This is a genomic window from Streptomyces sp. NPDC043427, from assembly GCF_056436655.1.
The window spans coordinates 110,790-168,460 of sequence record NZ_JBWKCC010000015.1; the positions used below are offsets into that span (position 1 = coordinate 110,790).

The 57,671-nt window shown below is 71.0% G+C and carries 46 protein-coding genes and 1 pseudogene (2 of these 47 cut by a window edge); 25 read left to right on the forward strand and 22 right to left on the reverse strand.

The window, feature by feature from the left end:
• The 4 genes from AC067M_RS23865 to AC067M_RS23880 form a co-directional block, all read right to left on the reverse strand.
• Positions 1-41, reverse strand: partial view of an NADP-dependent succinic semialdehyde dehydrogenase gene (locus AC067M_RS23865; protein ID WP_478699038.1) — the start only. The gene continues 1,345 nt to the left of window position 1, outside the view; 41 of the gene's 1,386 nt are visible here — the first part of the coding sequence; the start codon lies at positions 39-41; its stop codon lies off the left edge, out of view.
• 264 nt (positions 42-305) lie between these two features.
• Positions 306-770: an NUDIX hydrolase gene (locus tag AC067M_RS23870; RefSeq protein WP_478699117.1), complete on the reverse strand. Its 465-nt coding sequence runs from the start codon at positions 768-770 to the stop codon at positions 306-308.
• Positions 771-801: 31 nt separating this feature from the next.
• Positions 802-2,340 carry an ATP-dependent DNA ligase gene (locus tag AC067M_RS23875; protein ID WP_478699039.1) on the reverse strand — a complete coding sequence of 513 codons (1,539 nt, stop codon included), beginning with the start codon at positions 2,338-2,340 and terminating at the stop codon, positions 802-804.
• A gap of 101 nt (positions 2,341-2,441) precedes the next feature.
• Positions 2,442-3,377 carry an NAD(P)/FAD-dependent oxidoreductase gene (locus tag AC067M_RS23880; protein ID WP_478699040.1) on the reverse strand — a complete coding sequence of 312 codons (936 nt, stop codon included), beginning with the start codon at positions 3,375-3,377 and terminating at the stop codon, positions 2,442-2,444.
• Between the two features lie 78 nt (positions 3,378-3,455).
• Here AC067M_RS23880 and AC067M_RS23885 point away from each other — a divergent pair, with 78 nt between their 5' ends.
• The 6 genes from AC067M_RS23885 (at position 3,456) to AC067M_RS23910 (ending at position 8,855) form a co-directional block, all read left to right on the forward strand.
• Positions 3,456-4,037, forward strand: coding sequence for a helix-turn-helix domain-containing protein (locus AC067M_RS23885; protein ID WP_478699041.1), 582 nt, complete (start codon positions 3,456-3,458; stop codon positions 4,035-4,037).
• A gap of 139 nt (positions 4,038-4,176) precedes the next feature.
• Entirely contained in the window at positions 4,177-5,148 is a 972-nt protein-coding gene (locus AC067M_RS23890) for an NADPH:quinone oxidoreductase family protein (RefSeq protein ID WP_478699042.1), read from the forward strand.
• On the forward strand, positions 5,145-6,326 hold the full coding sequence (locus tag AC067M_RS23895; protein ID WP_478699043.1) for an acyl-CoA dehydrogenase family protein: 1,182 nt from the start codon (positions 5,145-5,147) through the stop codon (positions 6,324-6,326). Before AC067M_RS23890 ends, AC067M_RS23895 begins: the two co-directional genes overlap by 4 nt.
• The gene (locus AC067M_RS23900) at positions 6,323-7,396 is read left to right on the forward strand and encodes an acyl-CoA dehydrogenase family protein (RefSeq protein ID WP_478699044.1); all 1,074 of its coding nucleotides are present in this window, start codon (positions 6,323-6,325) and stop codon (positions 7,394-7,396) included. Before AC067M_RS23895 ends, AC067M_RS23900 begins: the two co-directional genes overlap by 4 nt.
• A gap of 298 nt (positions 7,397-7,694) precedes the next feature.
• The gene (locus AC067M_RS23905) at positions 7,695-8,558 is read left to right on the forward strand and encodes a phosphatidylinositol-specific phospholipase C/glycerophosphodiester phosphodiesterase family protein (protein ID WP_478699045.1); all 864 of its coding nucleotides are present in this window, start codon (positions 7,695-7,697) and stop codon (positions 8,556-8,558) included.
• Positions 8,559-8,660: 102 nt separating this feature from the next.
• Positions 8,661-8,855 carry a hypothetical protein gene (locus AC067M_RS23910; RefSeq protein WP_478699046.1) on the forward strand — a complete coding sequence of 65 codons (195 nt, stop codon included), beginning with the start codon at positions 8,661-8,663 and terminating at the stop codon, positions 8,853-8,855.
• 3 nt (positions 8,856-8,858) lie between these two features.
• Here the strand turns inward: AC067M_RS23910 and AC067M_RS23915 are convergent, their stop codons facing one another.
• The 7 genes and pseudogenes from AC067M_RS23915 to AC067M_RS23945 all read right to left on the reverse strand — a co-directional run bounded on the left by AC067M_RS23915 (position 8,859) and on the right by AC067M_RS23945 (position 17,634).
• Entirely contained in the window at positions 8,859-10,097 is a 1,239-nt protein-coding gene (locus AC067M_RS23915; protein WP_478699047.1) for a phosphodiester glycosidase family protein, read from the reverse strand.
• Between the two features lie 168 nt (positions 10,098-10,265).
• Positions 10,266-10,739, reverse strand: coding sequence for a GNAT family N-acetyltransferase (locus tag AC067M_RS23920; protein WP_478699118.1), 474 nt, complete (start codon positions 10,737-10,739; stop codon positions 10,266-10,268).
• A 54-nt stretch (positions 10,740-10,793) separates the two neighbouring features.
• Positions 10,794-11,960 (reverse strand): annotated as a pseudogene (locus AC067M_RS23925) (bifunctional class I SAM-dependent methyltransferase/NUDIX hydrolase); the annotation flags it as partial.
• Positions 11,961-12,065: 105 nt separating this feature from the next.
• Positions 12,066-13,196 (reverse strand): DUF2235 domain-containing protein, encoded by a 1,131-nt coding sequence (locus tag AC067M_RS23930; RefSeq protein WP_478699048.1) that lies wholly within the window; start codon positions 13,194-13,196, stop codon positions 12,066-12,068.
• 15 nt (positions 13,197-13,211) lie between these two features.
• Positions 13,212-14,117, reverse strand: a complete 906-nt coding sequence (locus tag AC067M_RS23935) for a DUF6424 family protein (RefSeq protein ID WP_478699049.1) — start codon at positions 14,115-14,117, stop codon at positions 13,212-13,214.
• A 180-nt stretch (positions 14,118-14,297) separates the two neighbouring features.
• Complete coding sequence (locus AC067M_RS23940) at positions 14,298-16,322, reverse strand: GDSL-type esterase/lipase family protein (RefSeq protein WP_478699050.1); 2,025 nt, start codon at positions 16,320-16,322, stop codon at positions 14,298-14,300.
• A 250-nt stretch (positions 16,323-16,572) separates the two neighbouring features.
• Positions 16,573-17,634 (reverse strand): glycoside hydrolase family 5 protein, encoded by a 1,062-nt coding sequence (locus AC067M_RS23945; protein ID WP_478699051.1) that lies wholly within the window; start codon positions 17,632-17,634, stop codon positions 16,573-16,575.
• Positions 17,635-17,909: 275 nt separating this feature from the next.
• Here AC067M_RS23945 and AC067M_RS23950 point away from each other — a divergent pair, with 275 nt between their 5' ends.
• Complete coding sequence (locus AC067M_RS23950; protein WP_478699052.1) at positions 17,910-19,166, forward strand: MFS transporter; 1,257 nt, start codon at positions 17,910-17,912, stop codon at positions 19,164-19,166.
• A 96-nt stretch (positions 19,167-19,262) separates the two neighbouring features.
• On the opposite strand, the gene AC067M_RS23955 is transcribed toward AC067M_RS23950, so the two are convergent.
• Positions 19,263-21,482: an endonuclease gene (locus AC067M_RS23955; protein ID WP_478699053.1), complete on the reverse strand. Its 2,220-nt coding sequence runs from the start codon at positions 21,480-21,482 to the stop codon at positions 19,263-19,265.
• A 99-nt stretch (positions 21,483-21,581) separates the two neighbouring features.
• Here AC067M_RS23955 and AC067M_RS23960 point away from each other — a divergent pair, with 99 nt between their 5' ends.
• Positions 21,582-22,013: a LysM peptidoglycan-binding domain-containing protein gene (locus AC067M_RS23960; RefSeq protein ID WP_478699054.1), complete on the forward strand. Its 432-nt coding sequence runs from the start codon at positions 21,582-21,584 to the stop codon at positions 22,011-22,013.
• Between the two features lie 402 nt (positions 22,014-22,415).
• Positions 22,416-23,138 (forward strand): hypothetical protein, encoded by a 723-nt coding sequence (locus AC067M_RS23965; protein ID WP_478699055.1) that lies wholly within the window; start codon positions 22,416-22,418, stop codon positions 23,136-23,138.
• A 159-nt stretch (positions 23,139-23,297) separates the two neighbouring features.
• On the opposite strand, the gene AC067M_RS23970 is transcribed toward AC067M_RS23965, so the two are convergent.
• Positions 23,298-24,200, reverse strand: a complete 903-nt coding sequence (locus tag AC067M_RS23970; RefSeq protein ID WP_478699056.1) for a LysR substrate-binding domain-containing protein — start codon at positions 24,198-24,200, stop codon at positions 23,298-23,300.
• Positions 24,201-24,310: 110 nt separating this feature from the next.
• Between AC067M_RS23970 and AC067M_RS23975 the strand changes: the two genes are divergently transcribed.
• From AC067M_RS23975 to AC067M_RS23995, 5 genes are all read left to right on the forward strand, one after another.
• Positions 24,311-25,504 (forward strand): four-carbon acid sugar kinase family protein, encoded by a 1,194-nt coding sequence (locus AC067M_RS23975; protein WP_478699057.1) that lies wholly within the window; start codon positions 24,311-24,313, stop codon positions 25,502-25,504.
• A complete protein-coding gene (gene pdxA, locus AC067M_RS23980) occupies positions 25,501-26,490 on the forward strand; it encodes a 4-hydroxythreonine-4-phosphate dehydrogenase PdxA (protein ID WP_478699058.1) in 990 nt (329 codons plus the stop codon). The genes AC067M_RS23975 and pdxA overlap by 4 nt, the downstream gene beginning before the upstream one ends.
• Before the next feature lie 55 nt (positions 26,491-26,545).
• A complete protein-coding gene (locus AC067M_RS23985; protein WP_478699059.1) occupies positions 26,546-27,226 on the forward strand; it encodes a HisA/HisF-related TIM barrel protein in 681 nt (226 codons plus the stop codon).
• Between the two features lie 462 nt (positions 27,227-27,688).
• The gene (locus tag AC067M_RS23990; protein WP_478699060.1) at positions 27,689-28,564 is read left to right on the forward strand and encodes a universal stress protein; all 876 of its coding nucleotides are present in this window, start codon (positions 27,689-27,691) and stop codon (positions 28,562-28,564) included.
• Positions 28,565-28,621: 57 nt separating this feature from the next.
• A complete protein-coding gene (locus AC067M_RS23995) occupies positions 28,622-30,991 on the forward strand; it encodes a glycoside hydrolase family 65 protein (protein WP_478699061.1) in 2,370 nt (789 codons plus the stop codon).
• A gap of 21 nt (positions 30,992-31,012) precedes the next feature.
• Here the strand turns inward: AC067M_RS23995 and ppk2 are convergent, their stop codons facing one another.
• The 5 genes from ppk2 to AC067M_RS24020 form a co-directional block, all read right to left on the reverse strand.
• Positions 31,013-31,816 (reverse strand): polyphosphate kinase 2, encoded by an 804-nt coding sequence (gene ppk2 / locus AC067M_RS24000; RefSeq protein ID WP_478699062.1) that lies wholly within the window; start codon positions 31,814-31,816, stop codon positions 31,013-31,015.
• Between the two features lie 77 nt (positions 31,817-31,893).
• Positions 31,894-32,397 (reverse strand): flavodoxin domain-containing protein, encoded by a 504-nt coding sequence (locus AC067M_RS24005; RefSeq protein WP_478699063.1) that lies wholly within the window; start codon positions 32,395-32,397, stop codon positions 31,894-31,896.
• A 273-nt stretch (positions 32,398-32,670) separates the two neighbouring features.
• Positions 32,671-33,804, reverse strand: a complete 1,134-nt coding sequence (locus tag AC067M_RS24010) for a PP2C family protein-serine/threonine phosphatase (protein ID WP_478699064.1) — start codon at positions 33,802-33,804, stop codon at positions 32,671-32,673.
• A gap of 108 nt (positions 33,805-33,912) precedes the next feature.
• Positions 33,913-37,578: an NACHT domain-containing protein gene (locus AC067M_RS24015; protein ID WP_478699065.1), complete on the reverse strand. Its 3,666-nt coding sequence runs from the start codon at positions 37,576-37,578 to the stop codon at positions 33,913-33,915.
• Positions 37,579-37,807: 229 nt separating this feature from the next.
• Positions 37,808-38,332 carry a hypothetical protein gene (locus AC067M_RS24020; protein WP_478699066.1) on the reverse strand — a complete coding sequence of 175 codons (525 nt, stop codon included), beginning with the start codon at positions 38,330-38,332 and terminating at the stop codon, positions 37,808-37,810.
• Positions 38,333-38,462: 130 nt separating this feature from the next.
• On the opposite strand from AC067M_RS24020, the gene AC067M_RS24025 reads away from it, so the two are divergent.
• From AC067M_RS24025 to AC067M_RS24035, 3 genes are read left to right on the forward strand one after another with little or no spacing between them, the layout of a single operon-like run.
• The gene (locus AC067M_RS24025) at positions 38,463-38,714 is read left to right on the forward strand and encodes a hypothetical protein (RefSeq protein WP_478699067.1); all 252 of its coding nucleotides are present in this window, start codon (positions 38,463-38,465) and stop codon (positions 38,712-38,714) included.
• Positions 38,711-39,298 (forward strand): RNA polymerase sigma factor, encoded by a 588-nt coding sequence (locus tag AC067M_RS24030; protein ID WP_478699068.1) that lies wholly within the window; start codon positions 38,711-38,713, stop codon positions 39,296-39,298. The genes AC067M_RS24025 and AC067M_RS24030 overlap by 4 nt, the downstream gene beginning before the upstream one ends.
• Complete coding sequence (locus tag AC067M_RS24035; protein ID WP_478699069.1) at positions 39,295-40,395, forward strand: hypothetical protein; 1,101 nt, start codon at positions 39,295-39,297, stop codon at positions 40,393-40,395. The genes AC067M_RS24030 and AC067M_RS24035 overlap by 4 nt, the downstream gene beginning before the upstream one ends.
• Before the next feature lie 57 nt (positions 40,396-40,452).
• Here the strand turns inward: AC067M_RS24035 and AC067M_RS24040 are convergent, their stop codons facing one another.
• Positions 40,453-41,172: a DinB family protein gene (locus AC067M_RS24040; protein WP_478699070.1), complete on the reverse strand. Its 720-nt coding sequence runs from the start codon at positions 41,170-41,172 to the stop codon at positions 40,453-40,455.
• Between the two features lie 374 nt (positions 41,173-41,546).
• Here AC067M_RS24040 and AC067M_RS24045 point away from each other — a divergent pair, with 374 nt between their 5' ends.
• The 3 genes from AC067M_RS24045 (at position 41,547) to AC067M_RS24055 (ending at position 44,238) form a co-directional block, all read left to right on the forward strand.
• Complete coding sequence (locus AC067M_RS24045; protein WP_478699071.1) at positions 41,547-42,065, forward strand: ArsR/SmtB family transcription factor; 519 nt, start codon at positions 41,547-41,549, stop codon at positions 42,063-42,065.
• Positions 42,062-43,150 (forward strand): serine hydrolase domain-containing protein, encoded by a 1,089-nt coding sequence (locus AC067M_RS24050; RefSeq protein WP_478699072.1) that lies wholly within the window; start codon positions 42,062-42,064, stop codon positions 43,148-43,150. Before AC067M_RS24045 ends, AC067M_RS24050 begins: the two co-directional genes overlap by 4 nt.
• Positions 43,151-43,476: 326 nt before the next feature.
• Positions 43,477-44,238 (forward strand): eCIS core domain-containing protein, encoded by a 762-nt coding sequence (locus AC067M_RS24055; RefSeq protein ID WP_478699073.1) that lies wholly within the window; start codon positions 43,477-43,479, stop codon positions 44,236-44,238.
• Between the two features lie 196 nt (positions 44,239-44,434).
• Here the strand turns inward: AC067M_RS24055 and AC067M_RS24060 are convergent, their stop codons facing one another.
• Positions 44,435-45,853, reverse strand: coding sequence for a COG1470 family protein (locus AC067M_RS24060; protein ID WP_478699074.1), 1,419 nt, complete (start codon positions 45,851-45,853; stop codon positions 44,435-44,437).
• A gap of 160 nt (positions 45,854-46,013) precedes the next feature.
• On the opposite strand from AC067M_RS24060, the gene AC067M_RS24065 reads away from it, so the two are divergent.
• The 5 genes from AC067M_RS24065 (at position 46,014) to AC067M_RS24085 (ending at position 53,653) form a co-directional block, all read left to right on the forward strand.
• Entirely contained in the window at positions 46,014-46,634 is a 621-nt protein-coding gene (locus tag AC067M_RS24065) for a helix-turn-helix transcriptional regulator (protein WP_478699075.1), read from the forward strand.
• 146 nt (positions 46,635-46,780) lie between these two features.
• On the forward strand, positions 46,781-49,975 hold the full coding sequence (locus AC067M_RS24070; protein WP_478699076.1) for an HYR domain-containing protein: 3,195 nt from the start codon (positions 46,781-46,783) through the stop codon (positions 49,973-49,975).
• Positions 49,976-49,994: 19 nt separating this feature from the next.
• Positions 49,995-50,675, forward strand: a complete 681-nt coding sequence (locus AC067M_RS24075) for a Pvc16 family protein (RefSeq protein WP_478699077.1) — start codon at positions 49,995-49,997, stop codon at positions 50,673-50,675.
• A gap of 148 nt (positions 50,676-50,823) precedes the next feature.
• Positions 50,824-52,911 (forward strand): ATP-binding protein, encoded by a 2,088-nt coding sequence (locus AC067M_RS24080; RefSeq protein ID WP_478699078.1) that lies wholly within the window; start codon positions 50,824-50,826, stop codon positions 52,909-52,911.
• 25 nt (positions 52,912-52,936) lie between these two features.
• Positions 52,937-53,653: a hypothetical protein gene (locus AC067M_RS24085; RefSeq protein WP_478699079.1), complete on the forward strand. Its 717-nt coding sequence runs from the start codon at positions 52,937-52,939 to the stop codon at positions 53,651-53,653.
• A 229-nt stretch (positions 53,654-53,882) separates the two neighbouring features.
• On the opposite strand, the gene AC067M_RS24090 is transcribed toward AC067M_RS24085, so the two are convergent.
• Together AC067M_RS24090 and AC067M_RS24095 are read right to left on the reverse strand one after the other, a co-directional pair.
• Positions 53,883-54,551, reverse strand: a complete 669-nt coding sequence (locus AC067M_RS24090; RefSeq protein WP_478699080.1) for a hypothetical protein — start codon at positions 54,549-54,551, stop codon at positions 53,883-53,885.
• A gap of 3 nt (positions 54,552-54,554) precedes the next feature.
• Positions 54,555-57,671: the 3' portion of a phage tail protein gene (locus AC067M_RS24095; protein ID WP_478699081.1), read on the reverse strand. 957 nt of this gene lie beyond the right edge of the window; only the last 3,117 of its 4,074 coding nucleotides appear in the window; its start codon lies off the right edge, out of view — the gene reads right to left on this strand; the stop codon is at positions 54,555-54,557.

Genomic DNA, 57,671 nt, shown 5'->3' on the forward strand with positions numbered 1-57,671 from the left:
AGCGTCTCACCGTTCGCCGGGTTCACCGTTGCGATGGGCATGACGGACCTCCCTGAATGCACGCTGTGCTTCGACCTTCCCGCGCGGCGGTGGGGACCGCAACGCGGGGCCATCTGCCTAGGACCTGTCCAGCCGATCACGGCGGAGACGCGGGGTGTGGCACGCACATCTGCGGCGTTGTCGTCGGTCGCCGATGCTCCGCATCGACTCCCTCCTCCGCCTTGCAGCTGCACGCACCACACCCCGCTCACCGGCATCGATGAAGGCGCCGCTGGTTTCCTCCGCCCTGATCGGCCGGACAGGTCCTAGTGCGAGTGCTCAGCCAGGCGGTCGAGAAACGCGGCCTGTGCCTTCACGATCACCTCGCGCGCCCGGTCGAGGCCGAACCACTCCACCCGGTCCAGCTCCGGGAACTCCTGGACCCGTCCCGACTTCGGCGGCCACTCCATCCGGAACGTGCCGGGGACCACGGTCGCCGGGTCCAGGTCGGCCTCGACCGCCCACGCTGTGACGATCTTGCCGTTGGTCTGCCGGACCTCCCCGAGCGGTACGGCCTCACCGTCGGGCGGCGCCAGCCCCAGCTCCTCCTGGAACTCGCGCCGGGCCGCGTCCCAGGCGGGCTCGTCGGGCTCGTACTCGCCCTTCGGCACGGTCCAGGCGCCCGCGTCGCGCCGCGCGAAGAACGGCCCGCCCATGTGGCCGAGCAACACCTGGGTGCCGTCGTCGGTGTGCCGGAACAGCAGCAGCCCCGCGCTGCGTTTTCCCGTCATGTCGGTCACCCATGTACCTCCGTCGTCTCCGTCACGGGCGCACCTCCGGGTGGGCGGCGAACAGCGTCTCCACCGTGTCCGCCTCCTCCGGGCGCTTGTCCTCGCGGTAGCGGACCACGCGGGCGAAGCGCAGGGCGACGCCGGCGGGGTAGCGGGTGGAGCGCTGCAGGCCGTCGTAGGCGATCTCGACGACGAGTTCGGGGCGTACGGTCACCACCCAGCCGTCGTCCTCCACGGCCAGCTCCTGAAGGCGCTCGGTCTGCCAGGTGAGCATCGCGTCGGTCATGCCCTTGAAGGTCTTGCCGAGCATGGCGAAGCCGCCGTCGGCGGTGCGGGCGCCCAGGTGCAGGTTGGAGAGCTTGCCGGTGCGGCGGCCGTGGCCGCGTTCGACGGCCAGGATGACCAGGTCGAGGGTGTGCACGGGCTTGACCTTCAGCCAGGACGCCCCGCGCCGGCCGGCGCTGTAGGCGGCGTCGAGGGCTTTGATCACGACGCCCTCGTGGCCGCGCTCCAGCGTCTCGGCGAGGAACTCCTCCGCCCTGGGGATGTCCTCGGGCCCGTTCACCAGCGCCCTGCGGACCCGCATCGGCTCCGGGACCAGCCGGGCCAGCTCCGCGTGCCGCTCGGCGAACGGCAGGTCGAGCAGGTCGCGGCCGTCGACGGAGAGCGCGTCGAAGAAGACGGGGGAGACGGGGACCGCCTCGGCGGCCGTCGCCACGTCCATGCGTGAGCCCACCCGCCCGGCTGTCTCCTGGAAGGTGCGGGGGCGGCCGCTGTCGTCGAAGGCGATCACCTCGCCGTCCAGGATGAACCGTTCCCCCCTCAACTCCCGTGCCGCCGAGGTCAGTTCCGGAAGGCGGTCGGTGATGTCGTCGAGAGTGCGGGTGTACAGGCGTACGTCGTCGCCCTCCCGGTGCACCTGGACGCGGATCCCGTCCAGCTTCTCCTCGACCGCGCAGGCGCCGAGCTTCTCGACCGCCTCCGCCACCGACGACGCGCTGTGCGCCAGCATCGGCAGCACCGGGCGGCCGACGGTGAGCCGGAACCGCTCCAACGCCGGCGGCCCCTCCCCGAGCAGCGCCCGCGCCACCTCCTGGAGCGATCCGGCGAGCATCACCGCCCGTCGTACGTCCGCCGAGGGCGCCCCGGTCGCCTGCGCCAGCCCCTCCACGGCGACGGCGTCCAGGGCGCCCTGGCGGACCTCGCCGGTGAGCAGACCGAGGAGGAAGCGCTGTTCCTCCTCGGTGGCCAGGCCCATCAACTCCCCGACCAAACGGGCGCGTTCGGCCTGCGAACCGGCGCCGGCGACCTTGCCGAGCTCGGTGAGCCGGGCGTCCACCCCGCGCACGGTCAGCGTAGGTTCCGCGGCCGGTTCGACGGGGCGGCCGAGCACCTTCCAGCCGACGCCGATCCGGCCCTGCGGGAGTCTGCCCGCCAGATACGGGATGACGATCGGCGCGTCGTCGGCGTCCGCGTCCCGGAACAACTCGGCGAGCAGCGCGATCTTGCGGGAGCGCGCCGAGGCGGCGGCGACCTCCCGGGACACCTGGGCGAGCCGGGTCAACAGCATGCAGCCATGGTGCAACGGAGGCGGGCGCTCCACACTCGGACTGTCCACACCCGCACTGACGACACCCGCACCGCTGTGCCGCACCGTCTGTGCCGCACTGTCTACGCCCGCACGGCCGTGTCGAGGTCCGTCATCAGCAGTTCCCCGTTGATCGTGGCTCCGGCCCGGTACCCTCCGGCCGCCGCGTTCACCACCTGCTCGGCGAAGCCCATCGCGTTGCCCGCCGCCCACACCCCGGGCACGGTCGTCAGACCCGTCTCGTCCACCACGGGATACGCCCCGAACGGGGTCTCGCGCAGTTCGGCGCCCAGCCGCTGGAGCAGACCGGTCTGCGGCACGGCACGCGGCGCGACGAACACCACCGCACGCTCATGGGTCGTGCCGTCCGCGAGCCGGACCCCGGTGAGCCGGTCGCCCTCCACCACCAGCTCCGCGGCCTCGCCGGACACCACCTTCACCCCGGCCGCGGCGAGCCTGCGCAGATCGTCGTCCGAGAGCTCCGTCTCGGCGACTTCGTGCAGGAAGAACGTCACGTCGCCGGACCACTGGGACACCATCAGCGCCTGGTGCACGCTCAGCGGCGACGTGGCCAGCACACCGAACGGCTGGTCCCGCACCTCCCAGCCGTGGCAGTACGGGCAGTGCAGCACGTCCCGGCCGTACCGTTCGGCCACGCCCGGGACCGCCGGAAGCTCGTCCTTCAGGCCGGTGGCGACGACGAGGCGCCGGGCGCGTACCGTACGCCCGCTCGCCAGCGCCACGATGAAGTCGCCGTCTCTCGTGACGTCCACCGCCCGGTCCCGGATCAGCTCCACCCCGTACCGGGCGATCTCCTGCCGGCCGAGCGCCAGGAACTCGGCGGGCGGCATGCCGTCCCGGGTCAGAAAGCCCTGCATGTGCGCGGCGGGTGCGTTGCGTGGCTCGCCCGCGTCGACGACCAGGGTCCGGCGCCGGGCCCGGCCCAGGACCAGTGCGGCGGACAGGCCCGCCGCGCCGCCTCCGACGACGACCACTTCGTATTCGTGCCTCTCGGTCATGGTGACCACCTCCTCGGACAAGGTCGCTCGACCACTGCCGTATTGACAAACATGTTTGCCGAAACTGCAATGTGCTCCATGAGTGACGACGGCACGGACGAGGTGCTCGCGGAGGTCGGCCCCCGGTTGCGGCGGATCCGGAAGGAGCGGGGTGCCACGCTCGCCGGGCTGTCGGAGGCGACCGGCATCTCGGTGAGCACGCTCTCGCGGTTGGAGTCCGGCCTGCGCAGGCCCAGCCTGGAGCTCCTGCTGCCGATCGCGCGGGCCCACGAGGTGGCGCTGGACGAGCTGGTGGGCACCCCGCCGGTGCGGGACCCGCGGGTGCGGTCGCAGCCGATCGTGCGGCACGGGCGCACCTACTGGCCGCTCACCCGCCAGCCCGGCGGACTCCAGGCGTTCAAGGTGCTCGTGCCACAGCGGAACGAGGAGCCGGAACCCCGTGCCCACGAGGGGTACGAGTGGCTCTACGTCCTCGCCGGGCGGCTGCGGTTCGTGCTGGGCGAGCACGACGTGGTGCTCACCGCGGGGGAGGTCGCCGAGTTCGACACCCGCGTGCCGCACTGGTTCGGGTCGACGGGGGAGGGGCCGGCGGAGTTCCTCAGCCTGTTCGGGCCGCAGGGGGAGCGGATGCACGTACGGGCGAAGCCCAGGCGGTCGTGACGGGACGCTTCCGTCGTGACTCTTGCGCCGTGACTCTTGCCTCGTGACTTCTCCGTGGCAAGCTGTTCCCTGATCGGCAAGCGACCGCTTAGTATGCGAACGAGGCCGGTCAGACAACGCAGTCCCGTGGAGGCTCCGCATGCAGGCATGGCAGGTGCACGAGAACGGCGAGCCGAGTGAGGTGATGCGCCTGGAGGACGTGGCGCGTCCCGAGCCCGGCGACGGCCAGGTCCTGCTGAGGGTGCGCGCCGCCAACATCAACTTCCCGGACGTGCTGATGTGCCGGGGCCACTACCAGGTCAGGCCCCCGCTGCCGTTCACGCCGGGCGTGGAGATCTGCGGCGAGACCGAGGACGGCCGTCGGGTGATCGCCAACCCCGCGCTGCCGCACGGCGGCTTCGCTGAGTACGCCGTCGCGGACGCGGCGGCTCTGCTTCCCGCCCCCGACTCGCTGGACGACGCCGAGGCGGCCGCCCTGCACATCGGGTACCAGACGGGCTGGTTCGGTCTGCACCGCCGGGCCGGTCTCGAAGCCGGCGAGACACTGCTCGTCCACGCTGCCGCAGGAGGGGTCGGCAGCGCGGCCGTGCAGCTCGGGAAGGCCGCCGGGGCCACCGTCATCGGGGTCGTCGGCGGAGCCGACAAGGCCGCCGTCGCCCGCGAGCTGGGCTGTGACGTGGTCATCGACCGGCGCGCCGAGGACGTCGTCGCGGCGGTGAAGGAGGCCACCGGCGGGCGAGGTGCCGACGTGATCTACGACCCGGTCGGCGGCGAGGCCTACACGCAGTCCACCAAGGTCGTCGCCTTCGAGGGCCGGATCGTGGTCGTGGGCTTCGCGAGCGGGACGATTCCGAACCCGGGGTTGAACCACGCGCTGGTGAAGAACTACGCCATCCTCGGCCTGCACTGGGGCCTGTACAACACCAAGAACCCCAAGCTGGTCCAGCACTGCCACGAGAAGCTCACCGAACTGGCCGCCCGGGGCGCGATCAAGCCGCTGGTGAGCGAGCGCGTGCCGCTGAGCGAGGCGGCGGCCGCGGTCCAGCGGGTCGGCGACGGTGTCACCACCGGCCGGGTCGCCGTCGTGCCGCAGAACGGAGCCGCCGCATGACCGACGCAGCCGAACTCAAGCGCCGTACAGCGGAGTTGCTGGCCGCGCATCCGCCCGCCACGACGGATCGCACGGACTTTCTGAAGGCCCGCTTCGACGCCGGGCTCGCCTGGGTCCACTACCCCGAGGGCCTGGGCGGTGTGGGCGCCCCGCGCTCCCTCCAGGTCGTCGTGGACAGCGAGTTGGAGGCCGCGGGCGCCCCCGACAACGACCCGCGGCGCATCGGCATCGGCCTGGGCATGGCCGCGCCGACGATCCTGAAGTACGGCACAGAGGAGCAGAAGCAGCGCTATCTGCGGCCCCTGTGGGTGGGGGAGGAGGTCTGGTGCCAGCTCTTCAGCGAGCCCGGCGCCGGATCCGACCTCGCCGCGCTGGGCACGCGGGCCGTGCGGGAAGGCGACGAGTGGGTCGTCAACGGGCAGAAGGTGTGGACCTCCAGCGCCCACCTCGCCCGCTGGGCCATCCTCATCGCCCGCACCGACCCGGACGTGCCCAAGCACGCCGGCATCACGTACTTCCTCTGCGACATGACCGACCCGGGCGTCGAGGTGCGGCCGCTGCGCCAGGTCACCGGCGAGGCCGAGTTCAACGAGGTCTTCCTCACGAACGTCCGCATCCCCGACTCCCGCCGCCTCGGCGAGGTCGGTGACGGCTGGCGGGTCGCGCAGACCACGCTGAACAACGAACGCGTCGCCATCGGCGGCATGCGGCTGCCCCGCGAGGGCGGCATGATCGGCCCGGTCTCCAAGACCTGGCGCGAACGCCCCGAGCTGCGCACCCACGACCTCCACCAGCGCCTGCTGAAGCTCTGGGTCGAGGCCGAGGTCGCCCGCCTCACCGCCGAACGCCTGCGCCAGCAGCTCGTCGCCGGTCAGCCCGGCCCCGAGGGCGCCGGCATGAAGCTCGCCTTCGCCCGTCTCAACCAGGAGATCAGCGGCCTGGAGGTCGAACTCCTCGGCGAGGAGGGTCTGTTGTACGACGACTGGACCATGCGGCGCCCGGAACTCGTGGACTTCACCGGTCGCGAGGCCGGATACCGCTATCTGCGCTCCAAGGGCAACAGCATCGAGGGCGGGACCAGCGAGGTCCTGCTGAACATCGTCGCCGAGCGCGTCCTGGGCCTGCCGTCCGAGCCGCGCACCGACAAGGACGTCGCCTGGAAGGACCTCGCCCGATGACCGATCTTCTGTACACGGAGGAGGAAGAGGCCCTCCGCGCCGCCGTCCGCGACCTGCTCACGGACCACTGCGACGCACCGGGCGTGATCGCCCGCACCGAGTCGGACACCCCGCACGACCGCGAGGCGTGGAAGGCCCTGGTCGACGGCATGGGTCTGGCCGGCCTCCTGGTGCCGGAGTCCCGGGGCGGCCAGGGCGCCTCGCACCGCGAAGCGGCCGTCGTCCTGGAGGAGTTGGGCCGAGCGGTCGCCCCCGTGCCCTACCTGACGAGCGCTGTCGTCGCCACCGAGGCGCTGCTCGCCTGCGAGGCCGACGACCTCCTCGCCGACCTGGCATCCGGCCGACGGATCGGCGCCCTCGCTGTCGCGCTGAACGTCGCCCCGGGCGGCGCGTACCAGCTCGTACGACATGAGGACGGGGCCCTGCACGGGGAGTTGACCGGTGTCGCGGACGCGGCCGTCGCCGACGTGCTGCTCGTACCCGCGGACGACGGCGGGCTGTACGCGGTCGAGGCCGACGCCGTGACCGTCACCCCGCAGGTCTCCCTGGACCTGACGCGCCCGCTCGCCACCGTCACCCTCGACGGCACCCCCGGACGCCTGCTGGGCGACGCCGAACCCGCCGTGCGCCGCGCCCTGCGCGCCGGTGCCGGACTGCTCGCCTCCGAGCAGCTCGGCGTCGCCGAGTGGACGCTGACGGAGACCGTGCGCTATCTGAAGGAGCGCAAGCAGTTCAACCGGCCCGTCGGCGGCTTCCAGGCCCTCAAGCACCGGCTCGCCCAGCTCTGGCTGGAGGTCGTCAACCTCCGCGCCGCCGCCCGCAACGCGGCGGACGCGCTGGCCACCGACCAGGACGCGAACGTGGCGGTCGCCGTCGCCCAGGCCTACGCGGCACAGGTCGCCGTCCACACGGCCGAGGAGGCGCTGCAACTGCACGGCGGCATCGGCATGACCTGGGAGCACCCGGTGCACCTGTACCTGAAGCGGGCCAAGGCCGACTCGATCGCCTACGGCACCGCGGGCGCTCACCGCGCCCAACTGGCCGAACTGGTCGACCTCCAGACCCCCTGAAGCGCACCGACGCTCGCCCCCGTTCCCCGGGGAAAGCCCGCCCCACCAGGGGCGGGCTTTTTCGTGTGCCCCTCGCGGAGGCGGTGAACAAGGGGAGACGGTCCGGCCAACTCCTGCCATGAGCGGGTCCTTTGAGGCATTGGGGGCCTGATACTCGCTCAGGGCCTGTCCGGCGGATCAGTTGGGGGAGTGGGCAACCGACGACAACGCGACAGCTGGACGTGCCAAGCCCAGCGTCTGCGGCGTGATCCAAACGACAGGACCCAGGCCCCGTACGGCACTCAAAGGGAGGCAGAGCATGGCCCTCACCACCCGCCGCAGAGCCCTCACCACCCTCGGCGCCGCGCTCGCAGGCGCGGTCGTCCTGCCCGCGTCGGGCGCGCTGGGCAGCGAAAGGCGGCGCCACACCGGCCCGTTGTGGCGCGCCCACGCCCACAACGACTACGAGCACCCCCGCCCCCTCCTCGACGCCCTCGACCACCGCTTCGGCAGCGTAGAGGCCGACATCTACCTGGTCGGCGACCAACTCCTCGTCGCCCACGACCCGGAGGACCTCGACCCCTCCCGCACCCTCGAATCCCTCTACCTCGACCCGCTGGCCGCCCGCGTCAAGGCCAACCACGGCTGGGTGCACCGGGGTTCGCGCAGGCCGCTGCAACTCCTCATCGACATCAAGACCGAAGGCGCCTCGACCTACCGGGAACTCGACCGCCACCTCAGGCGCTACCCGCACCTGTTCACCACGTACGCCCACGGCCGGGTGCACTCCGGCCCGGTCACCGCCGTGATCTCCGGCGACCGCGCGGCCCGTACGCCGATGGAGGCCCAGCGCGTACGCCGCGCCTTCTACGACGGACGCCTCAGCGACCTGGGCAGCGCCGCACCCGCCTCCTTCGTCCCGCTGATCAGCGACAACTGGTCCCTGAACTTCTCCTGGCTGGGCGTCGGCGCCTTCCCGGACGCCGAGCGGGAGAAGCTGCGCGGCATCATCGCAGCCGCCCACGCGCGCGGCCGACGCGTGCGGTTCTGGGCGACGCCCGATCTCGCCGGCCCGGCCCGGGACGCGGTGTGGGGCGAACTGCTCGCGGCCGGCGTCGACCACCTCAACACCGACGACCTGGCGGGACTGGAGGCGTTCCTGGACGCACACCGCCCCGAGTGACACCACTCGATCGGCGGACAGGTCAGCCGCACGTTCAAACCCTCCGCTACGCCACACTTGCGGCCGAACGCCGCGAAGCGGACGTGGCGGAGGAGGTTGACGATGGCCGTTTCCATCTCTGTGGTGCTGTTGCTGCTGGTCCTGGCGGTGATCTTCCTGCGCAACGGTGGGCTGAAGATCTCCCACGCCTTGGTCTGTCTGCTGCTCGGCTTCTATCTGGCGAGCACCAGCGTCGCTCCCACCATCCACAGCGGCGTCACCGCGACCGCCGACCTCGTGAGCAGCCTGCGGCCGTGACGATCACCCGGCGGCGAAGACCCCGATGCCGTTCGCGACGGGACGCTCCGCGCCGCCGGAGGGGTGGTTGCGCACCGAGACGGTGCCCGCGCCGGAGGGCCGGGTGACCAGCGTCGTCGAGCCGCCGCCGTCCAGGTTGAAGGCGTCGACCGCGCCCAGGCCGCGCAGGGCGTCCGCCACTTCGGCGACCGTGAGGCCGCTGCGGTACTCGGGCGCCCCGTCGAGCGCGAACAGCAGCACGCTCCGACCGCCCGCGGTGACACCCACGGCGGTACGCACGGCCGCGGCGGTGGTGTCGAGGCCGGGCAGCGGCTGCCCGCCCCGCAGGACCGGGTAGCCGCCGATGGCGAAGGCGTACGGCGTCGACGCGGTGGACGCCACGAGCCGGTGGCGCACCTGGACCGACTCCCCGGTGAAGAACTTCCGCAGCCGCTGCGCTCCCGCCTCCCGGCCGACGAGCACGGTGGTCCCGGCGGCGATGGCACCGCTGCCGGGTGTGTCGGCGGTGGACACGACCCGGCCGTCCTTGACCGTCACCTCGAAGGTGTCGGTGCTGCACGGCGCGCCCCGGTCGCCGTCCGTACCGCACGTGGGGCGCACCCGGGAGGCGCTGCCCCACTCCGCGGTGAACGCGCCGACGGACCCCACGGGCAGCGCGTACTGGTTGAGCCCGCCCAGGGCGAAATGCCCGTCGGGCGTGGTGACCGATCCGTCGAGAGTCAGCCGGTCCAGCCGGGCGCGATGATCGGTGTCGACACCCAGCACGTCCCGGGTGCTGCTCCCCGACGGCAGCGCGGGCCCGAACCTCTGGCCCGTGGGCACCGCCGCCTTCAGCACATGGCCGTCCGCGATCGCCGGGCCCACGCTCGCGCCGGTCGCCTCGACGCCCGGGTGCTGGGTCTCGGAGATGTTGAAGAAGTCGCCGTTGACACCTCCGAGCGCCTGCTGGGTGTCCGCCAGCCGTGAGACGGTGGCCCGCGCGGCCACCTTCCCCGGGTACAGCAGGCCGAGGCGCACCCGGGAGTCGGTCAGGTCGACGCTCAGTACATGGGCGTGCGTCGGACCCTTGCTCCCCTGGATGTCGAACTCCCGGTAGGCGACGCCGGGCGCGATCCGGGTGCCGCCCTGCGCGGCGCCGGCCGGTGCCGCCCCCGCCAGGGCCGCACCGGCCAGCGTGCCGAGCGCCGTGAGGACCGTGAGTACCGCTCTGCCCGCCGCGAGCCGTTCTTGACGACGCGTCACCGTGCCCCCTGAGGTCTCGTCAACTGTCGCAGGACTCAGGGGAAGTGCATCAGATGAGAAGACCCGAGGGGACAGCCGCGCGGCGGACTGCACAAGAACGGGTGAAAACCGACCGGAAAACACGCGGGCGGCACTGAGCTGATCGGCCGTCAGCGGCCAGTCGACGGCCTAAGGGGAGGGCGCCGCGTAGCAGCGCAGAGAGACGGGCCGGTCCGGGCCCCAGTGCTGATCGACCACGTCCAGCAGCTCCCAGCCCAGCCGCTCGTACAGAGCCGTCGCCGCGGTGTCCGAGGCGACGACGTCCAGCACCGGATGCAGGCCCCGCGTGTACGCCTCACTCGTGGCCCGCTCCAGCAGCGCAGCCCCGATGCCCCGCCCACGCGCCGCGGGCGAGACGAACAGCCGGTTCACCACGCCGGTCGCCCCGGCGTCCGGGTGGCGGGCCTTCCACAGGCCGGGCGCGAGGTCACCCTCGTCACTGTGGGACAGGACGACATGCCCGACTATCCGCCCGTCCTGCTCCGCCACCCACGCCGACAGCAGTGATCGGGGCGTGAGCCAGTCTTCGGGCCGGCCGGGCCAGTTCACCGGATAGCCGCCGTCCTCGTGCACGGCCGCGAGTACGGCGGCGCAGTCGGCCATGTCCTCCGCCGTCCGGGGCCGCACACGCCGGGCCGGGCCGCGGAGCGGCGCGTCCGCGTACGGGGTGAAGTGGGCGGGCGTGTGGTCGATCGGCAGTTCGGGGCGCCAGGCGGTGAGGGCCTGCGCGCTGCACACGAACAGGGCGGGCGGCAGCTGCTCCAGCGGGTACCAGCGCCAGTCGCCGACGCTCTCGCCGGGCTGGTCGGACGGCTCGCCGCGCCAGTCGGTGACGAGGGCGGCCACGGTCACCCGTACGACGTCGTCGACGTGGTCGAGGAGCGTGCCCAGCAGGCGTACGTCGGACGGCTCGGCCCGCAGTCCGGTCTCCTCGCCGAGCTCACGCACGACCGTCTCCTGGATCGTCTCGCCGGGCTCCGCCTTCCCGCCGGGCAGCTCCCAGGTGCCCCGGCGGTGGCGGCCCAGGAGCAGCCCGTGTGGGCCGTGCAGGATGGGGGCCACGCCCAGGGTCGCGTGCGCGACGGGCGCCAGGGAGGTGCGGGGCCGGGAGGAGACACGGGCGGGGCGCCGGGCGCGGAAGACGCGGTAGGAGGCGTGGTTGCCGGGCTCCGGCGCGTCGACGACGTGCACCGACTCGAGCCGCAGCCCGTGCTCGGCGAGCAGGTCCTCCCAGAGTTCCGGCGTGAGCACCCACATCCGCACGGTGTGGTCGCCGCCGTCCGCGAACCGCAGGGTCTCCGGCCGGGGCACCACCTCGGCCGATGGACCGTCGCCCCGCGAGTTGGTGTGCAGCGCGGAGAAGCACAGCGTCCCGCCCGGCGTGAGCGCCGTGGCGAGTGCGGGCAGCAGCCGGCGGGGATCGATGAACGGGACGCCGTTGACGGAGTAGACCACGTCGTACGGCGCCGCCGTCCGCAGATGCTCGACCGCGTCGGCCCGGACGAGGCGCAGCCCCGGCAGCGAGCCGTACCGCGCTCGGGCCCGCTCGTACTGGCTCGGCGAGGCGTCCACCGCGTCCACCGACGCGCCGTACGCCCGCACGAGATGGGCGGCGTGGCGGGCCGTGCCGCAGCCGAGGTCCAGGACACGGCGGCCCGACAGTTCCCCGAGGAGATCGGCGCCCGGTCCGGCGCCCGTGATGCCCCAGTCGATGCGTTCCGCCTCGGCCAGGACCGTGCCGTGTCTCAGGTGGTGGGTACCGTACGCCTCCCAGACACCGGAGTTGACGGACTCCGGGCCGTGCGGATCGCGGGGCTGCGGCATCGACGTACCTCCGGGGCGGGGGCGCGTTCCTTCAACGGCCCGTCAGTGCCCCATGATCGCCCCTCGGCAGCGGGGGATGCCCCGCGATTCGCTGTGGAGGACCGCTCAACCGCCCGCTGTCGGCGTCGGCTTGGTCCAGTCGAGGTCGGCCCACTCCCGCGGCTCCCGCAGGCCGGGGTGGTACTTGGCATCGTGCCGCCGCCGCAGTTGTACGCTCGCGTGCACCCGCGCGCCCTCGGGCACCGGACGCGAGCGCCGGCCCGCGAGGATCCAGAGCGGGCCGTTCTTGTGCAGGGGCGCGTCCGCGAACTCCTCGGTGAGCGTGCAGGCCTCGGCGTAGGCGCCGGGGCGGAAGAGCAGGTCGTCGCAGATGCCGTCGGTGACCCACTTGAGGGTGATGGTCGAGAGCAGCGGCTCGTTGTGGGCGTGCTCGAAGGTGCCGCCGACGTCGGAGTGCACCCCGGCGAACCAGACCTCCTGCGCGGTGCCCTGGAGGGCCGGCGGACGCGGTGTCACCTCGTACTCGCGGTAGGGGCGCCGTTTCTCGTCCAGGGACACGGCGTGGCGGATGCGGGCGGCGTTGGGCAGCTGGTGGGTGTAGGGCCAGCGCAGGTTGCCCAGGCGCAGGATGCCCGCCGCCTTCACGGTGTCCCAGATGCCGAGGTACGCGACCGGAACTGCGTAGCGAGAGACCTGTCTTTCGTGGCCGGCCACCTTCGCGTTGTCCTTCACCACCCTCCACAGCGGCTCGTCGTCGGTGCGCCGGCAGAAGGCGTGCGAGAAGCGCGCCACCTCCTGCATGCTCTTGTCGATGTCCTGGTTGAAGGCGTACTTGGCGACGGCGTACGGGACCAGGTTCTCCGAACCGGGGCGCATCAGGCCCGGCTTGTTCAGCATGCCCACCAGGGCCCGGGCGGTGTAGGCGCCGCGGCTGAAGCCGAAGACGTACACCTCGTCGCCCGGCTGCCAGTGCCGCATCAGGAAGGTGTAGGCCTCGGCGAGATTCGTCTTGAGGCCCGTGCCGAACGCCAGTCCGCTCATGCGGGAGAACCAGCGGCTCGCCGGTCCGCGCGCGGTGGCCGACGACATGGTGCCGACGCCGGGGTCGTAGTACAGGAGTTGCTGTGCGGGGTCGTCCGCGCGCAGCATCTCGTAGAGGCGGACCACATTGGTCGGGTGGCGGGCGCCGACCTGGTTGCCGGTCCCGTCCAGGCAGATGACGATCTTGCGTGCCATGGTCGCGCTCCTTGCCTATTCCTGCCGCCGTCTGCCGCGTCGCGGTCCTCCGTCGTGCTGTGCCCCGTCGGTGAGAGGGCCGGACGCGTCGTGCTGCCCGTCGGGGATCTGCATCTGGAACGCCTCCCGCGCGACACGGCTGTCGGGCGGGAGCACGGCCATCTCCCGCAGCTCCTGTGCCTCGGCCAGGGTGGCCGCGGCCCTGCTGCCCTCAGGGACGTGGAGCAGGCGGACCCGCCCGTCCCCCGAACCCCGTCGGCCCACCGGGGCCACGGCGCCATGGGTGCCGTCGGGCAGGGTCACCCACAGCTTGAAGTCGGCGTAGCGGAAGTAGTCCGCGCCCTTGACCGGCCAGGGGTAGTGGTGTTCGCCGGGGGTCTTGGGCAGGATCCCCTGGTGGTCCCCGTGGTTCAGGGGCACGCACGAATTGAAGAGGGAGTCGGTCCACGCCTCGACTCCGTCGGCGTCCGTGATCGGCGTGCGCAGCAGCTCGCGGGCCTCTTCGTATCCCAGTGCGTCGAGGGCGGGCAGGGTGAGCGGGAAGGCGTCCACGAGTTCGGCCGCGAGGAGGCGCAGCCGGTCGACCTTCTCCGGGTCCGCGCAGAACTGCATGCTCCACTCGATGCCGGCCTTGGCGCGGTACATGCGCCAGCCGTCCCGCCCCTTCACCCACAGGCTGCCGCCGTGGTGCATCTCCCAGTGCTCGGATCCGGTGGGCCGGGGACCGTAGGGCAGGTCCTCGTCGCTCGTTTCGTCGAGGATCTTCTTCACCGTCGCCTTCGCGGCCCGGAAGAACGACGATTCCTTGCGCCTGGGATGTTCGACGAGCTGGATCTTCCAGGGGTGGCTTCCCGAGTGGGTTCCGGCGAGTCGGACGGTGTCGGGCAACCGTGATCTGATGGCGGAAGCGATACGGGTCATGGCGACCTCCTCGCACCGGCCGCGCGGGCTCGCGGCGGGCCCGCGGCGGCGGGTGCCTCTGCTTCCATCGTGCGCCTCGGACGACGTGACGGCGAGCCCGGAAGCAGTTGACGGCGCAACAGGTGAAGGAACAACGGGCGGGCCGGGCGAGGTGACCGGCCCACCCGCTCCGCGGTTCCCTCAGCCGCCGATCCTCGCCGCGACGATCGGTGCCAGGCGGTTCGCGATGGCGCGGTGGCCCTGGTCGTTGGGGTGCACCGAGTCCGTGAGGTCGCCGGAGCCCAGCCAGCCGGTGGTGTCGACGAACGAGATCCGGGAGTCGCCGCCGTCGACGGCCGCCCTGACCGCCGCCTCCGTCTGCGGGACATACCGTCCGCGGAAGGTCTCCAGCGCGAAGATCCACGCCTGCGGATGGGCGGCGCGGACCTTGCGCAGCAGACTCGTGTACGCCGCCTGGAACTGCGTGGAGCTGACCTGGTGGCCGACGTCGTTGGTGCCGAGGTTGATGACGACGGCGTCCGCCCGGTAGCGGGCGAAGTCCCAGTCGGGCGTGGCCGCGTTCGGGTTGAGTTTGCCGTACTGCCGCTCCAGGCCCACGCATCCGTCGGCCGCCGCGACCAGACAGGCGCCGCCCTGGGCGATCTGGGTGTGCTCGGTACCGAGCCGTTCGCCGATCAGCCAGCCGTACGCCGTGCGTGCGTTCTGCGAGGTCGTCGTTCCCACGGTGATCGAGTCCCCGACGAACTCGACCAGCCGGCCGGGGGCCTGCGGGGCGAACGTCGTCGCGCCGCCGTCGAGGACCAGCCCCTGGAAGACGGCGTCGCCGCGGTACGAACCGGCGATCACCTGGTAGTTGACCTGGAGGGTGTGGTTGCCCGCGGACAAGGGGGACGGTGTCAGGTTCACCGTCCCCTTGACGTCGTCGTGGAAGGTCACGGGCCCGTTGTCGATGCGGGCCCAGAGGTCGATCGTGGCCCGCTGCTTCAGCTTGACGGTCCGGCCGGTGAAGCCGACCCGGTAGTACGCGCCCGCCCAGTAGGGGGTGTAGGCGGTGCTGGAGCTGCGGGTGTCCCAGCGGCCGACGAACTTGATGTTGGGGTCGCCGGGTTGGCCGGGGGCGACGGCCTCCGCGGACCGGGCGGCGCTGCCGCCGAGCCGGGCGGCGATGACGGGGGCGAGACGGCTCGCGAACTTGGTGTGGCCCGCCTCGTTGGGGTGGCCGTTGCCGTCCTCGTAGTCGGTGCCGTCGGTGAGCCAGCCCGAGGTGTCGACGTAGTGCACCTTCGTGTCACCGGCGTTGGCGCGGGCACTGACCGCCGCCCTGGTCTCGGCGACGTACCGCTTCTTGAGCGTCTGCACCGCGAAGAGCTGCGCGTTCGGGTAGATGGCGCGCAGGTCGCCGAGGAACTTGGTGTACGCCGCCTGGAACTGCGGGGAGCTGACTGCGTGGCCGATGTCGTTGGTGCCGAGGTTGACGACGACCGCGTCCGCCCGGTAGCGGGAGAAGTCCCAGTCCTGACCGCCCGTACTGGCCGTCTTGAAGAACTGGCTGCCCAGACCCGTGCACCCGGACCGGGCGACGAGGCAGTAGCCGGAGCGGGCGATCTGGGTGTGGCGCGCGCCCAGTTGCTCGCCGGTCTTCCAGGCGTACGAGTCGAGTGCCAGCCGTTCGGTGAGGGCGCCAGCGGTGATGGAGTCGCCGACGAACTCGACGAGCCTGGCCGGTGAGTTGGGGCTGACCGTGCGGGCGCCGGGGTCCAATACCAGGCCCTGGAAGACCGTGTCGCCGGAGCGGTAGGAGATGCGCAGCGTGTGGGTGCCGGGGGAGAGGGGGCGGGGCGTGAGGTTCACCGTGCCGCGCACGCTCGCGTGGAACGCGTCGGGGCCCCCGTCGATGCTCACGTACAGGTTGACCGCGTCCCTGGCCCTGACCTTCACGGTGGTACCGGTGAAGGCCGTCTGCAGATACGCCCCGGTCCAGGAGGGCACCGCCGCGGTTCCCGTGCCGGTGTCCCACCGACCGACGTAGACGATGTTGGGATCCGACACCGAGCCGTCCCCGGGCGCGGCCTGCGCGGCCTGCGCGGCCTGCGCGGGCGAGCCGCCCGCGAAGGACAACAGGCAGGCGATGAGAACGGCCGTGAGCAGGGCCGGGAGCGAGCGTCTGACGGGGCGTAAGGAGGTGCCGTGGGGGGTGATCTGCATGGGGATCCCTTTCGCGTGAGGGTTGGGAGCGCTCCCATGGGCAGCCTTTCGAGAGAAGCAATGAAACGGTTGAGCGTCAAGACAGGGCGTGGGGCAGGAGCAGGGCCTGTCGTTCGGATCAGGTCGCAGGGCAGCGACGGGTCTGTTCGACCCCGCGTCCATGGCGTGATCCAAACGACAGGCCCTGGGTTGGTGCGGCCGGCCAGGGGGCTGCGCGACATGCAGCTCCCGTCCGCGCACCGGCGGTCGATCAGCGCTGTACCGGCTTGCCACGGCCCCAGGCCCAGGCGAGGCGGTCGGCGCCGGACTGGTTGGTGGTGGCCAGCCAGGGGCGGTTGGGGTCGCCGACCAGGGTCTGCAGCGAGTACGTGTCGTCGGTGCGCAGGCCCGGCCAGTAGACGGAGCCCATCTTGAGCTCGCGGAAGGTGTCCGTGACGGCCTGGACGTAGTTGATGAAGTTGTTGGAGGCGTCCGGCTTGTTGTAGTCGAAGCCGGTGGTCATCGGGGCGCCGAACTCGTCCGCGACGGTCCGGCCCGCGCAGTCGCCGATGCGCACCTTGAGGTCGGACACCCACTGGTCGTAGGTGGCGTAGTCCTTCCAGAACCCGTAGTGGTGCAGGGACAGGTAAGTGCCCTTCAGGCGCGGGTCGGCGCAGACCGAGGTGACGTGGTCGTTGTAGCCGGCGCCGCTGACGAAGACACGGTTGCGCGGGACCGCCGGGTAGGTCGACAGCCATTTGGCGGCGATGTCGGCCCACTGGGCGTCGGTGTAGCCGTGCGGCTCGTTCATCGGCTCGAAGTAGACGCGCTTGTCGTCCTTGTACGCCTTGACGACGGTCTTCCACATCGGCCAGTAGGTGGCCTCGTCGTCGATGAAGCCGTCCTTGCGGTCTCCCGTCCCCTCCCAGTAGGAGAGGATGACCTTGAAGCCTCTGTCCGACGCCGCGTCGATGACTCCGCGGTAGGACTTCCAGTAGGAGCCGTTGACCGTATACGGGTTGATGGGCAGTCGGACGGTGTTGGCGCCGAGGTTGGCGCGGAACGCGGAGATGATCCGGCTGGCCTTGGCGTACGTCTGGGCGTAGCTGTCGGTGGTCGACAGGCCGGACAGCTGGAGGTAGTCGTCGGCGAAGTTGTCGCGCGGGTCCGCCCAGTTGACGCCCTTGAACTGGGTCGGGTCCAGGCTCGGCGCGGCGGCGGGGCTGCCGGCGAGGGTGGTGCCGCTGATCGCGGCGATCGCGACGGCCACGAAGGCGGCGCGCAGTCGGGGAGTGAAGCGGTTGCTGCGATTGCTGTCAGGTGCTGTGCGCATCGGCTTGCTCTTTCGGGGGATGGCGGCTCGGTGCTTGGCGGAGCCTGCGCGTGGCTGAGCGACTGCTGGTAGTAAGCGTTTGCGGTGCGGGGGCGTCGGCATCGTGGCAGCCGTCACAGTGATCGTCAAGGTCCCCATGCGTAACGGCACCCGCCATGGAGCCGTGCCGAGCGGGTGTCGACTTTTGTTCAATCGTGGGGCGTGCTTTGCCGCCTCTTCGTTGTCCACCGCACCTCGCGCGCCTAGCGTCACCTGCGGACTTCGGGAGGACTGGCATGCTGAAGACCGTCAAAGAGCAGGCGTCGGGTCTCACCAAGGACCAGCGCAACGCCTTCGTCGCCGCCTACCTGGGCTGGGCGATGGACGCCTTCGACTACTTCCTCGTGGTGCTCGTCTACAGCGAGATCGCCGACGACTTCCACGTCTCTCTCACCGACATGGCCTTCCTCACCACCGTCACCTTGGTGATGCGGCCGGTCGGTGCGCTGGTCTTCGGCATGTGGGCGGACCGCCGTGGCCGCCGCGTCCCGCTCATGGTCGACGTCGTCTTCTACTCGATCGTCGGCTTCGCCTGCGCCTTCGCCCCGAACTACACCGTGCTGCTGGTGCTGCGCCTGCTGTACGGCATCGGGATGGGCGGCGAGTGGGGCCTGGGCGCGGCGCTGGCCATGGAGAAGATCCCGGCCGCCCGGCGCGGGTTCTGGTCCGGCCTGCTGCAGAGCGGCTACTCGCTGGGGTATCTCCTCGCCGCCGTGGCGTTCTTCGTCATCGAGCCCGTCTTCGGCTGGCGCGGGCTGTTCGCCTTCAGTCTCGTGCCCGCCCTGGTCGCGCTGTGGGTGCGCAGCCGGGTGGAGGAGAGCGAGGTGTGGGAGAAGAGCGTCCGGCTCAACCGCACCCCCGCGTACAAGGTGTTCAGGAACCCGGCGGTACTGCGGCGCTTCGTGTACCTGGTCGCGCTGATGACCGCCTTCAACTGGATGTCGCACGGTACGCAGGACATCTACCCGACCTTCATCAAGAAGGGCCTGGGCCTGTCGCCGGACACCGCGATCGCCATCGCCGTGGTCTACAACATCGGCGCCATCATCGGCGGTGTGCTGCTCGGCGCGTACTCCGAGAGGCTGGGCCGCCGTCGGACCATCATGGTCGCGGCGGCCGCGGGTCTGGTCGTGGTGCCCTTCTTCGCGCTGTCCAGCACGGTCGGCTGGCTGATGCTCTCCTCCTTCCTGATGCAGGTGTGCGTCCAGGGGGCCTGGGGTGTCATCCCGGCGCACCTGACCGAGATGAGCCCGGACGCCATCCGGGGCTTCTACCCGGGCGTGACCTACCAGCTCGGCAATCTGATCGCCGCCCTCAACCTGCCCCTCCAGGAGGCCATCGCCGAACGCCACGGCTACCCCTCGGCGATGGCCTGGACGGTGCTGCCCACCCTGGCCGTCGTCATCGTGCTCAGTGCGATCGGCACGGAGGCCAAGGGAGTCCGCTTCGGCACCACCGGCACCCGGACCCCGAGTGCCGCTGCGGGAAGGTGAGCCGGTCACAGCACCAGGGTTTCACCAACCGCGTCCGGGCCGCCCTCCTGGTCCACGACGTGGGCCTGGGCTGTCTGACCCCGCCCCCGAACGAGGTCAGGGCCAGACGCCGGAGAAGTCGATGCGCTGAGCCCACTCCGGGTGGTCTATCAGGGGGTTGCGGTCACCCTGGATCTCGGCGATCGCCGCGTTGCGGTGCAGTTCGTACTCGTTCACGGGCTCATTCGCGTGCCAGTCCAGGAGGACGGGCAGCCGTTCCTCGGGGAACTCGTCCGTCTCGTCACCGACGAGCTTGGGGTAGCGCAACAGGAAGTACAGGGTGGCTCTCGCGACGGCCCCCCTGCTGTGCTCGGGCTCGAACCCTCCCGGCTCGCGCATGCCGCAGTCCTCCCGCACGGTTTCCTGGAAACCGGGGAAGTCCATGTACGGGATGCTGGCGCGGAAGGTGTTGCACTCCGGCTCACACGCGAACAGATGGTGCAGGTCGCCCCGCATGGGCTCCCGGTGCTCGAACCAGGACTGTGGGACGACGTGTTCGCAGTTGTACGGCCGCGACGCCTCCAGCGCGTCCAGTTCCGCGGCGAGTTCGGCCGGGCCCGTCGCGCTCTCCCGCAGCAGGAACTCCCGCATGCTGTTGAGTCGGGCCGCCTCGGTGGCGGCGTCGGCGCGGATGAGTTCCTCCGCGGTGAAGGTCTTGCCGGAGTAGACGCTGCGCAGGAGCCGGTCGGGGTGCAGGTCGACCCACGGGTAGAGCATCCGTGCGGGCTTGTACGAGGGGCGGGGCTCGTGGGTCTCCTCCAGCAGGCGCGTCAACGCACGTCGCAGCGCGTCTCCCTGGGCGCCGTCGTCGATGCCCGCGTAGTAGGCGTCTCGTGCGGCGTGGTCGGCGTCCCGGTCGTAGTAGACGCGTTCCTCCCCGAGCCGGAGGTTGCGCAGGGCCGCCTGCAGATCCCGTTCGGCGGCGTCGGTGACGGAGCCGCCGTCGACGTGCGGGGCGACGGCCGTCGCGCCGACCGAGGGCGGGCCAGTGGGGGAGGCGCCCGGGGTGGGCTGTTCGGGAGTCGGCAGATCGAGGTCGACGGTGATCCGCAGCGGCACGGTCACGCCCACCGCGCCCCGCGAGGTGGCCTGAGCCAGACCGTTCGGTGTCGACCCGTCCACTGCCGTGCCCGAGGTGCCGACTGCCGTGCCCGCACGCGCGGTTGTCTGCGGCACGCCCTCGCCCGCCCTCGGTGCGGCCGGCGCCGGTGGCTTGAACAACTCGTCCCGCAGCCGGGCCGCCGTCCCGGTCAGCGTGAGCCGGGTCAGCGCCTCCAGTACGCGGCTGATGCGCACCCCCTCGTTCGCCTTCCACGCCAGCCGGTGTTCGTCCATCCCCCGCCGCCAGACCGTTCCGTCGGTGGCCAGGAGACGGCCTTCGCCGTCGGTCTTCGGCACCGCCGAGTGGTGCAGGGCGACCACCTCCCACTGGTCGTTGAAGACGGGGGAGCCCGAGGAGCCCGGTGCGGTGTCGGTCTCGTAGTGGATGAACTGGTCCAGCAGATCGATGATCTGGTTCTCGCGCAGCGCGAGCTGCTTGGGCTCACCGTTGGGGTGCTGAATGATGTTGACGAATTCCCCGAGGATGGCCTTGCCCTGAGTCGCGTCGACCGGCAGCCAGTTGAAGTCGGCGAGCCGCGCGCCCTGCTGGCCGAGCCCGGCCACGGCGACCACGCTGAAGTCCAGGTCGGGGTCGGTCGCGAAGAACCGCTGGGGCTCGAGCGCGAAGGCCACCGCGCCCAGCGGAAGTCCGTCGAGACCCGCCTGGAAGTTGAACTCGACGACGGCGTGGCCCGCTTCCTCGGCGCTGCGCAGCACGTGGTTGTTGGTCATCAACAAGGAGGGCGACACCATGAATCCGGTGCCGTGAAGTCCGCCCGCGGGCCCCGCGACGGTCACCCGCCCTATCGACCTGGCCGCCAGATAGCCTCCCTCGAGGAACGCGACTCCGGTGAGATCGTTACGTCCCATCAGGCGTTCCAGGCCGAGCACATCGGCGCCGAAGGTCTCCGGTGCCAGCGGCAGGGTGCTCCCCGTCGACGCGGACGGCTCCGTCGGTGTCTTCTCGATCGATCTGACGAGGGACCAGTCGGCGTTCAGCCGCGCCAGTCGCTTCTTGACCCGATCGGGGTCGTCGGCATAAAGCACGCCCCGCCGCTCAATGGTCCTGCGGGTTTCCTCGCGTTGGGCGGTGCGGCTCTCGAAGCGCTCACCGGCTTTCTCCAGCTGCGCCAGGTATTCCGTTCCTGTCTCCGAAACGCGTTCTCCGGTAATCATGAACGCCTCCGACATCGGTCGTCGGTTCAATTGTCACCTGGTCAATCAGGAATCCGCCTCCCACATGCGCGAAATGACGGTTCCGCCTACCATAAAAACATGGGAACAGAAGACATGTACTACGTAGTCAAGACAGGCGACACGTTGTGGGACCTGGCCAACAGGTACGGAACAACGGTCGAGGAACTTCAGGCGTGGAACGGAATCCGCGACCCGAACGTCATCAGGGTCGGCCAACGGCTGATCGTCAGGAAAGACAGCTCCAACTACATTCCCTTCCCGGGATCGGCGTGGTTCAAGACACTGCCGGAAAGCCCCATCATCCACGAAATGGGAATTCGTCTGATACAGGAGGGCTGTTCCGCGTACGGCCACACGGGCCCCTCGTACCAGTGGAACGCGCAGCACCGTGACTCCTACGCCAAGTGGCAGCGGAAGCTCCATTTCACGGGTGCGGACGCGGACGGCTGGCCGGGTGAGAAGTCCTGGACCAAACTCAAGGTCCCCTACCCCAGCGAGATCTTCGCGTAGTCGCGTAGCCACACGACTCGTGCGGCTCGTCAACAAGCCGATTCGCAGACGCCCTTGGGCGAGGCGGCCCCGTGCTACTCCTCGAGGTGGCCGTCCTGCGGGTCGGCTTGCCGAGTGCCCAGAACAGCACGCCGACCCGGCGAGGGGGGCGGCCTCCGTCAGCAGGTACGTCCAGCGCTCACCGTAACTCCGGTCCTCCGGCGCGTAGTCGGAGCCGAACCAGTGGTCGCCGAGCCCCGGGGCGACCAGCTGCACACAGGCGAACAGGACGAGCAGGGTGAGCACCACGCTGATGGTGCGGGGGAGCGGTCGTTCGTGCCCGAGTCCTGACATCATTTCGCCGTGGGTCCGGTGAGCCCTGCCGGGCCCTCGCCGCACGGGGCCTGTGCTGGACTTGGCCGTATGGAAGCGCGTGTGGTCGGAGTCGACGTCGGTTCGGTGGCGCTGGGCAGGTTCGCGTGGGCCGCTCTCGACACGCCGGAGCCGGCTCTCGTCGGACAGGGTGCCGACCCCGAGTCGGCGGTCCAGGCCGTGATCGCCCGCCTGGCCTCCGGCGGTCGGGCCGCGCTCGTTCTGGAGGCGCCCATGTCGGTGCCCGTCCCCGCGACCGACAGCGCGGACGCCTGGGAACAGCTCGGCCGGGCTCGGACCGGCGAGGGGAACCGCCCGTGGTCGGCGGGCGCCGGTGCCGGTGTGCTGGCCACCGGGGTGGCGCAGGCCGCGTGGATGACGGCCCGCCTCGCCGAGCTCCTCCCCGGCACGACGGCGACCACGCGGCCGGACCGGTGGGCGGCGCCCCACGGCCCGCGGCTGCTTCTCGCGGAGGCTCTGGTGTCCGGCACGGGCAAACCCGTACCGACGGCCGGTGGACCACACGCGGCCGACGCGGAGGCCGCCGCCCGCGCCCTCGCCGAACGCCTGTCGGACCTGCCGTTCCCCTCCGACGTACGCTGCGCCCCGCACCGCCCCATGAACCTGCTCGCCGCGTGCGCGCTGTGGGCGGGACTGGAGATACCGCCCGACGAGCTCCGCTCGGATGTTCTGGTGCTGCGCGCTCGCCCGGCGCGCGCGGTTCCCGGGCCCGACGATGAGGGGGCCTCCGGCAAACGGGGCGGGGAGGGTTAGCCGGAGGCCGCGTTTGTGCCGACAGCTGTCTGGTATGTGGCGCTTTGCGTAAGGAGGCGAACACCGCCGCCACGGGGGTGGAGCAGTGACGACGTGGTGGAGGCGGCGGTGTGGGCTGTTGGCAACCGCGTCGGCCCTGGTTTCGGAGCAGTCCGCCGGTCACGCCTGGTCGGAATCGGTTTCGAGCCGGCTCGTCTGGGCCCGCAGCCATGCCGTCAGCCGGCGGACGCGTACGTCCTGCTCGGGTGGGTGACGGCTGAGGAGGTGGTAGCTCGTGCCGTCGGGGACGAAACCGAAGGGTGCGACGAGTTGCCCCCGCTCCAAGTCGTCGCGGACGACGGCATACGGGGCGATCGCGACCCCGACGTCAGCCGCGGCAGCCTGGAGAGTCAAGTAGAAGTGCTCCAGGGTCTGCTGGGATGCGGGCTCTGCTTTCATGCCGGTGATGCGTCGCCAGTCGTCCCACGCCTGCGGCCGCGTACCGGTATGGAGAAGGGCTGCCCCCGTCAGGTCGGCGGCGCCGGTCAGGCGGGCCGCGAGATCGGGCCGGCAGACGGGTCCGATCCTCTCTGCGAACAAGCGGGTCCGGCTCACCTCTTCGGGAAACGGGAAGTCGTCTCGGCGGATCGCGAGATCGATGTTGTCCCGCTCGAAGAAGACGGGGCCACCGCCTGCGGACAGGTGGACGGTGACGTCCGGCACGTTCACGGCCAGATCGGGCAGCCGGGGAATGAGCCACCGCATCAGGAGTGTGGGCTCGCACGAGAGGGTGAGCGGTCCCGCGGGTGTGCGCTGTGAGATCTGCCGGGCGGCCGCATCGATCTGATCGAGTGCGTCTCTGACGACGGCCGCCAGCTGGCGCGCCTGCGGGGTCGGGCGCAGGGCGCGTGTCTGCCGCTCGAACAGTGATATCCCGAGGGACCGCTCCAGGTTCTGGACCTGTCGGCTCACCGCGCCGTGCGTCACATGCAGCTCCTGCGCCGCCGCGGTCATGCTCGCGTGCCGGACGGTCGCTTCGAAAGGCAGCAGAGTATTCAGAGGAGGCAGACCCGACCAGCGCATACGTGAATTTTACTCACAGGTCTCGTGAGAATGAATCGCTTGTCCAGCTCTTTTCCCTGAACAACTATTGATCCATTCACGGGAAATGCTGACCGACGGAGAGGTGGGGCATGACATTCCGCAGCGACGAGCGGTCGGGCATCGCCATCCTGGCGGATGACCTCACCAGCGCCGGGGACGGTGCCGCGCCGTTCCGCCGGGCCGGCCACGACGCCCGAATCCTGCTCTCCACCCCGGCAGCGGTGCCGCAGCACGCCATGGGCGTGACCGCGGTCGACCTTGGAAGCCGCGTACTGGACGAGGAGACCGCCGCTTCGCTTACGTGGCGGGCGGCGCGCCTGTTCGCCGACTCCGAGCTGCTCTTCAAAACGGTGGACTCCACCCTGCGCGGTCATGTCGCGGTCGAGGTCCGGGCCGCCTGGGCGGGATCGCGGCGGAGAGCCGCCATCATCGCCCCGGCCTTCCCGGCGGAGGGCAGGGTGACGGTGGAGGGAGTCCAGTACGTGCGGGGCGTGCCGGTCCACGAGAGTGACTTCGCACGCGACCCGGTACACCCCGTGCGGTGCTCGGACCTGGCGACGGTGTTCCCGGAGGCCGTTCTGGCAGGGCCGGGCCGGGCGGCCGAGCTGCCCGAACTGATCGGCAACGGTGACCTGATCGTCTACTCCGCAGCAGGTGACGACGACCTCGACCGTCTGGTGGCAGCGGTGCCGCGCCTCGACGACGTGCTGTGGGTCGGCTCCCCGGGGCTGGCGGCCGCCCTGGCCCGGAGGTGCGCACGCGCTGCCGGCAGCGCTGCTACGGTGCCTGCGCCCGCCCGACGCCCACTGATCGTCGTCGGCAGTGCCAACCCGGCGACACGGCGGCAGCTGGCCGCGCTCCGCGCCCGGGCGGATGTCCAAGGGATCACCGTCAGCGGCGATCCGGCCACGGCAGTGGAGACGCTGCGCGGCCTGACGGCCCCCGTCCTCACCCTCCAAACACCCGACGAACGCCGCGCGCCACAGACCGCGCGAGCACTCGCCCGCTCTCTGGCAGCAGTCGTCCGGGCTCTCGCCGAAGAGCACACGGTCGACGCGCTCATCGTCACCGGGGGAGAAACGGCCGCGACCGTGCTCCAGACCCTTGGTGCCACCGGCATCGGCCTGCTCGACGAACCCGAACCCGGCGTCGCCCGCGGAACGCTGCTCGGACAGCTCCCCCTCCCCGTGCTGATCAAGGCGGGCGGCTTCGGCGACGACGCCATGCTCCTGCGCCTGTGCCACCTCATCCGACATCCCCTCACCCCAGGAGAGCACGCATGACCCCGATCGCCATCACCATGGGCGACCCCTGCGGAATCGGCCCCGAGATCACCCTCAAGGCATGTGCCGATCCCCGGCGCGCCGTGCCCGTCGTCGTCATCGGCGACGTGGGCGTCCTCGCCCGCGCCGACCGGGTCGCCGGAACGCGCCTCACCCTTCGCCCCGTCGCATCCGTCGATCAGGCGGCGTTCGCGCCCGGCACGGTGGACGTCCTCACCGAGGACGGCCTTCCGGCCGACCTGCGCTGGGGCACGCTCGACGCCCGCGCGGGAGCGGCGTCCTTCCAGTACGTCCGCCGTGGTATCCAGCTCGCCCTGGCAGGCGAGGTACGGGCCCTGGTGACCGCGCCGATCAACAAGGAAGCACTGCGCATGTCCGGCGTCCCCTACCCCGGGCACACCGAGATCCTCGCCGACCTGTCCGGCACCAAGGACTACGCGATGATGATGGCCACCGACGAACTGCGGACCGTCCTGGTCACCGTGCACCAGTCCCTCCGTACCGCGATCGACGCGATCACCACCGCCCGCGAACTCGACATCATCCGCCTCACCCACCGCACACTCCAGCGCGGCGGCCTGCCCGCCCCGCGCATAGCCGTCGCCGGCCTCAACCCCCACGCAGGGGAGAACGGCCTGTTCGGCCGCGAGGACCTGGACATCATCACCCCCGCCATCCAGGCCGCGCAGAGCGAAGGCATCCAGGCCAGCGGACCCTGGCCCGCCGACACCGTCTTCATGCGAGCCCGCGCCGGAGCCTTCGACGCCGTGGTCGCCCAGTACCACGACCAGGGCCTCATCCCCGTCAAGTACCTCGGGATCGAACACGGCGTCAACATCACCATCGGCCTGCCCTTCGTCCGCACCAGCGTCGACCACGGCACCGCCTTCGACATCGCTGGTCTCGGCACGGCCGACCACACCAGCCTGCTCGCCGCCCTGACCCACGCCGACCGCCTGTCCTCAGGGGCACCGGCCCGCCCCTGACCACCGACTCACACCAACCCGGAACAAAAACCGGAACAGAAAGCCGAAGGACACCGTGGACTTCATCTTCATGCTCACCCGCGACGACCGCACCGTCACCGACTGCCTCGAGGTCCTCGACACCATCAAGGACCTCGGCATCACCCACATCGGATTCAAAGACATCGGCGTCGACCGCGACACCCTCGCCCAGCTCCACACCCGCATCAAGGACATGGGCGCCACCACCTACCTCGAAGTCGTCAGCACCGACCGGGACCAGGCCCTTGCCTCCGTACGGACAGCCACCGAACTCGGCGTCGACTGGCTGATGGGCGGTACCTGGATCAAGGAGACCCTCGATCTCCTGCAGGGCACGTCCATCGGCTACCTGCCCTTCGCCGGAGAACCCCTCGGGCACCCCACTCGCCTCGCCGGCGACCCGGACCGCATCGCCGACGACTGCCGACAGGCAGAAGCCGCCGGCTGCGCCGGCGTTGACCTCCTCGCCTATCGCGCCACCGACGCCGACCCCCTCGACCTGGTCCGCGCCGCCCGCGCCGCCACCACCGGCCGCCTGGTCATCGCCGGCTCCATCACCAGCACCGCCCAGATACAGGCACTCGCATCAGCCGGAGCCGACGCCTTCACCATCGGATCCGCCGCCTTCGACGGCTCCCTTCAGCCCCACGCAGGAACCATCCGATCCCAACTGGCCCCCGTGGTTGGCCTGTCAGGAACCAAGGATCAAGTGTGATTCGGCCGCCCTCGCATGGGACCCCGGGAGGTGTGGAGATCCGCACCGACACCGACACGGAGCGTTTCGCGGCGTCGACGCGGTCGCCGGCATGTCGCCGAACGCGACCCGGCAGTCCGGCGCAACGCGCCGCGGTGAACGTGACCCGGGAACACGGCCTCGACTTCCCAGCTGCCGCTGCGACAGGGCGCGGAGTGCGACGCAACCTGTCAAAACTTCTGACAGCAATACCGGTTTCCTGTTCCTTTCCTACGTGGCCCCGGCTTTGGCGTGAGCCGTCCAGACCTACGACAATGGGGCGAAGCACGGTCGACACCTCCCCGGATCGACCTCCGCGCCCAGCACGCCGGAACCCGCACCGTCGCGACCGCCCCTCCTGTCGGCCTCCCGGGAGTGGGACCGTAGGGGTGGGTCCCGTTGCCGCGCGAGACGCGGTGGGTCCGACGGAAGGCGGTGAGGACGATGGAGCTGCCCCTGGTCGTGGGCGTCGACGGCTCGGAACCGAGCCTCGTGGCGGTCGACTGGGCGGTGGACGAAGCCGCACGGAGGGGCGTGCCGCTGCGGCTGGTGCACGCCTCGCTCGGGGAACGCTACGAAGGCGCCGCGCCGCCCGACCGGGGGGAGCCCGGATCCGGACGCTGGACGCCCCAGAACATCGTCGGGGCCGCCGAGGAGCGCGCCCGGCGGCGCGACGCGGAGGTGAAGGCGACCTGCGAGTTGCTGGCCGAGGAAGCGGTCGCCGCCCTGTTGCACGCGGGCCGCAATGCCTCGGCCTTGGTGACGGGGGTGCGGGGCCATGGCCAGCTCAAGGGCCTGCTGCTCGGCTCGGTGTCCCTGACCGTGGCGGCCCGCGCCTCCTGCCCGGTGATCGTCGTCCGTGGCGACAAGGCGGGCCTGGCCGGAACCCACAACCGGATCGTGCTCGGCGTGGGCGACCCCGCCACGAGCGGCGAGGCCGTGCGCTTCGCCTTCGAGGAGGCGCAGGCGCGTGCGTGCGCGCTCGACGTCGTACGCGCATGGCGCAGCCCCGCACACCGGACCGCCGTACATCCTCTGGCGGCCGGCGACCCGGCGCACCAGCACGAGGCACGGGCGTCCGTCCTGATGGACACCGCGCTCCGCGACACCTTCGCCGACCACCCCGCGCTCCGGGTGAGCCGCTCGACGGTGGAAGGACCGGCCCGCAAGGTGCTCCTGCACCGGTCCGCCGCGGCGGACCTCCTGATCATCGGCGCCCGGCACCGGCACGGCCACTACGGCCTCCAGGTGGGCCGTGTGGCCCACACCCTGCTGCACCACGCCCAGTGCCCCGTGGCGGTCGTACCCCAGCGGGTCTGACCGCCTTCCGCCGGCCCGCACGTGGGTCGGGTGGGCGGTGAGGGGTACCCGGCAGGCGTGACGGCCCTGAGCTGGGCGTACGAGGCGTACGCGGCCGAGGAGGAGCGGCTGCGGGAGTCCCTGTGCACCCTGGGCAACGGCTGTTTCGCGACCCGTGGGGCCCTGCCCGAGTGCGCGGCGGACGAGGTGCACTACCCGGGCACGTACGCCGCCGGTGTCTACAACCGCCTGACCTCGAAGATCGCCGGACGGCTCGTCGAGAACGAGGACATGGTCAACCTGCCGAACTGGTTGCCGCTGCGCTTCCGCCCGCCCGGGCGGCGCTGGCTCACCCCGGACACGACGACGGTGCTGGAGCACCACCTGGTGCTGCACCTGTCCTCGGGACTGCTGGAGCGCCACACGCGCTACGACCTCGGCGAGGGACGTGCGCTGGCGGTGCGGCAGCAGCGGCTGGTGCACATGGGCGACCCCCATCTCGCGGCGCTGCGCACTCAGTTCACGGCCACGGGATGGTCCGGGGACCTGGACGTGGAGGCGGCCCTCGACGGCGGGGTGACCAACGCCGGGGTGGCGCGTTACCGCGAGCTGGACGGGAGCCACCTCACCCACGTGCACACCGGTGACGCCACGCCGGACACTGTGTGGCTGCGCTGCCGCACCCGCACCTCCGACATCCGCGTCGGCATGGCCGCCCGGCTCACGGCCGACGCGCCCCTCGCCTCCCGGCACACACATCCCCGTACCGTCCAACGACTGCGACTGCGCCTGGTGCCCGGACGCACCGCCACCGTCGACAAGTGCGTCGCCCTGCACACCTCCCACGACCCCGCGATCAGCGACCCCCTGGACGCCGCGATCGACCGGGTGGGCAACGCCCCGGGCTTCGACGACCTTCTTCAGTCGCACCGCATCGCCTGGGAGCAGCTGTGGCGCAGAGCCGAACTGGAGGTGCCGGGTGAGGCGGGCGGCATCCTGCGGCTGCACCTCTTCCACGTCCTGCAGACCCTCTCCCCGCACACCGCCGACCTCGACGTCGGCGTGCCCGCGCGGGGCCTGCACGGCGAGGCCTACCGCGGTCACGTGTTCTGGGACGAGCTGTTCGTCCTGCCCTACCTCAACCTGCACTTCCCGGAGGTCTCCCGCGCCCTGCTGCACTACCGGCACCGCCGCCTGAGCACGGCCTGCTCCGCCGCCCACGCGCTCGGCCGACGCGGTGCGCTGTACCCCTGGCAGAGCGGCAGCGACGGCCGTGAGGAGACCCAGCTGCTGCACCTCAACCCGCGCTCCGGACGCTGGCTGCCCGACCACTCCCACCTCCAGCACCACGTCGGCTCGGCGATCGCGTACAACGTGTGGCAGTACTGCGAGGCCGCCGGGGACACCGAGTTCCTGCACACCGAGGGCGCCGAGATGCTGCTGCAGATCGCCCGCTTCTGGGCGGACTCGGCCGTCTACGACGAGCAGCTCGGCCGGCACCGCATCCGCGGGGTCGTCGGCCCCGACGAGTACCACGAGGCCTACCCCTGGGCGACACGGCCCGGCCTCGACGACAACGCGTACACCAACGTCACGGCCGCCTGGGTGCTGGCCCGCACCCTCGAACTGCTCGACGCGCTCCCCGCGCCGCGCCGCCAGGAGCTCGTCGAGCGCACCGGGCTCGACGGCGGCGAACTCCAGCGGTGGCAGGAGGTCTCCCGCACCCTCCACGTCCCCTTCCACGACGGTGTCATCAGCCAGTTCGAGGGCTACGGCAGGCTGGCCGAGCTCGACTGGGACGACTACCGCGGGCGGTACCACGACATCCGGCGCCTCGACCGGATCCTGGAGGCCGAGGGCGACACCGTCAACCGCTACCAGGCGTCCAAGCAGGCCGACGTGCTGATGCTCGGCCAGCTCTTCTCACCCGCGGAACTGCACTCCCTCTTCGGCCGGTTGGGATACCGGCTGGACGAGGAGACGTGGCGGCGCACCGCCGACTACTACCTCGCCCGCACCAGCCACGGCTCCACCCTCAGCGGTCTCGTGCACGGCTGGGTCCTCGCCCGGGCCCGTCCCGCCGAGGCGTGGAGGTTCTGCCAGGAGGCACTGCGGGGCGACATCGCCGACCTGCAGGGCGGCACCACGGGCGAGGGCATCCACCTCGGAGCCATGGCCGGCACCCTCGACCTGGTGCAGCGCGGCCTCACCGGCCTGCAGACCCGCAGGGGCGCCCTCTGGCTGGACCCCGCGCCCCTGCCCGAGCTGTCCTCCTACCGCTTCGCGCTCCACTACCAGGGCCACTGGGGCGTACGCCTGCGCATGGAACGCGAGCACCTCGAGATCGCCGTACCGCCCTCCGACCTGCCGCCCATCGACGTACGGCTCCCGGACCGCGAGGTCAGTGTGCGGCCGGGCGAGACGTGCCGGCTGGTTCTCCCGGAGTGAGACCCACGATCCCGTACGCCGTCACAGTCTCGTCGTGTGGTCGGGGACGTAGGTCTGCAGATCGCGTGGCGGGCGCTGGTAGCCGGTGGACGGGGGCCGCTCGGGGAGCTCCAGTACGGGAGGCGGCACCTCGTGGTACGGCACGGAGTCCAGGAGGTGCGTGATCATGTTAAGCCGGGCCCGGCGCTTGTCGTCGCTCTCGACGACGAACCACGGTGCTTCGGCGATGTCGGTGTGCACCTGCATCTCGTCCTTGGCGCGGGAGTAGGCCTCCCAGTGGGTGATGGACTCCAGGTCCATCGGCGACAGCTTCCAGCGCCTCAGGGGGTCCTCCAACCGACGCCGGAAACGTTCCTGCTGCTCGGTGTCGCTCACCGAGAACCAGTACTTGCGCAGCAGGATGCCGTCCTCGACCAGCATCCGTTCGAAAATCGGGCACTGACGCAGGAAGCGCTGATATTCCTCCTTCGTGCAGAAGCCCATCACATGCTCGACGCCGGCCCGGTTGTACCAGCTGCGGTCGAACAGCACGATCTCCCCGGCCGCCGGCAGATGCGCGATGTACCGCTGGAAGTACCACTGGCCGCGTTCCCGCTCGGTCGGCTTCGGCAGCGCCGCGATCCGGGCGACGCGGGGGTTGAGGTGCTCGGCGATCCGCTGGATGGTGCCGCCCTTGCCGGCCGCGTCCCGCCCCTCGAAGATCACGATCAGCCGGGCGCCCTCCGCCCGCACCCATTCCTGGAGCTTCACCAGCTCCGTCTGAAGGCGCAGCAGTTCCTTCTCGTACGTCTTGCGCGGCAGCTTCTCCGCGTTCTTGTCGGCCATGCCGCCTCCTCGGTCCGCCACGGCGTTCGGCATCCGTGCTAGCACCGTACTGTTCGACCGGAGCCACGGCCTCTCGGTCAGACGTCGGGGCCCTTGAGGTCCCGGGCCACCACGGCCGCCCAGGCGGCGATCTGCTCGAAGTCGCGGAAGTCACCGCCCTTTCCGGAGTTGACGATCATCCGGGCGACGCGCCCCTTGACCTCACCCTCCAGGCGCCCGCCGAACGTGATGTGCCCCCGTGCGTCGGTACGGTTCACCACGTGCCGCACCCTGGGCGCCGGAGGGATGTCCCGTTCGGACGCCGAGGGATCCAGCGGACCGCTGCTGAACAGCCACACAGGGCGCTCCGCCAGGGCCCTGCGGTGACGCCGCGCGAAGCGGCGGGCGTCGCGCTGCCAGCGGCCCGCGTACAGTCCGCCGCCGAGCACGACCGCGTCGTACGGCGCGATGTCGGTGACGTGCGCGGCGGACCGCACGTCCACCGTCAGCCCTTCTTTGCTCAGGACCTCACCGACGCGCTCGGCGATCTCGGCCGTCGAGCCGTTGGTCGATCCGTAGGCCACCAGCACCGTCTCGTTCATGACGGGTGCACCTCCTCACCGCGTGCGCACCTGGTTCCAGTCCACCACTTGGAACCCGCACCTGCAGGAAGGGCGTCTGACCAGGGCAGAAGCCCGGCAGGCGCCCTTCGCGAGGGACGGCCGGAAGGGCGGGAGAACGGCCGGCCGCCACTCGGCGTTGTCACCGGTGGTGCGGCGACGTCAGGCAGTGCTGCCTGAGGAGCTCCTTTCCGGCCATGAGAGCCATGTGCGCTTGCTGGGTGCGCGCTGTGGGAAGCGTGACGTCCTGACCTTTCAGAGGCGTGGTGCGCGGCGGACGGTCAGGACGGCGACGTCGTCGTGCCGGCCGCCGTGCCCCGCGAACGCGCGGGCGTCCTCGTACAGGGCGCGGGGCAGTTCGGTGGGGGAGAGACCGAGGTGCTTCGTCAGGCGCTCGTCGACCGGGTAGAACGAGCCGTCGGCCGCACGGGTCTCGGTGAGGCCGTCGGTGCTCAGCAGCAGCGTGGCACCCTCCGGGAACTCGAACCAGCCCACCGTCGTGGGTTCGAGGGCGAGCGAGGCGAGCCCGAGGGGCACGCCGGGTTCCAGCCGGGGTGTCGTGACGCCGCCCGCGTGCATCAGGTGGGGCAGGATGTGCCCGCAGTTGACGGCCTGCACCTCCTCGGTGTGGGCGTCGATGCCGATGACGAGGGCGGTGACGAAGCGTTCGTCGTCGCCCGCGTGTTCGGCGTAGGAGTTGTGGCGTACGACGGCGGCGTCCAGGGCGTCGACGAGCGCCGTGAGCGTGGGCTCGCGGTACGCCCCCTCGCGGAAGGCCCCGATGACGGCGAACGCGGTGCCCACGGCGGCCAGGCCCTTGCCCTGCACGTCTCCGATCAGGACCCGGGTTCCCCAGGGCGAGGCGACCACCTCGTAGATGTCGCCGCCGACGAGCCGGTCCTCCTGCACGGGTTCGTAGACACCGTTGACCAGGACATCCTCGGTGACCAGGGGGAGGGGGTGCAGGATGTGCCGCTGCATGGCCGCGGCGGTGGAGCGCAGGCGCAGCATCTCGTGCTCGCGTCTGATCCGCCGATGACAGGCGTAGACGGAGGTCACGGCCAGGGCGAGGGTGAGCAGGACCAGCAGCAGGCGGTCGAGCCACCGGCCCTCGGCGACGTCCCGCACCAGCACGGTCGTGGTGACGAAGAGCGTGGTCCACGCGGCGACGAACGTCGTCTGCCGGACGGTGCACAGCGCCGACGCCGCCCCCGGCAGGAACACCAGAAGCCCCAGGAGCCACACCTCTGACCCGGACAGCACACCGAGAACCTCCACCAGGACCGTCACCGACAGCACGCCGGCGACCAGTTCGGTGTTGCGCGGAGGCTCGATGGCCTCGAAGGCTTCCGAGGCGTCGGAGGGTCTCTTCCGACGGCTATCGGTCATACGAACTCCCGAGCAGGTGGTGATCTCCTCGTACGATATGTAAACCCCCACACACGCCGGAGCCGCCCCGCCGAGCCGGGCAGGCCCCGGCCGCAGGGCTCCGGACTCCTACGCGTCGTCGGCGGGGCGCTGCCGGAACACGTCGTTCATGATCTTCTCGGCCATGTCGCCCCGGCCTTCCGCGGCCGTGGCCCGCAGCCACAGGAAGTAGTCGAGCGGCCTCTTCTCGGGTATCTCCTCGCCGTTCCAGTAGGGCGGTCGCCACCAGGTCCGCAGATAGCGGACCAGGTATGCGGTGCGTCCGTCGCCGGAGGTGACGTCGACGCGGTACCTGGTCGCGCTGTCGTGCCGTGGCAGTGTGCTGGGCCGTGGGCCGGGACGGCTCGCGTAGAACGCGTCGCGGTCCTGCTTCGTACAGCCACCGAAGCAGTCGTGGATCACCAGGTCCACGCGGACGCGGTCGCGCCCCGTCCCGACGGAGCACGTCACGCCGTCCGCGTCCGCGGCCAGTTCGTCCGGCGCGTCCTCGCACTTCGTTCCGCGCGGCAGGCGCAGCGCCATCCAGAAGTTCAACGCCGGGTGCACCACCCCGATCCCCGACGGCTCGGCCGCGCCCCACACCGCGCCCGCCAACCGCTGCGAGGCGGCGGTGTCGTAGAGGCCGAACCGCGACTCCTTGGCCAGCGGCACCGGTGCAACGTCCCGCAGGGCGCGCTCCCCGGCCTCGGGTGGCCCGAGTCGGCCCGCGTTGCGCAGCACGGTGAGCGCGACGAGCCGGGCCCTGTCCTGTACCTGTGCCGGGGCGGCGAACTCCACGCTGACGTCCACGGCGACCACGAGATTGTCGACCCGGGCCCGCACCTGGCCGACCGGGGTCTCCGCCAGGAGGCCTTTGTGCTCCCGGAGGACCGGGTCCTGGCTGATCGCCTTGGCGACGCCCAGCCGCGCCGTGTCACCGAGGCCTGAGACCGGTTTGCCGTTCCACATGGTCGTCGCCGACTCGACCCAGTTCTCGGCCTCGGCACGGCTGCTGCTGCGCTTCGCGGTGACGGTGTAGCCGACGCCGATGGTGACGATGGTGTCCGGTCGGAACGGGGCCTGCTCGGCGTAGGCGCATTCGCTGTAGCCGCCCAGCCTCGGGTACTGACTCTTCATGGCCTCCGCGACGGTGGCCCCGATGGTCGGCAGGGTGCCCACGGGCACCCGGGCCGGGACCTCCAGCGCGGGACGCAGGTCGTGCGCGGTCAGCAGGGCGCACGCGGGTTTCACGGAGCTGACCGGGCCCGCCGCGGGCGGTCCGTCCAATGCGCCGGAGACCAGGGCCAGCGCTGCAGCCAGCGCCGTCGGCAGCCCGACCGATGTGATGGCCGGGTCCTGGAACAGCACGCGGCGACCCACCCGCCGAGCGGCCGTCGGGTCCAGCGGGGCCTCGGGCCGACGCGCGGACGCCTCCGTGGCCAGCTCGTTCAGCAGCTCCAGGTGGCGGAAGCGGTAGTAGCCGCCCGTCTGCCGCAGCACCCCGCGCCGGTGGGCGTCCCGGAGGAAGTCCATGAGCCGCCAGGGCAGCCGTCTGCCGAGCGCCAGCCACAACAGCGCCGCGCCGTACCGGCCCCACGCGGAGGCCGCGCAGCTCATGGCGCCCATGCCGATGACGAGTGCCGCACCGGCCGCGCCCCACCTGCCGGCCCCCACCAGGTCCTGGCCGAGGCCGAGTCCCCACGACAGCACGGCGAGCGATACCGCCGACAGCGCCGCCTTGTGCACCGGCAGGTCGACCGTGCCGTCGGGCGGTGACACGAAGCCGACCGCCAGCGCCGACCGCCGGTCCGCGCGCAGCAGGGTCAACGGGCCACGCGCCTCCGGGTCGGCGGGCACCCGCACGGCCATGCGCAGCTCCCGCAGCCCCAGGGCCGCGAGGCCCCCGCCGAAAGCGAGCGCCGCGGCTCGCAGGCTGCTCCAGCCCTCCGGCCTCACCGTCATGAGCCACAGGGCCAGGACCCCCAGCACACAGAGCACCAACGGCAACGACAACAGGCGCTCCCGCCACGACGCCAGAACGCTCCTCGGCACCGGGCGGGCGAACCGCTGGGGCGGCGCCGCGTCCACAGGGCGCGACCCGCACCACTCGACGGCCCCGACCACGCACACGCCCACCAGGACCACGAGCCACATCGGCACCGGCACCCACTGGTAGTCGGCAGACCACGGCACCCCGGCCACGCCGACGGCGACCGCGCACAGGAGCGCCACGGGCAGGCTGAGCACGAGCATGGCGCGGCGCGGCAGTATCCGCTCCAGCCGCCACCACGCGAAGTCCTGCTGGCCCGACTCCCTTTGTCTCAGGGCCAGTTCGCCGAGCCAGCGGCGGGCGCGCTCCGGGGTCCAGCGTGGCGCTTCGCCGGGGAGCGCGGTGCTGTCCGGCGCGTAGGCGGCGTCGACGAAGGCGCTGAGCAGGTGACGCTGGACCGCGCGCTCCGTGTCGAAACGGCCGGGAGTGAGCAGGGTCTTCGGGTCGGCGGTGGTGTCGCTGTACACGGCACGGGCCAGCGCCACCATCAAAGGAGTACGCAGGACGTCGCGCAGCATGCGGGCCGCTTTCCGCGCCTCGGGATCCTCGGGCTCCCGGTCGCCGCGCAGCACCGCGAGCACAGGATCCCACTTGGTGGGCGCGCTGACGTCGGTGGCCGCGGCCCGGGCCCGGGGCCGGGCGGACAGCGGGAGGTACGCGCAGACGTCCGCGACGTCGAGCGCGCGCAGCTCGATCGCCGCCATGCCGGGCAGCCGTACGTCTCCGTCCGCCATCGCCTTGCGGTAGGCGGCGATCCGGCTGGTGAGGATCAGCGGAACGTCACCGCGCAGACCGCCCCGTAACTGGGTGAGCGCGCTCACCCGCGCGGACGGCGGCAGTTCGTCGAATCCGTCCAGGACGAGCAGCACCCGGCCGGAGGCGATCAGCTGGTGGGCCACCGTGCGCCGGGCCGCGCCGGGCGCCGTGATCGCGGAGGGGTGGGTCTCGGCGAGCTCACCGGCTGCCCACCACCACACCGACGGCTGCTCACGGGGGTTCCACGAAGCGAGGGGCAGCACCACGGGAACCGGTTCCCGCCCGGTGCGGCGGCGCAGCAGTTCCCGTGCGAGGCGTACGACGAGGACGGACTTGCCGGCGCCCGGCCCGCCCAGCACGACCAGACGCCCGCGCGGCAGCCGGGCGAACTGGTCGGCGACCTGCCCGAACTCCCCTGCCAGGTCCGGAACCGCACCTGGCTCGGCCGGTACGGGCAACAGGCCCGCCGGATGGTCCCCGAGGCCCGGTGCCGCGGGTCCCCAGCGCACCGGGAGCGGCATCGGGTCGCCGATCCGACCGTGCTCCTCCTCGCGGGAGTACTGCGCCTGAAGCATGGCGGCGAGCGCGTCCGCGACGGAGTCGAGGCGCGTCGCGGACACCGGGGCGGCGGCGCGCCGCTGTTCCCGCCGTCGGCGCGCGGCCGGCAGGACGACCAGCAGCACGGCCATCGCGGCGCACCCCGCCGCCGCGGCCCACCGGGTGCCCGCGCCGACCCTCGCGCCACCGCCTCCGGCGCCCAGGAACACACCGAGCGCGACGAAGCCGGCGCCCGCCAGTGCCGCGAACAGGTGGTCCCAAGCTGTCTGCCTGGGCGGAAGGTTGACGGTGTCGACGTGCTGGGCCTGGAGGACCGGACCGTGGAACGACCCGCCCGAGATCTCGTTCACCCGGCTCCCGCCGCCGTCGGCGCCGCGCCATCCCCCGCCCATCCGCGTCCTCCCCCCGGATTTGCATGGTCCTGTCACCATCCTGCCCACGCGGCCCCCGCACCGACAGCCCGGTCACCACCAGCCGTTGCAGACCTGTGATTCCGGACGCGCAGGCGGCGTAGATCCGGCACGTGAGGATCCGTCGGAAGCGTCGACGGCTGGTTCAACGGACCCTCAGGACATCGAGCCCACGGCGAGTTGGGTGCGTTGCCCCGCCTTGGGTGACCGCTCAGGCGCCGAGACTGCGGATGGTCTCCTGCACCAGACGGCCCCCCTTGGGCGCGTACCACGAGGTGTACGACGACAGCTTGGCGACCGCCGCACCCAACCACTCGGGGTCACCGAGCCGGTCCAGTCCTTTCGCCTCGGTGAGCTGGTCGAACAGGGCCTTCAGCACGATGACGTGGCCGCCGGTGTAGCGGCGCTCGTGATGCGTGTACCGCACCTTCCACAGCTCGTACGGATGGCGCCGGATGCCGTACAGGGAGCAGCCGTCGCGGCCCATGTCGGCATCGGGCTGGGCGGCTCCGATGATGCCTGCGCCGGTGCTGGCCTGCCACCTCCGGTAAGCGGCTCGCACCTTCAGCTCCATGAACTGGGACCACTCGACGGCGAGCAGGGGCGCCGCCTCCCCGCGCCGGCAGTGCTCCAGGCCCTCGGGCGTGAGCACGATGGACAGGCCGTCCTTCCGCGTCGGGTCCCCGATCACCCACCGGTCCCCGATCAGCTCCAACGGCCCCAAATACCGGGCCATGGACCTCCCCCTCCGGACTCGATCGTCGGCAAAGATTCTCACCTGGCAAGTTCACGATCAAGGTCCGTACACGCTCTTCCTTCATGAGAGCCGAGCACAGAGCGGTCACCAGCATGAGGAAGGCAGATCGGTGGACACAACGACAGTCACCATCAGCATCGGACTGGTCATCATCGCCAAGGTCTGCGCGCTGTTGACACTTTGGTTGCGTTTGCGCTGGAACGCACGACGTGAACTGGCACAGCAACAGTATCTTCTGCGTGCCGCCAGAGCGGTGGGTGCGGGCGGCCAGTTGGAACTGGACGACCAACGCGGCAGCAGTCACCGCCTCCGCGTGAAGATCACCCGCACGCTGCCTCACAGGGAGGACCACACCGCGTGAGCAATCTCGACCCGGCCGACGGAAGTGAGAGTCCGGCGGCCGCGCCCGCCGAGAGTTCCGGCTCGCTGGACGAACGCCGGCGCCTGCGTCAAGAGACCGACGAACAGTTCTCCGTTTTCTACCGCGGCACCGTCCGCCCCCTGGTGGCGTTTCTCGTCAACCAGGGGGCCACCGTGGAGCTCGCCGCTGACATCGCTCAGGACACACTGGCTGCCGCCTATCAGCGCTGGAGCGACCTGCATTCACCGCGCGCATGGGTACACAAGGTGGCCTCCCGCGCATTAGTGCGCAAGATCGCCTCCATCGAGGAAGACCCTGTGGACGAAGTACCAGAACCGACCTCCCTGCTGGCCCGCCCGGACTCCATCGAAGAATGGGAAGCGCGGCACGATGCGCTTCCGATGCTGCGTAGTCTCCCGCCGCGCCAGCGTCAGGTCATGGCTTGGACACTCGCCGGCTTCACTCCCGGCGACATCGCCGATCAACTGGGCGGGGACCTGACTCCCGAGGCCGTCCGCGCCAATCTCATGAAGGCTCGCCGCGCCGCGGCTGCATACTTCAAGACACGGGAGGAGGAGCAGTGACCGACGCCTCGGAAGACGATGCGGCCACGGCCGTGGCCCGCTGGCTCGACCAGCACCAGACCTCCCTGATCGGCGCGCTGGAGGACATCCTCGACACCGAAAGCGGCCTGCGTGAGATTCTGCTCCAGTCTCGCCACGACACGGCCACGGACGAACTCGACAGCATCCTCGACGCCGAATCCGGTCTCGCCGCCATCCTGCCCACCACCGACCACCCCGTATCGCCCGGTCAGCCCGAAAAGCAGGCGCGGGAAAACCCCGCGAGCAGTGGAACCGCGGCCTCGGTGAGTTCCTCGGATCGCCTGGCCCTGCGCAGCCACCGCGCTGTGGCGGCGGCAAGCCGTGTCCTTGCCCGTGACCGCAGGTACGCCCACGAAATCGATCTCAGCCGGGCCGGTGCCGACGACCGTCACCTCTCCCTCGTTCTGTCTCTCATCCTCGCCCGTGATCTTTCCCGTGATCTCGCCCGGGCCCTCGACCGGGGCATCAAGCAGGCGGACCGTTCCGATCTCGTCCTCGCCCACGCCCACGAACTCGCGTTCTCCCGCTACCTCGCCCGCACCGTTGCTGAGGCCCGCGACCTCGAACTCCCCGAACTCGTTCTCCGTGCCCGTTCGATCAGCCGTAAGCCCATACTCGGCTGCGACCTCGACCAGGCCCTCGCACAAGCCCACGATCTCGACCTCGCCCTGATCCTTTCCCACGCCCGGGATCTCGACCACGATCTCAACACTGCTCTCACCTTCGTCCGCGACCAGGACCGCAGCCACGACAGCGCGTTCACACGCGACCTGATCGATATTCGTACCAACCAATTGCGCCGGGCCATCGAGAACGCAGTCGGCCGAAGGCTGCCCGAGATCGACACCGACTCAGTGCATGACTTCCTGGATGACTTCACCAACGCTGACCTGCGCACCGTGAATCTGGAAGGCGTCGACCTCGAAGGGGTCTCATGGTCGGAGACGGGAACGCGATGGCCGCCAGGCCTGGATGTCGAAGACCTCAAGCAACAGTCGGAGGAAACCTCTCCGGGCAGCAGAATCTGGACTGTCCGGTCGGACACGACAACCGTCGGTGACTTCGCCGAACTGTGACAGGGCGTCGGTGTGGCCGTAGCAACGGGCAAGCTCCCGCTCGCGGCGCGCCCGGGCCTACCCGGCAGGGGCGAAGCGGGCCTGCCACAGGTCGCGGAGCAGGGCGATCTCGGCCATGTGGTGGATGAATTCGAGGTTGGCGCCGGACAGCGCGCCGACGAAGGGGTGGTCGGCGTCGTTGCTGTACGGGTACTGGGAGAAGCCGACCGTGTCGAGTTGCTTGTCGGTGAGGGTGGCGACGCTGTCGCGCCAGCGGTCGATCAGTGTCCAGAACCGGTCGAGTGCCAAGGGGGCGGAGGGGGTGAAGTCGACGAGCAGCTTCGGTTCCTGCCGCCGTTCACCGAAGGTCCACTCCCACTGGCCCGCGAAGTGGAAGTGCAGGTGCCCCAGGCGCCACGCGATGGTCGTGATCGGCGGTTCGTCGGGCTCCGGCGCCCCGGTGTGGGCGAGGACCTGCTCGACCCGCTCGACACTCACGCTCCAGTCATCGGCGATCTTGGCGATGGTCATGCCACCGGCGGCCTGCCGGGCGACCTCGGCGTACTCGCTTGCCGGGATGTCCGGGGCGCCCTGATCGAGAACCCACTCGCCCGGCCCGAACGCCCTGGGCGTCGCCGCCTCGCCCCGGCGCCGGATCGACCAGCAACCGGGCACCGGCTCCCACAGGTACTCCTCGTCGCTGAGCCCCGTCAGCCGTACCTGCGCCATCTCCCTGGCGTGGTCGAACTGGTCGAGCAGTAAGCCCAGACGGTCGGTTCGCGCGCCCTCAGTCTCCATGCCGGGTCCCTTCGCGGTCGCCTCTCGCAACTCCACAACCTCAGACGGAAGTTAACGGCTCCCCTCATGGGGCGCGACCGATTTCCCCACCGATGCAGCGGTGCGGCACCCGACGTTGGCCAGGTGGACCTGAGCCGGACCTGCGTCGTGAGTCGTCGAAGTCGAGCTCGGCCTCGGGGAGGCGGGCACCTGGTTCAGGGCGACGGCGACGCTTCGGCCGCCGGGTCCTACGGCGACCAGGGCCCGGTGATCGCCGGGTCGCGGGCAGCAAGCGGCCGTCGAACTCGCGGGCAGCAGGCGGCCGTCGCACAGGGCGTGGCGAACCGCGTCAGGTGGCTTGCTCTGTTATTCCGGAATAACGTAACGTCTGCCTCATGGCTGATGACTCCCTCGCGGAGCGAGTCGCCGCGCTCGAAGAACGGGTGTCGCGGCTGGAGTTGGGACCGAACGTCTCGCGGAACGACGTGTTCTGGGCACTTGAAGGGCTGCGCCGGCGGCTCACGGGCGACGGGGAGGTGCTCTTCACCGGCGCACTGGACCTGCCCACAGGCGAACACTACGAATGGCAGCAAGGCGCGTCGGCGGAGCAACTGCTCGAAGCCGACTGGGCCGATCACGCCGCGCCGTACGCCGCCCTGGGGCACCCGGTGCGGCTCACCCTGCTGCGCGCGGTGCTGCGAGGAACCCGGTCCGCGGCCGAGTTGCAGGAGACAGCCGGACTGAACACCACCGGACAGCTCTACCACCACCTCAAACAGCTCACCGCCACCGGCTGGCTCCAGGCCGAGGGGCGCGGCCACTACCAGGTGCCCGCGGGCAGAGTGGTGCCGCTGCTCGTGCTGTTGTCCGCGGTGGTACCGGCACCGAAACCGACGACAAGGAATGAAACATGAACCGACGGAAGTTCCTGGGCGCTGCGATAGCCGGAACCGGTGTGTCGCTGTTACCCCTGGACGCCACGGCAGCCGAGGGCGACCTGGCCGCACGGGTGCGGCCTTACCTGGACCGCGCCTTGGCCGCAGGCAGTCCGAGCGTGGTGTGCGGAGTCGTCCGTGGTGCACACGGATACGCGGCGGGCGCCTCCCAGAACGGCCCCGCACCGGACGGCCGGACGGTGTTCCAACTCGGCTCGATCGGCAAGACCCTCACCGCCACGGCACTCGCGCGCGCGGTGTGCGCGGGCACGGTCCGCCTCGACGCGCCCCTCGTTCTGCCCCCCGGGTTCCGCATCCCGAGCAAGGGCCCTCGGCGGATCACCCTGGCCGACCTGGCGACCCACACCTCCGGTCTGCCCTCGTTGCCGCCGAATCTCCTGGCGGAGGGGGACCCCTACGACCCGTACGCGCACTACACGCTGGACGACCTGGCCGTCGGCCTGGCCGAGACGACCCTGAGCACCGAGCCGGGCAGCACCTACGCCTACTCGAACCTGGGGTTGGGACTGCTCGGCCAGGCACTGGCCTTCGGTGACGTGGACGCGATGCTGCGGCGCAGTGTGACAGCGCCGCTCCGTCTGACCGACACGACGACGACCCTGAGGCCGGACATGGCCTCCCGCAAAGCCGTCGGACATCTCGCCGGGGAGCCCGTCCCCGACTGGCACGATCACGTTCTCAGCGGCGCGGGCACCTCCGTCTACAGCACCGCCGACGACATGCTCCGCTTCCTGCGCGCACAACTGCGCCCAGAGCGCTCGCCGTTGCGGAACGCGATCGAGCTGACCCAGCGCCCTCGCTTCACCGTCGACCAGGACCTGCGGCTCGGGCTCGGCTGGCACCTCAGTGCCCTGACCGGTGGGCGGACCATGACCTGGCACAACGGCGGCACCGGCGGATTCAGCACGTGTGCGGCGTTCAGCAGGCAGAGCATGACGGCGGTGGTCATGATGGTCAACACCTTCAGCGAGGAGTCGGACACCGCCCCCCGCCCGGTCGACGCGCTGACCTTCGCGCTGCTCGCCGAACTCGACGAGGCCTGACCCTCTGAGAAGCACTCCGGCCGAGCCGGGCAGACCCGGCCCACCTGGAGGAGGAGCGGTAGGGCGCATCTCTGTGCCGGCTGACGAGCCGGAGGTGAGGGAGTGCCTGGACGGCGCCTGACGTGCAGCCGCCCCGGAGGCACGTGGGTCGCGTCCCGGCACGGGCCGAAGGGGCAGCCCGGTGTACGGGCACCCGGGCTGGCGTCTGCCTCATCGGGCAGTGGTGGCTGCACTCCCGTAAGCAGCGGTACGCCTGTACCCGGCGCGCACACTGAGGCAGTGTCAGGGTCAGAGAGGTCTGCCGCTGGACGTCCCAGGGAGCGAGGATGCCCGACCACGTACACGACCACGAGCACGACCAGGACCATCAACAAGCCGGCCACAAGCAGCCCCAGGCCGACGACTCGCGGCTGTTCAAGGCGGCAGCCGCGGGTCGCCCGGATGTTCTGGGCCCGTCCGGCATGGGCACGCTGCAGCGTGCCGTCGGCAACAGTGCGGTGGGCGCCATGCTGCAGCGGGAGCAGGACGAGGAAACCCCCTCGGCCCGCTCGCCCGTGCACGACGTCATAGGGTCCGGCTCCGGGCAGGCCCTCGGCGCCGATGTCCGCTCCGACATGGAGGCAAGGCTCGGCGCGGACTTCTCCGACGTGCGGGTGCACACGGGTGACGCGGCGCACGAGTCCGCGAAGTCCGTCGGAGCGCATGCCTACACCGTCGGCAACAACGTCGTCTTCCAGCGGGATGCCTATGACACGTCGTCCCAGGCCGGGCGCACGACGCTCGCCCATGAGCTGACCCACGTGATCCAGCAGCGCCACGGCCCGGTCGACGGGACCACGGCACCCGGTGGGATCCGGGTCAGCGACCCCTCGGACCGGTACGAGCGGGAGGCCAGCGCGAATGCCGAACGCGTCATGTCCGCCCCGGCCCCGGCCTCACAGGCTGCGGAGCGGGCAGCCGCCGCTCCCGGGCCGTCCGCAGCGGTCCAGCGGCAGTCCGAGCAGGACGACGAGGAACCCGCCGACGTGCAGGGGCTGTTCGTGCAACGGGCCGAGGAGGAGCAGCAGGACGAGCCGGGCGACGCATGAACGGCATCGCCCCCGGGCGCGTCCCGGGGGGCAATGCATGAACGGCATTCCCCCGGGCGCGTCCCAGGGGGCGATGTATGACCGGCACGGTCCCGGGCGCGTCCCGGGGACCGTGCCGGTTCGCCGTCCGGCTCAGCCCCGCCCGCCCGAACGCCAGCCGCTGGCGGCCGGTAGGTCCTGCCGCCCTTCAGCCGGGTCAGCCCGCGGCGGGGGAGGCACTCGCGCTGGGCGCCTGCCGCAGCGTCCCGCCGACCAGCACCGACTCGTCGCACTGGGCCGGCGTCGGACCGCCCACCGGCCGTCCCACCGCGCTGCAGGTCACCGTCATGGTGATCCGCCCCCCGGCGGGCACCACGATCGGGGTGACGAAGTGGTAGTCCTGGTCACGGAAGTTCTGCAGCGCGAGCCTCAGCAGGGTCCGGCTCCCGGACGCGATGACGACGGTGCCGGAGTCGCCCTGCGGGTTCTGCACCACGAGGTCCGTCAGGTCGAGCGCCTGGCCGGCCGGGACGCGGTACACCGTGTCGGACGTCGGGTCGCCGCCCACCGAGTCCTTGACCTCGGCCTGAGCGCTGCGCGGATCCCCCGCACCCCCGCCGCCACCGCTCCCGCTGCCTCCCGTGCCCCCGCTTCCGCCCGTGCCCCCGCCGTCTGCTCCGCCCGTGCCCCCGCCGGTACTTCCGGCCGTCGATCCCGCCGCGGTGCCGGAGCTCGGTGAGCCACCCGCCGCCGCGTCCTTTCCGGTTCCGGCGGCGCCCGCCGACGTACCGGACGAGCCACCGCCGCCGGCGGCGCCGGACGCGTCGGGGCTGGGTGACAGCACAGCGGCCACCTGCTTCTTGGTCTCCTCCCGCGCGGCCGACTTCACCACCGGGCGCAGCAGGGCGAACCAGACGATGGCCAGGGCCGCCACCGCGGCCACCGCCGCCAGCAGGGCGCGCGGCAGCCAGCGCGGCAGTATCGCGTCCTGCTGGTAGGTGCCGTCCAGGGGGACCGACTCGTGCGGCACCTCGCCCATGGGTGTCGCCACCACCTGGAAGGGATGCACGACGGGAGCGCCGCGCCACAGCCGCCGCGCCGGACGCGCGGTGAGCCGCGACACCTCGGCCGCACCCGGCGGCAGTTCGACGGTCTCGCGGGAGAAGCGCAGCCGCACCCGGGAGCTGTCCCCCTGGGCCGCCAGCTGCACCGTCACCGGGATGTTGCCCCGGTTGTCGACGGCCACGTCCGTATGGCCGCGCCAAGCGCCGTCGAACCCGCGGGGCACCAGCTCCCCGGTGATCGAGGCGAACGGCAGGACCGTGACGACGCCCTCGGGCACCACCGCCGTGCCGGGGGCGCTGGTGGGCACCACCCGCACCCCGAACGGGACGTCCCCGGCCGGCACCTCCGAGCTCCGGGGCGGGCTCAGCGTGAGGACCGCGGTGCCCGTACTGTCCGGATACAGCGAAAGGCTCGTCGGTTCGACGGTCGCCCAGGCCGATGCCGGGCCCACGACGTCAAAGCGATACTCCTCCACCGTGCTGCCGGAGTTGCGTACCTGAAGGGGGACTTCGATCCGCCCCCCAGGCTCGGCGGTCACAGCGGTCGTGTCCAGGCTCGCCGCAGTTGTCATGATCGGCACGATAAGGGCGGTGACAGTGGCGGGCAGGGGCCTCACAGGAAGACTTTCGGGAAGCTGATGTGCCCATTGACGCCTTGTTGACTTTGCGTGGAGTCACCTGCCGCATACTGCTCGACGCGCCGCGAGGCGCTCGACCAGGGGGGAGACTGGTGTGGACCGGATAGTTGTGTGCCTGCGCGCGGATGACCCGATCTCCAGAACGGGGGTCGCCACCCAGCTGCGGTCCCGGCCGGAGATCCGGCTGCAGGAGGAGGGGGAGGAACCGGCCGCCGTGGTGGTGGTCGTCGTGGACACCATAGACGAGGAGTCGTTGCGGACCCTTCGCCACATCCGGCGGACGACGGCGGCCCGGGTGGCGCTGATCGCCACCCGCATCGACGACCAGCAACTGGTCGGTGCCGCCGAGTGCGGAGTGGCGGGCATCCTGCGCCGGGCCGAGGCGACGCCGGAGCGGCTGGTGCAGGTGATCAACGCGGTGGCCAGGGGAGAGGGAAGCGTTCCCGCGGACCTGCTGGGCCGCTTGCTGGAGCAGGTCGGCCAGTTGCAGAGCCAGGTCCTGGCGCCGCGCGGCCTGAACTTCAGCGGCCTCACCGACCGGGAGATCGAGGTCGTCCGACTCGTCGCCGAGGGGTACGACACCGGGGACATCGCGTCGAAACTCGCGTACTCCGAACGCACCATCAAGAACATCCTGCACGAGCTCGTCACGCGGCTGCATTTGCGCAACCGCTCTCACGTCGTCGCCTATGCGCTCCGGCAGGGACTCATCTGAAGGGGTCGGATCGCATCGGTGGCGAAGGGAGAGGCGGATTGCCCGGAGGGGCAAACCGCTCTTCCCCGAGGCGTGTCCCCGGCGCCGCTCCGTCGAAGAGCGGCGCCGGGAACGGTGGGGCAGACGCCGATCTGGGAGGGGATGTCGTGCGGTTGTTCCGGCTGCGGGCGGGCCTGATGGCCGCGGTCCTCGCGCTCGGCGCGCTGGGGGCCGGCATCGGAGACACGGCGCCGCGGGCCCGGACAACGGCTTCGTCCTCCTCGTCGGCGACGGCCACGGCGTCTCCGGCTACGGCGTCCCCGGCCTCGGCGTCTCTGACTACAGCGGCGTCCCCGGCGTCGGCGTCTGCGGCTACGGTGTCCCCGGCGTCCCCGGTCACGCCGTCGCTGGTGGAGCAGTCGCTGAATCCCGGCGCCTCGATCACCGTCGCCAAGCAGGTGCAGACGCCGGCGGTGCCGCCCAAGCCGGATGTCGTGCTGCTGGTGGACAACACCGGGAGCATGGGCAGCGTCATCGCCAACGTGAAGGCCAACCTGCCCACGATCGTCAACCAGGTCTTCGCCGTGCAGCCCGACTCCCGGTTCGCCGTCGCCAGCTTCGGTGACCAGGACGACCCGGACGTCGGCGCTGACCGGCTCTTCCTCCTCCACCAGCCGTTCACCAACGACCGGGCCGCCATCCAGAGCGGCGTCGATCAGCTGGACGCCAACCATGGCTACGACGTGCCGGAGGACTGGGGCAACGGGCTGTTCGAGGTGGCGACGGGGGCGGGCGGCCGGAACACCTTCCGCGACGGAGCCACACCCATCGTCGTCCTCGTCGGCGACGCACCCACCCACGAACCGAGCAACCAGCACCACTTGGCGGACGTCATACAGACGCTCAAGGACCACGGCGTCAAGGTCCTCGCCGTCGGGGTCGGCGGAAACGGGCTCGACTCGTACGGCCAGGCCAAACAGGTCACCCAGGCCACCGGCGGTACGTACCTCCAGGGAATCGACCCGGGCCATGTGTCGAACGCCATCGTCCAGGGACTGACGAACCTGCCTGTCGCCGTCAGCCACCGACTCGTCGACTGCGACCGCTCGCTGAGCGTCTCCCTCTCTCCGGCAAGCGTCCAGGTGACCAGCGGCCAGATCGCCTCCTTCAGCGAGGAGATCACGGTGTCCCCGGACGCGCCGCAGGGCTCCACGCTGTCCTGCACGGTCCAGTTCTCCCTCGGCCCGGCAGCCGACCCGGCCTACCGGGAGCAGATCCGCATCACCGTCAACGACGTGACCGCTCCGTCGGTGACCGTCGACGACCGTACGGTGGAAGCCACCGGCCCGGACGGCGCGGTCGTCGACTACCCGGCCGCCGCGCACGACAACGTCGACGGCGACGTCCCGGTGTCGTGCGAGCCGTCCTCCGGGACGCGCTTTCCCATCGGGCGGACGACGGTCACCTGCACGGCGACCGACAAGGCGGGCAACACCGGGCGCGACACGGCCGTGTTCACCGTCGTCGACACCACCGCGCCGGTGGTGAGAGTCGACGACCGCACCGTCGAGGCGACCGGCCCCGACGGCGCGGTCATCACGTATCCCGCCACGGCCACGGACCTCGTGGACGGCGACGTCCCGGTGTCGTGCGATCCGCCCTCCGGCTCGAAATTCCCGATCGGGAGAACCACCGTCACCTGCACGGCGACCGACAAGACCGGCAACACCGGCCGCGACACGGCCGAGTTCACGGTGACGGACTCCACTGGCCCCGTCGTCACCGTCGAGGACCGCACCGCGGAGGCGGCCGGTCCCGACGGCGTGGTCGTGGAGTACCCCGCGTCGGCGCAGGACACGGTCGACGGGAAGCTGCCGGTCACCTGTGAACCGCCGTCGGGTTCGGTGTTCCCGATCGGGGAGACGAAGGTGGCCTGCAGGGCGACGGACTCGCGCGAGAACACCGGTACGGACACCGCCGTAGTCACCGTCGTCGACACCACCGCGCCCGTCGTGACCGTCGACGACCTGACGGTGGAGGCCACCGGCCCCGACGGCGCTGTCGTGGAGTACGAAGCCACCGCGGTCGACACCGTGGACGGACCGACGAAGGTCACCTGCACCCCGCCCCCCGGCTCCACCTTCCCGCTCGGGGAGACGACGGTGACCTGCCGGTCGACCGACGCGCACGAGAACACCGGCGAGGACACCGCCGTGATCACGGTGGTCGACACGACCGCGCCCGTGGTCACCGTGGACGACCGCACCGCGCCGGCCACCGGGCGCGACGGCGCCGTGATCGAGTACACCGCCACGGCCGGGGACCTCGTCGACGGGCCCGTGTCCGTCACCTGCACGCCCGTGTCCGGTTCCACCTTCCCGGTCGGCGAGACCACCGTGACCTGCACCGCTACCGACGCCGCAGGCAACACCGGCACCGACACCGCCGTCTTCACCGTCGTCGACGACGGCAAGCCCGTCGTCCAGGTGGACGACCGGACCGTGCGGACCCTGAGTCGGGACGGCGCACCCGTCACCTACACCGCCACCGCCCAGGACCTCGTCAACGGCATCCTGCCCACCACCTGTACTCCGCCCTCGGGGTCGAACTTCCCGATCGGGAAGACAACCGTCACCTGCACGGCGACCGACGATGCGGGCAACACCGGTACCGACACCGCCGTCGTGACCGTCGTCCTGATCCCTCCGGTGCCGGTCGCGCCCTCCGCCGACCTCGCCGTGACCGCCGCCGCCGACCCGCAGCCCGCCTTCACCGGTGGCACCGTCACGGCGACGTTCACCCTCACCAACGCCGGACCGGACAACGCGACGAACGTCGTCCTGACCACCGGGACACCCGGGGCCGCCACCATGGTGAGCCCCCAGGACCGCTGCACCCCCACCAGCCCCTGCACCCTGAAGGCCGGCGGCCGGATTCAGGTCACCACCCGGCTGTCGTACGACAAGGCCACCAGCGGAGCCCTGACGGCCCGGGTCGCCGGCACACCGACCGACCCGCGCACCGCCAACAACTCCGACACGGTCCGGCTCCGCGTCCTCCAGCCCGTGCTGACCGCCGGGCCCGTCGTCGCCCGGCTCGGCGACGTCGTCCTCGCCGAGGGCCGCGACTTCCCGGCCGGCACCGTCGTACGACTGAAGTGGAGCCAGGGCATCACCGCCGCGACGGCTCCCGTGCGGGTGGGCGCCGACGGAACGTTCCGCACGCAGGTCCTCGTCCTGCGCAAGGACCGGACCGGAGCACGCCTGCTCCGCGCCACAGGGCCCGGATACGACCCGCTCAGCGCGAAGATCCTCGTTGTGCCCCGCAGCCTCCAGCCCCCCGACTTCATCGGCCGAGGATGAGAAGGGCGGAGGTGGAACCGTGATCCACGAGGTGGACGACGCACTGCGCGCCCTCGTCAAGAACGACGCCCTGGGCGGCACACAGGTCAGCGTCGTGTTCGACGCACCCACCCGCGAGTGGGCGGCGAAGGTCAACGCCCCTACCGTCAACCTGTACCTCTACGACATCCGGGAGGACATGCGCCGCCGCTCCCGCGGCCTTTCCAACGAGTACGACGAGCGCGGCACCGTCGTCGCCCGGCACCGCCCGCCCCGGTACTTCAAGTTGTCCTACCTGATCACCGCCTGGACCCGGCGCCCCGAGGACGAACACCGCCTGCTGTCGTCCCTCCTGCTGTGCCTGCTGCGCAGCGACGCCATGCCCACCGAGCACCTGACCGGCTCACTGGCCGAGCTTCCGTTGCCGGTGCCGATGACGATCGCGCTGCCGCCCCCCGAGGACCGGTCGTTCGCGGACGTGTGGAGCGCGCTCGGCGGTGAGCTGAAGCCCTCCCTCGACCTCGTGATCAGCGTCCCCCTCGTCGGGACCGGGACCGTTCCGGTGGGACCGCCGGTCACCGAGGAGGGCGGCCTGCGGCTCGGGCTGGAGAACACCGGGCACACCGGCCAAGTCCCCACCGGAGCGCGGGAAGCCGACGCGGCGGACGAGCCGGCGGTGCGTCGCCAGCGGCCGGCACTGTCCCGGCGCGTCCGGGAGTGAGCACGGCGGCCGGAGTGGGCGGGGCAGGGGCGCGGTCGGCTGGGGTGCCGCCCGGTTCCGGCGAGGTACCGCGCCCCCGGAAGGGGCGCGGGGAACTGTGCGACCAGCCCCAACCGGCCCGCGCCTTCCTGACTGCACACTCAGCGGATTGAACCCGCGGAGCGAGGAGCATCCCATCGCCGAGAACCCCAGCCTTCGCCACCTGCTGGACCGGGTGGTCCTCGTCGAGGAACGCGTACGCCGTGCCGTCGCGGCCCGCAGGCGGGCGGACCCCAACCCGGACGACGCCTTCCGGGGCCTCTACCTCACCGACGAGGCCATCGACCGCCTCCTCGACACGCCGCCCCGTCCCGCTGCCCCCGACCGCACGGACGCCGGCCGACACGCCGAGGCCGAGACGCGCGCCGACACCGCCGACCCGCCCACCAGCCTGCGCCGCCTCACGGCCGGCCTGGGCCTGACCGACCTCGACGTCGAGATCCTGCTCATCGCCCTTCTGCCCGATCTGGACGCCCGGTTCGAATCGTTCTACGGCTACCTCAACGACGACGTCACCCGGCGCCGCCCCTCCATCGGCCTGGCTCTGGAGCTGTGTGGACTGTCCCCGGCGGACGCCTCCGCCCGCGCCCGCCTCGGCGCCACCGCGCCCCTGCTCTCAGGTGGCCTGCTGCTCACCGAGGACCCGGACCGCCCGTTCCTCGGGCGCGCCCTGCGGGTGCCGGACCGGGTCACCGCGCACCTGCTCGGCGACGACACCCCCGATCCCCGCGTCGCCGACCTGCTGACCCCGGCCCCGCCCGTGCCCGGAGTGGGCGACGCAGCCCCGCTGGCCCGGGCCCTCGCGGCCGACATCCCCCTGGCCTACCTGCGCGAGGAGCAGGGCGGCGCGGGCCCCGCCCTCGCCGCCACCGCCCTCACCCAGGCCGGGCGCCCCGCACTCGCCCTGGACCTGGCCCGCCTCGCCCGCGACCCGGCCCCCGCCGAAGCCATACGCACCGCCGTACGCGAGGCCCGGCTGACCGGCGCCGGTCTGGTCTGCGCCCCGGTCGACGCCCTGGACCGGGACCGCGAACGGGCCGTGCTGCTAAGGCAGTTGACGGACTCCCCCGTCCCCGTCGTCCTCGTCGGTCGCACCCCGTGGGACGCCGCCTGGTCCACGCGGCCCCCGCTGCTGCTGCACGCACCGCGCGTCGAGCCGACCGCGCGAGCCGCCCTGTGGCAGGCCGCATACGGGCTTTCCGCGCCCGCCGGCATCGACGTCCCGAACCTCCTGGCCCCCTTCCTCCTCACCCCCGAACAGATCACCCGCGCCGCCCGAAGCGCCGCCCAGAACGCCGTCCTGGACGGCGCCGGACTGCGCCCCGAGCACGTACGCCGCGGCGCCCGGGCCCAGAACTCCGCCGGACTCGACCTGCTCGCCCGCCGCATCGAACCCGCCGTCGGCTGGGACGACCTCGTCCTGCCCCCTGACGCCCTGGCCCAGCTCCGCGAGCTCACGGCCCGCGCCCGCCACCGCGACCTCGTGCTCGGCGCATGGGGCATGCGCCCCGGCGGCGCCCGCGGCCGCGGCGTCGTAGCCCTGTTCGCGGGTGACTCCGGCACCGGCAAGACCATGTCCGCGGAGGTCATCGCCGCCGACCTGGGCCTGGACCTCTACACAGTCGACCTGTCCACCGTGATCGACAAATACGTGGGCGAGACGGAGAAGAACCTCGAGCGCATCTTCTCCGAAGCGGCCGGGGTGAACGGCGTCCTCCTCTTCGACGAGGCCGACGCGATCTTCGGCAAACGCTCAGAGGTCAAGGACGCCCACGACCGCTACGCCAACGTCGAGAGCGCCTACCTCCTCCAGCGCATGGAGTCCTTCGACGGCCTCGCCATCCTCGCCACCAACCTCCGTGCCAACCTCGACGACGCCTTCACCCGCCGCCTCGACCTCGTCATCGACTTCCCCGTCCCCGACCCCGCCCAGCGCCTCGCCCTGTGGCACCGCTGCCTGGCCCCCCTCCTCCCCGGCACCGTCGACCTCGACCTCCCCTTCTGCGCCGACTCCTTCGAACTCGCCGGCGGCAACATCCGCTCCATCGCCGTCACGGCCGCCTACCTCACCGCCGAGGCCGGCTCGCCGCTGACCATGCGGCAACTGATCCACGCCATCCAGCGCGAATACCAGAAGCTGGGCCGACTGACCCTGGCCAGCGAATTCGGGCCGTACGTCGACCTGCTCGTCTCGTGACCCGACCGAACGGAGGAGGACCGCTGTGCGCGCACACGACGAACGACTGACGGAACAGGCCCCGGAGCGGACCCGCCGCACGGGCCAGCCGTACGACTCGCCCGTCGCCGCTCTGCTGGCCCTGCAGCGGACAGCCGGGAACGACGCGGTCGTACGGCTGCTGACGGCGCAACGGATACCGGAGCGTACCGTCCGGGAGAAACGACACGCGGTCAGCAGCTCCCCGTACGGCAACCGACCGCGTTCCGCCCGACAACAGATCCAACAGGGCTTCGACCCGGCCACGCCCCGGGCCCCGGAGCTCCCGAGCCGGGGCCCGCGAGACGAGATCATCTGGAGCGGCACCAGGGACGACATCGGTTTCACCCCGGCGACGGTCAACGCCGTACTCGCCGCGACGCCAAGGCAGAACGCGAACGGGCGGACCGAGTACCAGTGCGCGCAGTGCGACACGTACATACCCCAGCTGACCGACAAGACGCCGGCGGACGGCAACCGCTACGTCACCATCGACCACATCACGGAGATCATCGCCTACGTCCAGGCCAACGCGACGGCGGTGACCTGGCAGGTCGACGGCCGCACCGTCAGCGCGATCACCCCCGCGGAAGCGAAACGCTGGGCGAACGACACCAACAACCTCCGCGTCCTCTGCGCCCAGCCCTGCAACGGCGGCACCCGAGCGGCCCACAGCGCCAGCCGGCACTACGACACGAACAGGGCGGTGTGGTGGGCGTCGTAGGGTCATCCCCTGTCCGATCCTGACGATCCGCACTCGGCGCCGCAGAGATCTCCATGTCAACGCGGACGACGTCAGCGGACGGGCCTCCTGCTCGTGGGCTCCCTCGCCGAGAGGGGGGCGTGTGGCCCGCGCGACGTACTGCTTCCGGGACTGCTCCCTGCGGCCGGACCTCGAACCCGACGCGGAACGCCCTCAGGATGCGGAGGGCCGTGTGAACGTAGTCGCGGCCCTAGCCTGCTTCCCGAGCGAACAACTTGTGGACTTCCTCCGGCCCCTGCCGCAGGACCGCCTCCAGCTCGGCGGGGCTGATTTCCGCGTGACCCGCGTCCGGCGTGTCGGTGAACGCCAGGCCGGGCCGGCACAGGAGGTAGGTGTCGCCCTGTCGGAAGTAGTCGAACGGCACCCCGGCGGCGTAGAGCTTGCGGGTGATCTGCCACTCCCGTTCCTCGGAGACAGTCACGGTTTCCCTGACCCGCTGCCGCAGCTCGGGCACCACCTCGCGATAGCTCTCCTTGGAGAGCGGGTTGCCCGTGAGGTCGACCTCGCGCAGTTTGGGCAGCCCGGACCGCAGGGCGGTGATGTCCTCGATGGCGTTGAGCGGCAGGTGGAGGCGGCGGATCATGGGCAGCGTCAGCACCGCGCTCACGTCGGCGAGCGCACTGAACCGCATGGAAAGCGACGCCAGCCGCGGGTGGCCGACCAGCGCATCGAGGTCGCGTCCCCCGTAGCCGACCACGTGCAGCGTCCTCAGCATGGGGAAACGAGCGAGGTCGCCGAGGGTGCGGGGGAAGAGGACGGCCAGGGTGTCGAGCTGGGCGATGTCGTCGTCGCTGAAGGGCGGATTTCTCTGCAATCGGCGCTGAACGGCCCGTTCCAACTGGGGTTCGAGGAGTGGCATCGATCAGCTCACCTCTTGCACAGCGTCGTCGGCGTCGTCGAGGTCGTCCATGATGGCGTTGAAGTTGGCTGTCTGCTCAGCACCGAGCTCCCGGACGGTCATCTGGACTATACCCGCGGCGGTCTTCACGAGCGCCGCGACAGGCTCGTCGAGGAACTGTGGATCATGATTGTCGAGGTTCCCGTTCCAGATCAGGGGGTTGCTCGCGTCCTGCAGCCGCGCTCGCAGGGCACTCACGTACTGCAGAGCGCTGCCCTGGTGCTGGTTGAAGATGTCGCGCAGTCTGTTGTGGAAAGCGTCCTGGCCGTTGGTCAGAGTGAACTTGTACTTCGTCTTTCCGCCCTCGACGTACTGCTGCCAGAGGGCGCCGGAATGGCCGTTGGGTGACACGCCCTGGATGGCCCAGATGACGTGCTCGGTCTTGGACCGCAGGGCGTGGTGCAGCGCCACCCAGCGGGCCGCTTCGAGCTTGTCGCCCCGCGAGAGGTGGCCCATCGCGCGCACGAGAACAACCGGGATGTAGTCGGTGGGAATCCACTCGTGTTTGCCGGAGTCAGCCCGCCGGAAGAGGTCCATCAGGTATTCCTTGGACGGCTTGTGTTTCGCCCACAGGTCAAGAACCCTGGTGTTCCACTCCGAGCTCTCGGTGGCGACGAAACGCAGGAAGCCGATGATGCCGCCCTTGGCGTTGACGGTGGCTTCGAGGTCCTTGTTCGTCCCGGAGCCGGAGCCGGGCAGCGGCGCGAACTTGCCGTAGAGGCCCGACGCCACTCCGTACTGCATGGTGTTGACCTGGTTCGTGGCATCCACCGAACGGCCGGCGCGCGGCTTCTTGAGTTCTCGCAGCGCGGCCTCGCCGAGGGCCTTCAACATCTTCTCGCGCAGTGGCCCGCCGTCCTTGAAGGCGTGGTTGTAGAAGCTGCCGGTGTCGGCAGCGGTGCCCGGATTGTCTCCCTTGCCGCTTCTCCGGCGGGGCTTCTCCTTGAAGTAGCCGAGCAGCTGCTTCAGGACTGCCTGGTTGGTCAGAAGCCCCGCAGCCTCAGCGGGGAGGCCTGCGAGTTGGACCGGAGGGTCGTCCCACACCGGCTCCTCGTCGACCTCGGTGACCCTCAGCGTCTTGTTCCACGCCTGCTGCGCCTCCTTGGAGAAGGTCGCAGCGTGCGCCGGCAGCGCTTGGCGAATCATCTCGAGGTAGCGGGCGTCCGACGGGTCCTGCGTCTCCTGCGAGTTCTCCTCGCTGTCGCGGGCCCCGACGCCGAGCTCGACCTCGTCGGTCGGGTTCACCGTTCCACGCGCCGACCAGCTGCCGCCCCGGACGACCGGTTCCAGGGAGGCCATGCCGTAGCGGACCCGGATCGCCGCGAAGGCCGCGCGCAGGGCGGCCCGGCTGAGCCGGCCGTTGCTGTTCAGGCGCTGGGCAGCGGACCGTGCGGCGGTGAGGCCCTTGGCGAGGCGCAGCCGCTTGCCCTCGGGACTGTCGTCGCCCCCACGGATCTTGCTCTTGAGTTTGTTCCAGATCTTCTTGCCGACGACGACGATCTTTCCGACGATCCAGTCGACGGCCTTCATGACCGGCTTGGACAGCGCGGTGAAGAATTTCTTGACCTTGTCGGCGATGCCACCGATCCCGAGAATCGCGGCCAGGGCTCCGATGAGTACGGGGATCGACTTCGCGAGGGCCGCCTCGATCAACCCCGGTACCCCGCCCGCTCCTCCGCCGGCGATGGCGATCACCGCATCGAGTACAGCGTTGACGAACTCGATGATCTGGGCGCCGCGTTCGACGATGAACGTGACGATGTCGATGATCATCTTGCAGGCCTTGATGAACGCGCTGGCCGGGTTCAACAGGCTGATGATCCAGGTTATCCCCGCGACCAGGACGGTCGGGATCAGGTATTGCGAGATCTTGCCGAGCAGGTTCTCCTTCAGATCTCCGACCTGCTCCTTGACCTCCTCCGTCACCCCGGCGACACCCTCGGCCTGCAGCTTTGAGACCAGCGGTACGCCCGATTCGACAGCGGACATCGCCTGCTCGGGGATGCCCTTCCGGACGATCCGAGCGCGGATCGCCGCCCAGGTGAGGCCCATCAGCGAAGCGATCATGCCGAGGATGCCCCGCAGGTCGAACTTCGCGGGAATCTGCAGGCCCGCGCCCGACATCGTGCCCAGGAGCCAGCCGATCAGGCCCTTCTTCAGGTGGGTGCCGATGTTGGCCATGAAGGCTTGCAACCCGGCACCGACGGCGTGCACGAGGTTGCGGAGGAACCCGATGGGGTCCTTGATGATGTTCATGACCGCGGCGGCGGCTCTCGCCAGGACACCGAGCAGCATGTTCTTCAGTTCGATGATGGTCTGGATGACACCGACGACGGCGTCCTTGGCCTTGGCGATGAGGCCCTTGTTCTCCTCCTGGAGTTTCTTGATCTCGTCGTCGACCGCGTTCAGGGCCTGGGTGTACTTCTGGGCGAGGTCCTGGACGAGTTGATCCGATTTCGCGTTGACGTCGGTTTCCAGTCCGTCGAACTTCTCCGTGAAGTCCTTGGCGGCGTCCTGGCCGAACTTCTTCAAGTCGGCGGGCAGACGGTCCACTTCGGCCTTGAGTTCGGCACGGCCCTTGGCGATGCGGTCCTTCGCTCTGCCGAGTTCGCTGCCGATGACGTCGGCGATGGAGCTGATGACTTGCTGCATCTGCGCGACGTAGAGCTTGCGCGACTCCTGGAAGAGCTGGTTGGCCTCCTCCGGCATGCCCGCGAACTTGTCCTTGACCCACCTGAGTTTGCCGGTGAAGCCGGAGTAGCGCTTGTCCTTGTAGGCGTCCATCCGGCGTTTGTGGTCTGCCGTGAACGCCTCCCGCGCGGCCTTCTCGCCTGCGGTGAACTTCTCGTCGACGAGCTTGTCCAGGCCCGACAGGGTCCTCTCCACGTCGGTCTTGGTGGCGTCGAAGACCTTCTGCAGACGGGCGGTGACCTCCGCCCGCTTGCGTTCGTCGGCCGACTTGCCGGCGCTCTTGCCCGCGTCGACCTGCTTGCCGACGCCGGCGCGGGTGGCGGCCAGCCCGGCCATGGCCTGCGTACCGGCCGCCGCGGCGCCCTGTTTGGCGTTGGCGAGTTGCTTGGC

Coding starts and splice junctions, on each gene's coding strand:
- AC067M_RS23880 (WP_478699040.1), bottom strand. CDS start 3,377: ATGACCGAGAGGCACGAATACGAAGTGGTCGTCGTCGGAGGCGGCGCG.
- AC067M_RS24005 (WP_478699063.1), bottom strand. CDS start 32,397: ATGAACGAGACGGTGCTGGTGGCCTACGGATCGACCAACGGCTCGACG.
- AC067M_RS23975 (WP_478699057.1), top strand. CDS start 24,311: ATGACATTCCGCAGCGACGAGCGGTCGGGCATCGCCATCCTGGCGGAT.
- AC067M_RS23960 (WP_478699054.1), top strand. CDS start 21,582: ATGGGAACAGAAGACATGTACTACGTAGTCAAGACAGGCGACACGTTG.
- AC067M_RS23920 (WP_478699118.1), bottom strand. CDS start 10,739: ATGGCCGACTGCGCCGCCGTACTCGCGGCCGTGCACGAGGACGGCGGC.
- AC067M_RS24010 (WP_478699064.1), bottom strand. CDS start 33,804: ATGACCGATAGCCGTCGGAAGAGACCCTCCGACGCCTCGGAAGCCTTC.
- AC067M_RS23930 (WP_478699048.1), bottom strand. CDS start 13,196: ATGGCACGCAAGATCGTCATCTGCCTGGACGGGACCGGCAACCAGGTC.
- AC067M_RS23935 (WP_478699049.1), bottom strand. CDS start 14,117: ATGACCCGTATCGCTTCCGCCATCAGATCACGGTTGCCCGACACCGTC.
- AC067M_RS23895 (WP_478699043.1), top strand. CDS start 5,145: ATGACCGACGCAGCCGAACTCAAGCGCCGTACAGCGGAGTTGCTGGCC.
- AC067M_RS23940 (WP_478699050.1), bottom strand. CDS start 16,322: ATGCAGATCACCCCCCACGGCACCTCCTTACGCCCCGTCAGACGCTCG.
- AC067M_RS24050 (WP_478699072.1), top strand. CDS start 42,062: ATGAACCGACGGAAGTTCCTGGGCGCTGCGATAGCCGGAACCGGTGTG.
- AC067M_RS23905 (WP_478699045.1), top strand. CDS start 7,695: ATGGCCCTCACCACCCGCCGCAGAGCCCTCACCACCCTCGGCGCCGCG.
- AC067M_RS24015 (WP_478699065.1), bottom strand. CDS start 37,578: ATGGGCGGGGGATGGCGCGGCGCCGACGGCGGCGGGAGCCGGGTGAAC.
- ppk2 (WP_478699062.1), bottom strand. CDS start 31,816: ATGGCCGACAAGAACGCGGAGAAGCTGCCGCGCAAGACGTACGAGAAG.
- AC067M_RS23945 (WP_478699051.1), bottom strand. CDS start 17,634: ATGCGCACAGCACCTGACAGCAATCGCAGCAACCGCTTCACTCCCCGA.
- AC067M_RS23870 (WP_478699117.1), bottom strand. CDS start 770: ATGACGGGAAAACGCAGCGCGGGGCTGCTGCTGTTCCGGCACACCGAC.
- AC067M_RS23885 (WP_478699041.1), top strand. CDS start 3,456: ATGAGTGACGACGGCACGGACGAGGTGCTCGCGGAGGTCGGCCCCCGG.
- AC067M_RS23970 (WP_478699056.1), bottom strand. CDS start 24,200: ATGCGCTGGTCGGGTCTGCCTCCTCTGAATACTCTGCTGCCTTTCGAA.
- AC067M_RS23965 (WP_478699055.1), top strand. CDS start 22,416: ATGGAAGCGCGTGTGGTCGGAGTCGACGTCGGTTCGGTGGCGCTGGGC.
- AC067M_RS23950 (WP_478699052.1), top strand. CDS start 17,910: ATGCTGAAGACCGTCAAAGAGCAGGCGTCGGGTCTCACCAAGGACCAG.
- AC067M_RS24020 (WP_478699066.1), bottom strand. CDS start 38,332: ATGGCCCGGTATTTGGGGCCGTTGGAGCTGATCGGGGACCGGTGGGTG.
- AC067M_RS23910 (WP_478699046.1), top strand. CDS start 8,661: ATGGCCGTTTCCATCTCTGTGGTGCTGTTGCTGCTGGTCCTGGCGGTG.
- AC067M_RS23990 (WP_478699060.1), top strand. CDS start 27,689: ATGGAGCTGCCCCTGGTCGTGGGCGTCGACGGCTCGGAACCGAGCCTC.
- AC067M_RS24060 (WP_478699074.1), bottom strand. CDS start 45,853: ATGACAACTGCGGCGAGCCTGGACACGACCGCTGTGACCGCCGAGCCT.
- AC067M_RS23900 (WP_478699044.1), top strand. CDS start 6,323: ATGACCGATCTTCTGTACACGGAGGAGGAAGAGGCCCTCCGCGCCGCC.
- AC067M_RS23955 (WP_478699053.1), bottom strand. CDS start 21,482: ATGATTACCGGAGAACGCGTTTCGGAGACAGGAACGGAATACCTGGCG.
- AC067M_RS24040 (WP_478699070.1), bottom strand. CDS start 41,172: ATGGAGACTGAGGGCGCGCGAACCGACCGTCTGGGCTTACTGCTCGAC.
- AC067M_RS24055 (WP_478699073.1), top strand. CDS start 43,477: ATGCCCGACCACGTACACGACCACGAGCACGACCAGGACCATCAACAA.
- AC067M_RS24045 (WP_478699071.1), top strand. CDS start 41,547: ATGGCTGATGACTCCCTCGCGGAGCGAGTCGCCGCGCTCGAAGAACGG.
- AC067M_RS23890 (WP_478699042.1), top strand. CDS start 4,177: ATGCAGGCATGGCAGGTGCACGAGAACGGCGAGCCGAGTGAGGTGATG.
- AC067M_RS23875 (WP_478699039.1), bottom strand. CDS start 2,340: ATGCTGTTGACCCGGCTCGCCCAGGTGTCCCGGGAGGTCGCCGCCGCC.
- AC067M_RS24090 (WP_478699080.1), bottom strand. CDS start 54,551: ATGCCACTCCTCGAACCCCAGTTGGAACGGGCCGTTCAGCGCCGATTG.
- pdxA (WP_478699058.1), top strand. CDS start 25,501: ATGACCCCGATCGCCATCACCATGGGCGACCCCTGCGGAATCGGCCCC.